Origin of the sequence: Cryobacterium sp. RTC2.1 (genome assembly GCF_035018685.1) — a bacterium.
Lineage (GTDB): Bacteria > Actinomycetota > Actinomycetes > Actinomycetales > Microbacteriaceae > Cryobacterium > Cryobacterium glucosi.
Genome location: NZ_JASJXJ010000002.1, coordinates 1 through 57,671 on the forward strand (window position 1 = coordinate 1; position 57,671 = coordinate 57,671).

The 57,671-nt window shown below is 67.3% G+C and carries 42 protein-coding genes and 1 tRNA gene (1 of these 43 running past the window's edge); 25 read left to right on the forward strand and 18 right to left on the reverse strand.

The features are described 5' to 3' along the window. Window positions 1-77: 77 nt before the first annotated feature. From hisG to pyk, 13 genes are all read left to right on the forward strand, one after another. Window positions 78-917 carry an ATP phosphoribosyltransferase gene (gene hisG / locus QN357_RS00380; RefSeq protein WP_134448738.1) on the forward strand — a complete coding sequence of 280 codons (840 nt, stop codon included), beginning with the start codon at window positions 78-80 and terminating at the stop codon, window positions 915-917. A 68-nt stretch (window positions 918-985) separates the two neighbouring features. Then, window positions 986-1,747 carry an imidazole glycerol phosphate synthase subunit HisF gene (gene hisF / locus QN357_RS00385; protein ID WP_134448737.1) on the forward strand — a complete coding sequence of 254 codons (762 nt, stop codon included), beginning with the start codon at window positions 986-988 and terminating at the stop codon, window positions 1,745-1,747. Next, on the forward strand, window positions 1,747-2,181 hold the full coding sequence (gene hisI, locus QN357_RS00390; RefSeq protein ID WP_134561151.1) for a phosphoribosyl-AMP cyclohydrolase: 435 nt from the start codon (window positions 1,747-1,749) through the stop codon (window positions 2,179-2,181). The genes hisF and hisI overlap by 1 nt, the downstream gene beginning before the upstream one ends. Next, a complete protein-coding gene (locus tag QN357_RS00395) occupies window positions 2,178-3,722 on the forward strand; it encodes an anthranilate synthase component I (RefSeq protein ID WP_134448735.1) in 1,545 nt (514 codons plus the stop codon). The genes hisI and QN357_RS00395 overlap by 4 nt, the downstream gene beginning before the upstream one ends. After that, entirely contained in the window at window positions 3,723-4,370 is a 648-nt protein-coding gene (locus tag QN357_RS00400; RefSeq protein ID WP_134448734.1) for a Trp biosynthesis-associated membrane protein, read from the forward strand. It abuts the gene before it with no gap. Window positions 4,371-4,468: 98 nt separating this feature from the next. Further along, entirely contained in the window at window positions 4,469-4,696 is a 228-nt protein-coding gene (locus QN357_RS00405) for a DUF6704 family protein (RefSeq protein ID WP_134448733.1), read from the forward strand. A gap of 4 nt (window positions 4,697-4,700) precedes the next feature. Next, a complete protein-coding gene (gene trpC / locus QN357_RS00410) occupies window positions 4,701-5,471 on the forward strand; it encodes an indole-3-glycerol phosphate synthase TrpC (protein ID WP_322135782.1) in 771 nt (256 codons plus the stop codon). Then, a complete protein-coding gene (gene trpB, locus QN357_RS00415) occupies window positions 5,472-6,689 on the forward strand; it encodes a tryptophan synthase subunit beta (RefSeq protein WP_134560083.1) in 1,218 nt (405 codons plus the stop codon). After that, window positions 6,686-7,528 (forward strand): tryptophan synthase subunit alpha, encoded by an 843-nt coding sequence (trpA, locus tag QN357_RS00420; protein ID WP_416347600.1) that lies wholly within the window; start codon window positions 6,686-6,688, stop codon window positions 7,526-7,528. The genes trpB and trpA overlap by 4 nt, the downstream gene beginning before the upstream one ends. 116 nt (window positions 7,529-7,644) lie before the next feature. Further along, complete coding sequence (gene lgt, locus QN357_RS00425) at window positions 7,645-8,568, forward strand: prolipoprotein diacylglyceryl transferase (protein WP_416172976.1); 924 nt, start codon at window positions 7,645-7,647, stop codon at window positions 8,566-8,568. A 125-nt stretch (window positions 8,569-8,693) separates the two neighbouring features. Further along, window positions 8,694-13,271 (forward strand): glutamate synthase large subunit, encoded by a 4,578-nt coding sequence (gltB, locus tag QN357_RS00430; RefSeq protein ID WP_134448730.1) that lies wholly within the window; start codon window positions 8,694-8,696, stop codon window positions 13,269-13,271. Next, window positions 13,264-14,721 (forward strand): glutamate synthase subunit beta, encoded by a 1,458-nt coding sequence (locus QN357_RS00435; protein WP_134448729.1) that lies wholly within the window; start codon window positions 13,264-13,266, stop codon window positions 14,719-14,721. Before gltB ends, QN357_RS00435 begins: the two co-directional genes overlap by 8 nt. 106 nt (window positions 14,722-14,827) lie before the next feature. Beyond that, window positions 14,828-16,273, forward strand: coding sequence for a pyruvate kinase (gene pyk / locus QN357_RS00440; RefSeq protein ID WP_134448728.1), 1,446 nt, complete (start codon window positions 14,828-14,830; stop codon window positions 16,271-16,273). A 66-nt stretch (window positions 16,274-16,339) separates the two neighbouring features. On the opposite strand, the gene QN357_RS00445 is transcribed toward pyk, so the two are convergent. Continuing rightward, a complete protein-coding gene (locus QN357_RS00445) occupies window positions 16,340-17,122 on the reverse strand; it encodes an alpha/beta fold hydrolase (protein ID WP_322140822.1) in 783 nt (260 codons plus the stop codon). Between the two features lie 178 nt (window positions 17,123-17,300). Between QN357_RS00445 and metH the strand changes: the two genes are divergently transcribed. Then, window positions 17,301-20,837 (forward strand): methionine synthase, encoded by a 3,537-nt coding sequence (metH, locus tag QN357_RS00450; RefSeq protein WP_322135785.1) that lies wholly within the window; start codon window positions 17,301-17,303, stop codon window positions 20,835-20,837. On the opposite strand, the gene QN357_RS00455 is transcribed toward metH, so the two are convergent. From QN357_RS00455 to QN357_RS00470, 4 genes are all read right to left on the reverse strand, one after another. Next, on the reverse strand, window positions 20,725-21,645 hold the full coding sequence (locus QN357_RS00455) for an ECF transporter S component (protein WP_323504279.1): 921 nt from the start codon (window positions 21,643-21,645) through the stop codon (window positions 20,725-20,727). The two genes, metH and QN357_RS00455, sit on opposite strands and share 113 nt — an antisense overlap. After that, window positions 21,642-23,729 carry an ATP-binding cassette domain-containing protein gene (locus QN357_RS00460; RefSeq protein WP_322140820.1) on the reverse strand — a complete coding sequence of 696 codons (2,088 nt, stop codon included), beginning with the start codon at window positions 23,727-23,729 and terminating at the stop codon, window positions 21,642-21,644. Before QN357_RS00460 ends, QN357_RS00455 begins: the two co-directional genes overlap by 4 nt. Window positions 23,730-23,742: 13 nt before the next feature. After that, window positions 23,743-24,297: a hypothetical protein gene (locus QN357_RS00465; RefSeq protein WP_322135789.1), complete on the reverse strand. Its 555-nt coding sequence runs from the start codon at window positions 24,295-24,297 to the stop codon at window positions 23,743-23,745. Between the two features lie 99 nt (window positions 24,298-24,396). Beyond that, window positions 24,397-25,425 carry a glutathione S-transferase family protein gene (locus QN357_RS00470; RefSeq protein ID WP_322135790.1) on the reverse strand — a complete coding sequence of 343 codons (1,029 nt, stop codon included), beginning with the start codon at window positions 25,423-25,425 and terminating at the stop codon, window positions 24,397-24,399. Window positions 25,426-25,536: 111 nt separating this feature from the next. Here QN357_RS00470 and QN357_RS00475 point away from each other — a divergent pair, with 111 nt between their 5' ends. Both QN357_RS00475 and QN357_RS00480 read left to right on the forward strand, forming a co-directional pair. Beyond that, window positions 25,537-27,774 carry a glycoside hydrolase domain-containing protein gene (locus QN357_RS00475; RefSeq protein WP_134560099.1) on the forward strand — a complete coding sequence of 746 codons (2,238 nt, stop codon included), beginning with the start codon at window positions 25,537-25,539 and terminating at the stop codon, window positions 27,772-27,774. Continuing rightward, entirely contained in the window at window positions 27,771-29,060 is a 1,290-nt protein-coding gene (locus QN357_RS00480) for a glycosyltransferase (RefSeq protein ID WP_134561145.1), read from the forward strand. Before QN357_RS00475 ends, QN357_RS00480 begins: the two co-directional genes overlap by 4 nt. A gap of 232 nt (window positions 29,061-29,292) precedes the next feature. On the opposite strand, the gene QN357_RS00485 is transcribed toward QN357_RS00480, so the two are convergent. The 8 genes from QN357_RS00485 to QN357_RS00520 all read right to left on the reverse strand — a co-directional run bounded on the left by QN357_RS00485 (window position 29,293) and on the right by QN357_RS00520 (window position 37,722). Next, complete coding sequence (locus tag QN357_RS00485; RefSeq protein ID WP_322135792.1) at window positions 29,293-31,050, reverse strand: HNH endonuclease signature motif containing protein; 1,758 nt, start codon at window positions 31,048-31,050, stop codon at window positions 29,293-29,295. A 93-nt stretch (window positions 31,051-31,143) separates the two neighbouring features. Further along, window positions 31,144-32,766 carry a CDP-alcohol phosphatidyltransferase gene (locus tag QN357_RS00490; protein WP_322135793.1) on the reverse strand — a complete coding sequence of 541 codons (1,623 nt, stop codon included), beginning with the start codon at window positions 32,764-32,766 and terminating at the stop codon, window positions 31,144-31,146. Further along, window positions 32,763-33,509, reverse strand: coding sequence for a RibD family protein (locus QN357_RS00495; protein ID WP_322135794.1), 747 nt, complete (start codon window positions 33,507-33,509; stop codon window positions 32,763-32,765). The genes QN357_RS00490 and QN357_RS00495 overlap by 4 nt, the downstream gene beginning before the upstream one ends. Continuing rightward, window positions 33,506-34,495 (reverse strand): lysylphosphatidylglycerol synthase transmembrane domain-containing protein, encoded by a 990-nt coding sequence (locus tag QN357_RS00500; protein ID WP_322135795.1) that lies wholly within the window; start codon window positions 34,493-34,495, stop codon window positions 33,506-33,508. Before QN357_RS00500 ends, QN357_RS00495 begins: the two co-directional genes overlap by 4 nt. Beyond that, entirely contained in the window at window positions 34,492-35,313 is an 822-nt protein-coding gene (locus QN357_RS00505; RefSeq protein WP_134448712.1) for an SAM-dependent methyltransferase, read from the reverse strand. The genes QN357_RS00500 and QN357_RS00505 overlap by 4 nt, the downstream gene beginning before the upstream one ends. Next, complete coding sequence (locus QN357_RS00510) at window positions 35,310-36,344, reverse strand: glycosyltransferase family 4 protein (RefSeq protein WP_166791015.1); 1,035 nt, start codon at window positions 36,342-36,344, stop codon at window positions 35,310-35,312. The genes QN357_RS00505 and QN357_RS00510 overlap by 4 nt, the downstream gene beginning before the upstream one ends. Before the next feature lie 2 nt (window positions 36,345-36,346). Then, window positions 36,347-36,745: a 6-pyruvoyl trahydropterin synthase family protein gene (locus QN357_RS00515; protein ID WP_134448710.1), complete on the reverse strand. Its 399-nt coding sequence runs from the start codon at window positions 36,743-36,745 to the stop codon at window positions 36,347-36,349. Further along, window positions 36,742-37,722, reverse strand: coding sequence for a dehydrogenase (locus tag QN357_RS00520; protein ID WP_322140818.1), 981 nt, complete (start codon window positions 37,720-37,722; stop codon window positions 36,742-36,744). The genes QN357_RS00515 and QN357_RS00520 overlap by 4 nt, the downstream gene beginning before the upstream one ends. Window positions 37,723-37,797: 75 nt before the next feature. On the opposite strand from QN357_RS00520, the gene QN357_RS00525 reads away from it, so the two are divergent. Beyond that, entirely contained in the window at window positions 37,798-38,520 is a 723-nt protein-coding gene (locus QN357_RS00525) for a CDP-alcohol phosphatidyltransferase family protein (RefSeq protein WP_134448708.1), read from the forward strand. A gap of 180 nt (window positions 38,521-38,700) precedes the next feature. Then, on the forward strand, window positions 38,701-39,921 hold the full coding sequence (locus tag QN357_RS00530; protein ID WP_322135797.1) for a DUF2235 domain-containing protein: 1,221 nt from the start codon (window positions 38,701-38,703) through the stop codon (window positions 39,919-39,921). Here the strand turns inward: QN357_RS00530 and QN357_RS00535 are convergent. The 4 genes from QN357_RS00535 to QN357_RS00550 form a co-directional block, all read right to left on the reverse strand. Continuing rightward, complete coding sequence (locus tag QN357_RS00535; protein WP_323504280.1) at window positions 39,911-41,197, reverse strand: hypothetical protein; 1,287 nt, start codon at window positions 41,195-41,197, stop codon at window positions 39,911-39,913. The two genes, QN357_RS00530 and QN357_RS00535, sit on opposite strands and share 11 nt — an antisense overlap. Beyond that, complete coding sequence (locus QN357_RS00540; protein ID WP_323504281.1) at window positions 41,190-43,256, reverse strand: hypothetical protein; 2,067 nt, start codon at window positions 43,254-43,256, stop codon at window positions 41,190-41,192. Before QN357_RS00540 ends, QN357_RS00535 begins: the two co-directional genes overlap by 8 nt. Window positions 43,257-43,381: 125 nt before the next feature. After that, the gene (locus QN357_RS00545) at window positions 43,382-44,749 is read right to left on the reverse strand and encodes a glucose-6-phosphate dehydrogenase (protein WP_323504282.1); all 1,368 of its coding nucleotides are present in this window, start codon (window positions 44,747-44,749) and stop codon (window positions 43,382-43,384) included. A 185-nt stretch (window positions 44,750-44,934) separates the two neighbouring features. Further along, a tRNA-Leu gene (locus QN357_RS00550) sits at window positions 44,935-45,020 on the reverse strand. A gap of 38 nt (window positions 45,021-45,058) precedes the next feature. On the opposite strand from QN357_RS00550, the gene QN357_RS00555 reads away from it, so the two are divergent. Continuing rightward, window positions 45,059-45,664, forward strand: a complete 606-nt coding sequence (locus QN357_RS00555) for an ANTAR domain-containing response regulator (protein ID WP_134366651.1) — start codon at window positions 45,059-45,061, stop codon at window positions 45,662-45,664. Window positions 45,665-45,746: 82 nt separating this feature from the next. Here QN357_RS00555 and QN357_RS00560 read toward each other — a convergent pair whose 3' ends face one another. Beyond that, window positions 45,747-46,172, reverse strand: a complete 426-nt coding sequence (locus QN357_RS00560) for a hotdog fold thioesterase (protein WP_134448704.1) — start codon at window positions 46,170-46,172, stop codon at window positions 45,747-45,749. A gap of 53 nt (window positions 46,173-46,225) precedes the next feature. On the opposite strand from QN357_RS00560, the gene polA reads away from it, so the two are divergent. The 6 genes from polA to uvrA form a co-directional block, all read left to right on the forward strand. Continuing rightward, entirely contained in the window at window positions 46,226-48,898 is a 2,673-nt protein-coding gene (gene polA, locus QN357_RS00565; protein WP_134448703.1) for a DNA polymerase I, read from the forward strand. A gap of 53 nt (window positions 48,899-48,951) precedes the next feature. Then, window positions 48,952-50,628: a DUF885 domain-containing protein gene (locus QN357_RS00570; RefSeq protein ID WP_322135802.1), complete on the forward strand. Its 1,677-nt coding sequence runs from the start codon at window positions 48,952-48,954 to the stop codon at window positions 50,626-50,628. Between the two features lie 169 nt (window positions 50,629-50,797). Further along, on the forward strand, window positions 50,798-52,255 hold the full coding sequence (gene rpsA / locus QN357_RS00575) for a 30S ribosomal protein S1 (protein WP_134448701.1): 1,458 nt from the start codon (window positions 50,798-50,800) through the stop codon (window positions 52,253-52,255). Window positions 52,256-52,346: 91 nt separating this feature from the next. Continuing rightward, window positions 52,347-52,985: a dephospho-CoA kinase gene (coaE, locus tag QN357_RS00580; protein ID WP_322135803.1), complete on the forward strand. Its 639-nt coding sequence runs from the start codon at window positions 52,347-52,349 to the stop codon at window positions 52,983-52,985. A 9-nt stretch (window positions 52,986-52,994) separates the two neighbouring features. Beyond that, on the forward strand, window positions 52,995-55,055 hold the full coding sequence (uvrB, locus tag QN357_RS00585) for an excinuclease ABC subunit UvrB (RefSeq protein WP_134448699.1): 2,061 nt from the start codon (window positions 52,995-52,997) through the stop codon (window positions 55,053-55,055). A 101-nt stretch (window positions 55,056-55,156) separates the two neighbouring features. After that, window positions 55,157-57,671, forward strand: partial view of an excinuclease ABC subunit UvrA gene (gene uvrA, locus QN357_RS00590; protein ID WP_322140815.1) — the 5' portion only. 353 nt of this gene lie beyond the right edge of the window; 2,515 of the gene's 2,868 nt are visible here — the first part of the coding sequence; its start codon is at window positions 55,157-55,159; its stop codon lies beyond the right edge, outside the window.

Sequence of the window (57,671 nt, forward strand, 5' to 3'; positions counted from 1 at the left end):
CCCCCCCCCCCCCCCCCCCCCCCCCCCCCCCGCGCCGCCATCCCTACCCCGAGAACTGACCTGCTGAGAGTGTTGAGATGCTGAGAATTGCCGTGCCCAACAAGGGCTCCCTGTCCGAAACCGCGGCGCAGATGCTGCACGAGGCCGGGTACACCGGGCGTCGCGACCCGCGCGACCTCGTCGTGTCCGACCCGCGCAACGGCGTCGAGTTCTTCTACCTGCGTCCGCGGGACATCGCCACCTACGTCGGCAGCGGGGCGCTCGACGTCGGAATCACCGGCCGGGACCTTCTGCTTGATTCCGGCTCCCCGGCACGGGAGATCGCGAGCCTCGACTTCGGCGACTCGACCTTCCGCTTCGCGGGCCCCGCCGGACGCTTCGGCGAGCTGAGCGACCTCGAAGGGCTCCGCGTCGCGACGAGCTACCCCGGTCTCGTCGAAGCCTTCCTGGCCCGTCACTCCGTCACGGTCACCCTCGTGACCCTCGACGGCGCCGTCGAGTCCGCCGTCCAGCTGGGTGTCGCGGATGCTGTCGCCGACGTCGTCTCGACCGGAACGACCCTGCGCAAGGCCGGCCTCGAGATCTTCGGCCCGGTCATCCTCGAATCGACGGCGGTCCTGATCACCTCCGAGAACGAGAACGCCGGCATCCACACGCTCCTCCGCCGTCTGCAGGGCGTGCTCGTCGCCCGCCAGTACGTGCTGATGGACTACGACATCCCGCTCGTCAAACTCGACGCGGCCTGCCTGCTCGCCCCCGGAATCGAGTCACCCACGGTGTCGAGCCTGCACGACCCCGACTGGGTCGCCGTGCGCGTGATGGTCCCGCGTCACGACAGCAACCACATCATGGACGCCCTCTACGAGCTCGGCGCCCGGGCCATCCTGATCAGCGCCATCCACAACGCCCGCCTGTAGAACCCGATTGTGGGCAGAATAGCAACGGGCGGAACAACACTGGGCAGCAGAGCCCCGGAGGTGCAATCGTGAGTCTTGCCGTGCGGGTCATCCCGTGCCTCGACGTGGCCAACGGCCGGGTCGTCAAAGGCGTCAACTTCCAGAACCTCAGGGACGCGGGCGACCCGGTCGAACTGGCGCGACGGTACTACGAGCAGGGTGCAGACGAACTCACGTTCCTCGACGTCACCGCGACCGTCGACAACCGGGCGACGACGTACGACGTCGTGCGCGCCACAGCGGAGCAGGTCTTCATCCCGCTCACCGTCGGCGGCGGGATCCGGGGAGTCGAAGACGTCTCGCGGCTGCAGGCGAGCGGCGCTGACAAGGTCGGCGTCAATAGCGCCGCAATCCTCCGCCCTGCCCTGATCGGCGAGATCGCCGACCGCTTCGGTTCACAGGTGCTCGTGCTGTCCCTCGACGTGAAGCGCAGCGACCGCACGGAATCCGGGTTCGTCGTGACGACCCACGGCGGCCGCACGGAGACCGACCTCGACGCCCTCGCCTGGGCCAGGCTCGCGATCGAACTCGGAGCGGGGGAGCTGCTCGTCAACTCCATCGACGCGGACGGGACCAAGAATGGCTTCGACCTCGAGCTGATCGGCCTCATGCGCGAAATCAGCAGCGTACCCGTGATCGCCTCCGGCGGCGCTGGACGGGTCGAAGATTTTCCGCCCGCGATCCGGGCAGGCGCAGACGCCGTCCTCGCGGCATCCGTCTTTCACAACGGCGAACTCAGTATCGGAGACGTCAAACACGAACTCGCCAGGGAAGGACTCGTGGTGCGCTGATGACACCCCTGCAGACCATCGAGGATGCCCTCGGGTGCGCCGTCTTCAATGCGGACGGCCTCCTGCCCGCCGTGATCCAGCAGTGGGACACCCGCGAGGTGCTCATGCTGGGCTGGATGAACGAGGAAGCCCTCCGGCGGACCTTCTCAGAGGGCCGCGTGACATTCTGGTCACGTTCGCGCCAGGAATACTGGCGCAAGGGCGACACGTCCGGGCACGCTCAGTACGTGCGCGGCGCAGCGTTCGACTGCGACGCAGACACCCTGCTCGTCCAGGTCGACCAGGTCGGCGGGGCCTGCCACACCGGAACCCACACGTGCTTCGACGGGCGGGACATCGACGTCGCCCACGGCGCCAGGCCCGATGCGACAGACCCCGATGCGACAGACCCCGATGCGACAGACCCCGACGCGACAGACGGAGAACACGCATGACGACGGATTCCCAGACGAGTACGGCCGGCACGACGACGGCCGCGCAGTTCGACGCGCTGGTAGCAGGGCACCGCGTCATCCCCGTGATCCGCGAACTCTTCGCGGACGGGGAGACCCCCGTCGGCATCTACCGCAAACTCGCGGCCGGTCAACCGGGCAGCTTCCTGCTCGAGTCGGCGGAACAGGGCGGCATCTGGTCGCGGTTCTCCTTTGTCGGGGTGTCGTCGTTCGGCGTCCTGACCCAGCAGGGTTCGGAAACCCGGTGGATCCCCTACGGCGTCGACGCCGCACGCGTCCTCGGCCCGGCAGCGGCCCAGCCGCCGCTCGAGGCCCTCGCCACCCTGTACGCCCGCTGGCAGACGCCGCGGCTTCCCGGGCACCCGCCGTTGACCGGCGGTCTCGTCGGGTTCATCGGCTGGGAGGCCGTTCGTCAGCTGGAACGCCTGCCCAACCAGCCCACCGCAGACTATGACGTACCAGGCCAGGCCTTCAGTTTCGTGGCAGACCTCGTCGCGATCGACCACAAGTTCGGCACGGTCCAGCTGATCGCCAACGTCCTGAACGACGGGATCGACGCCGCGGACACGCTCTGGGCGACCGCCCAGGCCAGGCTCGATTCGATGCAGGCCAGGCTCGCCGTGCCTGCGGAGGCCTGGCTCGCCGAGGTCGACATGTCGGCCCCCGCGACGATGCGCGCCCGCACCACCCGCGACGACTTCCTGGCCTCCGTCGACACCGCCAAGCGGCACATCGTCGACGGGGACATCTTCCAGGTCGTCATCTCCCAGCGTTTCGACCAGGAGTGCACGGCCGACCCGATCGATGTCTACCGGGTGCTCCGCAGCCTCAACCCGAGCCCGTACATGTACCTGCTCGGCCTCGAGTCCGCGACAGGGGAACCGTACTGGATCGTCGGATCGTCCCCTGAGGCCCTCGTCAAGGTCCAGAACGGGCGCGTGTTCACCCACCCGATCGCCGGATCCAAGCCGCGCGGTACCACCCCGGAGCAGGACGCCGACTTCGAGACCGAGCTCGCCGGTGACCCCAAGGAAGGTGCGGAACACCTGATGCTCGTCGACCTCGCCAGGAACGACCTGCTCAAGGTCTGCGCACCCGGCTCCGTCGAGGTCACCGAGTTCAAACGCATCGAGCGATTCAGCCACATCATGCACCTCGTCTCGTCCGTCGAGGGCAACCTGCTGCAGGGGAAGACGGCCATCGACGTGTTCCGGGCGACCTTCCCGGCCGGAACCCTGTCCGGGGCGCCGAAGCCGCGGGCGCTCGAAATCATCGACGATCTCGAGCCCACCCAGCGCGGTGTCTACGGGGGAGTGGTCGGCTACTTCGGGTTCGCCGGGGACGCGGACCTGGCCATCGCCATCCGCACCGCCACGATCAGCAACGGTGTGGCCAGGGTGCAGGCCGGGGGAGGCCTCGTCGCAGACTCCGATCCCGCGAGCGAGTTCCAGGAATCGGTCAACAAGGCCGCGGCACCGCTGCGCGCCGTCGCGATCGCCAACGCCATGAAGCGGGTGCACTAGGTGAAGCGAACCGGTCGCACCCTCAAGCTCCGGCTGGTGCTCCTCGTCATCGCCGCGAGCGGACTCGCGCTCCTCGCCTGGAGCCAGGTCTGGATCGACGTGCGCGTCGTGCAGGGGTCATCGACCGTCGACCTGCCGATCAGCGGTTCGACCGCAGCGGGCGCGCTGAGCGCCCTCGCCCTCGCCGGGCTCGCCCTCGCCGGCGCACTCACGATCGCGGGCCCCGTGATCCGGGTCGTACTCGGCGCCCTCGAGGTGCTTCTCGGCTTCTCGGTCTCCCTCGGTGCCGGCCTCGCCATCGGCAACCCCGCCGCAGCGAGCGCGGCCGCGATCACCAAAGCGACGGGCATCGCGGGTAACGCCTCGATCCAGGACGGCGTCACTGCGGCCGCCCTCACACCCTGGGCCTTCGCCGGCTTCGCGGCCGGTGTCATCATGGCCGCGGCCGGTGTCGGCATCCTCGTCACGAATCGCCGCTGGCCCGGCGCGACGAGTCGATACCAGGCCGTGCGCTTCGAGCCCGCGGACGGTGCACCCGGCGGCCAGCCGGCTGCTTCCGCCGGTGAAGACGCGCGAGAGGATGCCGTCATCACCTGGGACGGGCTCACCCGCGGCGATGATCCCACCGAAACGGCCGGTGACCGGTGATCGGCGCCGCCGCTAGACTTGAGCCGCACCAGGACCCACAATCCACGCGTCCGCAGATGACGCCCATGCGTACGCAGTTGACGCCCAGAAGGAGAACCATGAGCTTCGAGTCGGTAGACCCAGGCGAAGGCCACTCGATCGCGGCCTGGACGGCTGTCGTCGTCATGCTCGTCGCGATCACGATCGGCACCGTCGCCTTCTTCCTCGATGTGCCGTGGCTGGTGTGGGCCTCTGTCGTCCTCCTCGTCCTCGGCCCGATCGCCGGGTTCGTACTGAGCCGGCTGGGCTACGGCGTCGCCGACGCAGCGCCGCACGAAAGTCATTAGCCGAGTGCTGTCCGAACTCCTCGCCGGGGCACTGTCAGACGCCGCTGAACGGCGCCTCACCCGTCCGTTCGCCGCCGTCGAATCGGCGGCCGTCGATCGCGCCCCCGCTATCGACGCACTACACGCCCTCGCACCGGCCGACAGGGTCAAGATCATCGCGGAAGTGAAGCGGGCAAGTCCTTCCCGGGGCACCCTCGCCGAGATCTCGGACCCTGCCGCCCTCGCCGTCTCCTATGAGTTCGGCGGGGCGAGCGCCATCAGCGTGCTCACAGAGGGACGCCGTTTCCTCGGGTCCCTCGCCGACCTCGAACAGGTGCGATCCGCCGTGTCCATCCCTGTCCTCCGCAAGGACTTCATCGGCGAGCCGTACCAGGTCCTCGAGGCCAGGGCCGCGGGCGCAGACCTCGTGCTCCTCATCGTCGCGGCACTCGACCAGGCCACCCTCGGGTCCCTCCAGGCCCTCGTCCGCGAACTCGGCATGACGGCCCTCGTCGAGACCCATAGTGCCGAAGAAGTCGACCGTGCGCTGGATATCGGTGCAAGCCTCGTCGGGGTCAACGCCCGCGACCTGTCGACGTTCCAGCTCGACCAGGAGCTCTTCGGCCGCCTCGCAGACCGGATCCCCTCCGGTGTCATCCGCGTCGCCGAATCAGCGGTCAAGACGGCCGCGGACGTCGCCCACTATCGTGCCGCCGGCGCCGACGTCGTCCTCGTCGGCGAAGCGCTCGTCACGAACGATCCCATCCTCACCCTTACCGAATTTCTGGCGGTCTAAATGTCCACGTCCCTTCGAACCGAAACAGGCCCGTACTTCGGCGACTTCGGAGGCCGGTTCGTCCCGGAGTCGCTCGTCGCAGCCCTCGACGAGCTCACGAACGAATATGCGCTGGCCAAGGTCGACCCGGCCTTCGCCGCTGAGCTGATGGAACTGCACAGGAGCTACACCGGCCGACCGTCGATCATCACGGAGGTGCCGCGGTTCGCCGCGCACGCCGGCGGCGCCCGGGTGATCCTCAAGCGCGAAGACCTCAACCACACCGGGTCACACAAGATCAACAACGCCCTCGGCCAGGCGCTTCTCACCAAGCGAATCGGCAAGACCCGGGTCATCGCCGAGACCGGCGCCGGCCAGCACGGCGTCGCGACCGCGACCGTCGCCGCGCTGTTCGGGCTCGAGTGCGTCGTCTACATGGGCGAGGTCGACACCGAACGGCAGGCCCTCAACGTCGCACGGATGCGCCTCCTCGGTGCAGAGGTCGTCTCCGTCCGCACCGGGTCGCGCACCCTGAAGGACGCGATCAACGACGCCATGCGCGACTGGGTCACGAACGTCGAGACGACCAACTACATTTTCGGCACCGTCGCAGGTCCGCACCCCTTCCCCGCGATGGTGCGCGACTTCCAGAAGATCATCGGAGAAGAGGCCCGCGCCCAGGTGCTCGAACTCACCGGGCGCCTCCCCGACGCCGTCACGGCGTGCGTCGGCGGCGGTTCCAACGCCATCGGAATCTTCGACGCCTTCCTGGACGATCCTGCTGTCGCCCTCTACGGGTACGAGGCAGGCGGAGAGGGCATCGAGACCCCGCGCCATGCCGCGACCCTGACCAAGGGACGCCCGGGGATCCTGCACGGGGCGCGCAGCCTCATGCTGCAGGACGAGGACGGCCAGACCGTCGAGTCGCACTCCATCTCGGCCGGACTCGACTACCCGGGGGTCGGACCAGAGCACTCCTGGCTCTCGACCATCGGACGGGCGACGTACCTGCCCGTCACCGACGCCGCGGCGATGGACGCGTTCCGCCTCCTCAGCCGCACGGAGGGCATCATCCCGGCGATCGAGTCGGCCCATGCCCTCGCCGGAACCCTCGAGCTCGGCAAACGGCTCGGACCGGAGGCGACCATCCTGGTCAGCCTCAGCGGTCGCGGGGACAAGGACATGGAAACGGCGGGCCGATACTTCGACCTGCTCGACGAGGGTGCACAGCAGCTATGACCGCAACGACGAAGACCAGCACACCGATGACGCCCAACCGCACCAGCAGGGTCGAAGCCACGATCGCCCGGCGCAAGGCAGAGGGCGGCGGTGCCCTGATCGGCTACCTTCCCGTCGGTTTCCCCACCCTCGCTGAGAGCATCGAGGCCGCCGTCGCCCTCGCGGAGAACGGCGTCGACATCATCGAGCTCGGGTTGCCGTACTCCGACCCCGTGATGGACGGCCCCGTGATCCAGGCGGCCACCCAGCAGGCCCTCGCCAACGGTTTCCGGCTCCGCCACGGAATCGAAGCTGTCGCGGCGATCACCGCACGCGTCGACGCTCCGGTCCTCATGATGACCTACTGGAACCCGATCCTGCAGTACGGGGTCGACCGCTTCGCCGACGACCTGCTCGCCGCGGGCGGCGCAGGCCTGATCACCCCAGACCTCATCCCCGACGACGCAGCAGACTGGTTCGCGGCGAGCGACCGCACCGGCCTCGACCGGGTCTTCCTCGCCGCGCCCTCGTCGTCAGACGAACGGCTCGCCCACGCGGTCGAGGTCAGCCGTGGTTTCGTGTACGCCGTCTCCACCATGGGCATCACCGGGGCGCGTTCCGACGTCGACTCCGCAGCCCGCGTCCTGGTCGACCGGCTGCGCCTCGCCGGTGCGACGAGCGCGTGCGTGGGCCTCGGGATCTCGACTCCGGAGCAGGTGCGCGAGATCCTCGGCTACGCGGACGGCGCCATCGTCGGTTCCGCGCTGGTCAAGGCGCTGTCCGACGGGGGAGTCCCGGCCCTCGGGGCCCTCGCCGCCCGGCTTGCAGCCGGGGCGCCCGGGATCCGCGCCGCCGTTTAGGGTAAGTTGACCGAGGCGAGCTCCCACGCTTCCCCGCTACGAAAGGTAATACCCAGGTGTCTTTTCTGCTGAGCATTCCGAGCCCAGGCCCCGAGTGGAGCTACTTCGACCTCGGCATGTTCCGGGTCCACGCCTACGCGTTGTGCATCCTGGCCGGCATCATCGCGGCAACGGTCATGACGAGCAGGCGCCTCAGTAATCGCGGCGCCGAGCCGGGCGTCGTGCTCGACATCATCCTCTGGGCCGTCCCGCTCGGCATCGTCGGCGCCCGGGCGTACCACGTGCTCACCCACCCCTCCGACTACTTCTTCGCCGGTGCGAACCCCTGGGAAGTCTTCGCGATCTGGAACGGCGGAAACGCCATCTTCGGAGCGCTCATCGGCGGGGCCGTCGGCGCATACATCGGCTGCCGGATCTCCGGCGTGAAATTCTGGTCCTTCGCGGATGCCCTCGCCCCCGGAATGCTCATCGCGCAGGCGATGGGACGCCTCGGCAACTGGTTCAACACCGAACTGTTCGGCCTGCCGACGACCCTGCCCTGGGGCCTCGAGGTGCCGTCGACCAACCCGGCCTTCCCCGTCGGGCTCCCGGCCGGCACCCTGTTCCACCCGACCTTCCTCTACGAGATGATCTGGAACACGATCGGCGTGATCGTCATCCTCCTCATCGAACGCCGGATCACGCTCCGCTGGGGCCGCGCCTTCGGTGTGTACCTGGTCTGGTACGGCCTCGGCCGCACGTTCTTCGAATCGATCCGCATCGACCCGAGCGAGATCTTCTTCGGAATCCGCACCAACGTCTGGGCAGCGATCATCGCCGTGGTCCTCGGCATCATCCTCATCGTGGTGCAGGGCCGCAGGCACCCCGGACTCGAAGTCAGCGTCTATCGCCCAGGTCGGGAATGGAAGCGCCCCGTCCCTGAGGTAGAATCTGAAGAGTTTGATACGGATTTCGAGGACCACGGTGATGAGGCCGTCGAACCCGCCGCATCGGGCGACGTTGCAGCCACAAGCACCAGCAACCCGCGCCTCCAGGCCTGAGACCGTACACCCGGCTCCCGCCTCCCTCCCGGTACGACGGGTCGGCGCGCAACTGTACGCAGATGATCTCCACCCCCGCGGGCCAGCGTCGTCCCCACTTGCCAGCTATCTCTGAGGACGGTCCCATGCCGCAGTCACCCCTCTTTTCCCGCTTCAGCACCGTTCCCCAGCCCCAGGGGCTGTACAACCCTGCCGACGAGCGGGACGCCTGCGGGCTCGCCATGGTCGCGACACTCCGCGGAACCGCCGGGCACGACATCATCACGATCGCACTCGACGCCCTCCGGAACCTCGAACACCGCGGCGCGGTCGGGTCAGACGCCGGAACCGGCGACGGCGCAGGCATCATCACCCAGATCCCGCACGACTTCCTGAGCCAGGTCGTCGAATTCGAGCTCCCCGCCGCCGGGCGGTACGCCGTCGGCAACGTGTTCCTCCCGACAGACCCGACCGAACGCAGCGCCGTCAAGCGCCAGATCGGCCGGATCGCCCAGGAGGAGTGCCTCGAGATCCTCGGCTGGCGCGAAGTCCCCGTGCGCCCCGACGAGGTCGGAAACCTGGCCAGGGCGGCCATGCCCGCGATCCAGCAGCTCTTCGTCCAGAGTTCGCGCACGGAGGACGACGGTGAACGCGTCGCGGACATCGCGCTCGACCGCCAGACCGTCCGGCTGCGGAAGCGCGCGGAGCGGGAACTCGAGACGTACTTCGCGTCGCTCTCCTGCCGCACCCTGGTCTACAAGGGCATGGTCACGACCCTCCAGCTCGAACCCTTCTACCCGGACCTCTCCGACCCGCGCTTCGTCTCGAAGCTCGCCCTCGTGCACTCCCGGTACTCGACCAACACCTTCCCGTCGTGGCCGCTCGCGCAGCCGTTCCGGATGATCGCGCACAACGGTGAGATCAACACCGTGCAGGGCAACCGCAACTGGATGCGCGCGCGCCAGTCCCAGCTCGAATCCTCCCTGCTCGGAGACCTCGCCCCGCTGCTGCCGATCGTCACCCCCGGCGGCAGCGACTCCGCGTCCTTCGACGAGGTCGTCGAGCTCCTGAGCCTCTCCGGCCGCTCCCTGCCGCACGCCGTCATGATGATGGTCCCTGAGGCCTGGGAGAACCAGACCGCGCTCGACGAGGAACGACGCGCGTTCTACGAGTACCACTCGATGCTGATGGAGCCGTGGGACGGTCCCGCGGCGATCGTCTTCACCGACGGTTCCCTCGTCGGCGCCACGCTCGACCGCAACGGGCTCCGCCCCGGCCGGTACCTGATCACCGACGACGGCCTCGTCGTGCTCGCGAGCGAGATCGGCGTGCTCGACATCGACCCCGCCCGCGTGGTCCGCAAGGGCCGGCTCCGCCCCGGCAAGATGTTCCTCGTCGACACCGTCGCGGGCCGGCTGATCGAGGACGACGAGATCAAGGCAGAACTCGCCGCGATGGAACCGTGGGGGGACTGGCTCGACGCCGGCCGGATCAACCTCAAGGACCTCCCTGAGCGCGAGCACATCGTGCACCCGCCGGCATCCGTCGTGCGCCGCCAGCGCACCTTCGGCTACACCGAAGAAGAAGTGCGCATCCTGCTCGCCCCGATGGCCCGCACCGGCGGGGAACCCCTCGGCGCCATGGGCAGCGACACGCCGATCGCCGTTCTGAGCGACCGGCCCCGGCTCATCTTCGACTACTTCACCCAGCAGTTCGCCCAGGTGACAAACCCGCCCCTCGACTCGATCCGCGAAGAGGTCGTGACCTCCCTCAAGCTCGGACTCGGGCCGGAGCGGAACCTCCTGTCCGTCGGACCGGAGCATGCGCGCCAGGTGGTCCTGGACTTCCCGGTCATCGACAACGACGAACTCGCCAAGATCCAGCACATCGACCCCGCCCCCGGCAGCCGGACGACCTCGACCATCCGGGGCCTGTACCGTTTCGACGATGGCCCGGACGCCCTGGCCAACCGCATCGACGCGATGTGCCTCGAAGTCGACGACGCCATCGAGGCCGGAGCCCGTTTCATCGTGCTCTCCGACCGCGATTCCAACAAGGATCTCGCGCCGATCCCGTCGCTCCTGATGATCGCCGCCGTGCACCACCACCTGATCCGCACGGAGAACCGGATGAAGGTCGGCATCGTCGTCGAGGCCGGTGACGTGCGCGAGGTGCACCACGTCGCGCTCCTGATCGGCTACGGCGCCTCAGCGGTCAACCCGTACCTCGCGATGGAAACCTGCGAGGACCTGGTCCGGAGCGGGTACATCACGAACGTCTCACCCGAGAAGGCTGTGCGCAACGTCATCAAAGCCCTGGGCAAGGGCGTGCTCAAGATCATGTCCAAGATGGGCATCTCGACGGTGTCGTCCTATGCGGGAGCCCAGACCTTCGAGGCCGTCGGCCTGAGCCAGGACTTTGTCGCCCAGTACTTCACCGGGACGACGAGCAAGCTCGGCGGCATCGGCATCGATGTCATCGCCGCGGAAAACGAAGCACGCCACGCCTCGGCCTACCCGGAAGATGCAGCGGTCACGGCGCACGAAAGACTCAGCACCGGCGGCGAGTACCAGTGGCGCCGCGACGGCTCCCCGCACCTGTTCAACCCGGAGACGATCTTCCGGCTCCAGCACGCGACCAGGACCGGCCGTTACGACATCTTCCGCGAGTACACCAAACTCGTCGACGACCAGGCCGAGAGCCTCATGACGCTCCGCGGCATGTTCACCTTCGACACGCACAAGCGGCACCCCGTGCCTCTCGACGAGGTCGAATCGGTCGCGTCGATCGTCGCGCGCTTCGCGACCGGTGCGATGAGCTACGGCTCGATCTCCCCGGAGGCCCACGAAACCCTTGCGATCGCCATGAACCGGATCGGCGGCAAGTCGAACACCGGGGAGGGCGGCGAGGACCTCGACCGGCTGATCGACCCGCAGCGCCGCAGCGCCGTCAAGCAGGTCGCCTCCGGGCGGTTCGGCGTGACGAGCATGTACCTGTCGCACGCCGACGACATCCAGATCAAACTCGCCCAGGGAGCCAAGCCCGGTGAGGGCGGCCAGCTGCCGCCGACCAAGGTGTATCCCTGGATCGCGCGCACCCGGCACGCCACGGCGGGCGTCGGTCTGATCTCGCCGCCGCCGCACCACGACATCTACTCGATCGAAGACCTCAAGCAGCTCATCTTCGACCTCAAACGGGCGAACCCGGATGCTCGCATCCACACGAAGCTCGTCAGCCAGTCCGGCATCGGCGCTGTCGCTGCCGGCGTCGCCAAGGCGTTGTCGGACGTGATCCTGGTCTCCGGCCATGACGGCGGCACCGGGGCGAGCCCGCTCAACTCGCTCAAGCACGCGGGGACGCCCTGGGAACTCGGACTAGCGGAAACCCAGCAGACCCTGATGCTCAATGGCCTGCGTGACCGCGTCGTCCTGCAGGTCGACGGCCAGCTCAAGACCGGCAGGGATGTCATCATCGGCGCGCTGCTCGGAGCGGAGGAGTTCGGCTTCGCGACCGCGCCCCTGATCGTCGAGGGCTGCGTCATGATGCGGGTCTGTCACCTCGACACCTGCCCTGTCGGCGTCGCCACCCAGAACCCCGAGCTGCGGAAGCGCTTCACGGGCAAGGCAGACCATGTCGTGAACTTCTTCGAGTTCATCGCCCAGGAGGTGCGCGAGTATCTCGCGGAGCTCGGCTTCCGCAGCCTCCAGGAGGCCGTCGGCCACCACGAGATCCTCGACGTCGACGGCGCACTCGAACACTGGAAGGCAGCGGGCCTCGACCTCGCGCCGATCCTCGACGGACCTGACTTCCCGGATTCCGAGCCGAGACAGTTCGGTCGACCCCAGGAACACGAACTCGACAAACACTTCGACAACGAGCTCATCAGGCGCGCGGGAAGCGTGCTCGAGCACGGCGGCCGGGTCGAGATCGCCCTGCCGATCCGCAACACCGAACGGGCCGTCGGCACAATGCTCGGCCACGAGGTGACGATCCGGCACGGCGAGAACGGCCTTCCGGCCGGCTCGATCGACGTGACGCTGACCGGTTCGGCGGGACAGTCGTTCGGGGCCTTCCTGCCGGGCGGGATCACCCTCAGGCTGGAAGGCGACTCGAACGACTACGTCGGAAAGGGCCTCTCCGGCGGTCAGATCGTGGTCCGCCCCGACCGTTCGAGCATCTTCTCCGCCGAGGAGAACGTCATTGCCGGCAACGTGATCGGCTACGGCGCCACCCAGGGCAGCATGTTCATCCGCGGCATCGTCGGCGAACGGTTCCTGGTGCGCAACTCCGGAGCGACCGCGGTCGTCGAAGGCGTCGGGGACCACGCCCTCGAATACATGACGGGCGGGCTCGCCCTGATCCTCGGCCAGACCGGCCGCAATCTCGGTGCGGGCATGAGCGGCGGCACCGCATACGTCTACGGACTCCGCACGGAGGACGTCAACAGCCAGGCGCTCGAGTCCGGGGAGCTCACTCTTCTCCCGCTCGGAAGCGCCGACAGGGAGATCGTCAGCGATCTCCTCGAACAACACCGGGACCAGACGGATTCCGTGCTCGCCGCGGCTCTCCTGTCGGATCTCGAAACAACCATGTCCACATTCGTCAAGGTTCTGCCGCGGGACTACGCCGCCGTCCTGGCGACCAGGCAGAACGCCGTCGCCGAGGGTCTCGACCCCGACGGCGACGTCGTCTGGAACCGCATCCTGGAGGTTACCAATGGCTGATCCGAAGGGATTCCTCACGACGAAGGCGCGCGAACTGCCGCCGCGTCGCCCGGTGTCCGTGCGCCTGATGGACTGGAAAGAGGTCTACGAACAAGGAGACGCCGCCGTTCTCAAACGGCAGGCAGGCCGCTGCATGGACTGCGGCGTTCCCTTCTGCCACCAGGGCTGCCCGCTCGGCAACCTGATTCCGGAGTGGAACGATCTCACCTGGCGGGAGGAAGGCAGGCAGGCCATCGAGCGCCTGCACTCCACGAACAACTTCCCTGAGTTCACCGGACGGCTGTGCCCGGCCCCGTGCGAGTCTGCGTGCGTCCTCGCGATCAGCCAGCCTGCCGTGACGATCAAGCAGGTCGAGGTCTCGATCATCGACCAGGCCTTCTCCAACGGCTGGGTGCAGCCGCAGCCGCCGGGGCGCCTGACCGGCAAGACGGTCGCCGTCGTCGGATCGGGGCCCGCCGGTCTCGCCGCGGCCCAGCAGCTCACCCGTGCAGGTCACACGGTCGCCGTGTTCGAACGCGACGACAGGATCGGCGGCCTGCTCCGCTACGGCATCCCCGACTTCAAGATGGAGAAGAAGCACCTCGACCTCCGCCTTGCGCAGATGACGGCGGAGGGAACCCGGTTCCGCGCCGGCGTGAACATCGGCGTCGACATCACCTGGGACGACCTCAGAGCCAGGTACGACGCCGTGGTCGTCGCGACCGGTGCGCTCGTACCCCGCGACCTGCCCGTCCCCGGCCGCGACCTCCCCGGCGTGCACTTCGCGATGGAATACCTCGTGCAGCAGAACCGCACGGGCGCTGGGGACACGGTCGACAGCCAGATCACCGCAGAGGGCAAGCATGTTGTCGTCCTCGGTGGTGGCGACACCGGCGCCGACTGCATCGGCACGGCGCACCGCCAGCTCGCGGCATCCGTCACGAACCTCGCGATCGGCAGGCAGCCCGGCACAGAACGGCCCGAACACCAGCCGTGGCCGATGTCCGCGACCCTGTTCGAGGTCTCGAGCGCCCACGAAGAGGGCGGCACCCGCGAATACCTCGCCTCGACGATCGAGTTCCTCTCCAACGAGGCCGGCGAGGTGCGCGCCATCCGCGTCGCTGAAACCGAGTACCTCGATGGCCGGCGCGTGCCCAAGGCGGGTACGGAACGTGAAATCCCCGCGGACCTCGTACTCCTCGCACTCGGATTCACCGGCCCGGAATCGGCGGAGCTCACCAGCCAGCTGCACGTGCCGCTCGATGGGCGGAGTAATGTCGTTCGAGACGGTAACTACCAAACCAGCCGTGAGGGCGTGTTCGTCGCCGGCGATGCCGGTCGCGGACAGTCCCTCATCGTCTGGGCGATCGCTGAAGGTCGTGCTGCTGCAGCCGCCGTCGATCGATTCCTCGAAGGTGAGACACAACTACCTGCTCCGGTCAAACCGACCGACCATGCCTTCGCCATCTAACGGTCCCTGTGAAGTGAGCGATTAGCCGGAGGACGCCACCAAGCGGCCTCCAGAACCACAGAACAAGAATGCGCCTACCCGGCGCGGAAAACGGAGCACTTTCAGAATGAGACGCGCCAAAATTGTCGCTACCCTCGGGCCGGCAGCCGCCAGTTACGATCAAATTCGAGCCCTGATCGACGCGGGTGTCGATGTCTGCCGGATGAACCTGAGCCATGGTGACTACACCGTGCACGAGGCCGTCTACGCGAACATCCGCAAGGCAGCGAATGATTCCGGTCGTGCGGTCGCCGTCCTGGTCGACCTGCAGGGCCCGAAGATCCGGCTCGGCAAGTTCGAGGGCGGCCCTTATGAACTGGCCGTCGGCGACATCTTTAAGATCACCACGGACGATGTCCTCGGCACGAGGGAACTCTCCGGCACGACGTACAAGGGCCTGCCCAACGACGTCAAGCCCGGCGACTTCCTGCTGATCGACGACGGCAAGGTCAAGGTCGAGGTCGTCGCGACAAACGGCATCGTCGTCACGACGCGCGTCATCGTCGCCGGCCCGGTCTCGAACAACAAGGGCATCAACCTGCCCGGTGTTGCCGTCAACGTTCCCGCACTGTCCGAGAAGGACGAAGCAGACCTGCGCTGGGGCCTCCGCCTCGGCACCGACCTGATCGCCCTCTCCTTCGTGCGCGACGCGGCAGACATCACCCGCGTGCACGAGATCATGGCAGAGGAGGGCCGCAAGGTCCCCGTCATCGCCAAGATCGAGAAGCCGCAGGCCGTCGAGCACCTCGAAGAGATCATCGACGCCTTCGACTCGATCATGGTCGCCCGTGGCGACCTCGGCGTCGAGCTCCCGCTCGAAGCCGTGCCGATCGTGCAGAAGCACGCCGTCGAGCTCGCCCGCCGGATGGCCAAGCCGGTCATCGTCGCGACGCAGATGCTCGAATCGATGATCCACAGCCCGGTCCCGACGCGTGCGGAAACGTCCGACGTCGCGAACGCCGTTCTCGACGGCGCGGACGCGGTCATGCTCAGCGGCGAGACAAGTGTCGGCGAATACCCCGTCGTCACGGTTCAGACCATGGCGCGGATCGTCGCATCCACCGAAGACCACGGCCTGGAGCGCATCGCGCCGCTCACGAACAAGCCGCGCACCCAGGGCGGGGCGATCACCCTCGCCGCGATCGAGGTCGCGGAATTCGTCGACGCGAAGTTCCTCTGCATCTTCACCGAATCCGGAGACTCCGCCCGCCGGATGTCCCGCCTGCGGTCGAAGATCCCGATGCTCGCCTTCACGCCTGAGCCCGGCATCCGCCGCCGCCTCGCGCTCACCTGGGGCGTGCAGACGTACCTCGTGGACCGGGTCACGCACACGGACTCCATGTTCGGCCAGGTCGACGACATCCTGCTCGGCCAGGGCCTGGCCCAGCTCGGTGACAAGGTCGTCGTCATCAGCGGTTCCCCTCCCGGAATCGCCGGCTCGACGAACGACATCCGGGTGCACCGCATCGGCGACGCCCACAACGAGGTTGCTCCGGCATACGTCAAGCAGTAGTCCCGTTGGAAGGAAAGCCCCGTCGACCGTTTCGGTCGGCGGGGCTTTTCCAGTGTCCGGGCGGGATCAGTCCGTCGTGCCCAGGAACGCGATGGCCGCGTCGCGGAAGGCGCGGGAGGTCGGGGCGTTGAAGTGGTTGCGGCCGGGGATCTCGAAGAACGATCCGGCAGGCGTGGCCTCCGCGAGGGCCCGCGAAGCCTCGAGGATTCGATCCTCGCTCCCGGTCGCGAACAGGAGCGGCTGGGACGGCGCGTTGTCTGGTCCGGGCTGGGGACCGTCGCGCATGCCCTCGACGAGCGCGACGAGCGCCTCGAGATCGTTGCCCGGCAACGCCTTGGCCATGGTGAGGTACGCGCCAGTGAGCCGGTCGCCCACCTCGGTGCCGTGTTCGATGTGCGCGCGGGCATCGGCGACCTGGAATCGCGTGAGCGGGTCACCGTCCGGAATGCCGCCGAGTACCGCGCGGGTCACGCGCCCCTCGAGCTCCCTCGCCGCCTGCCAGCCGACCCGTGCGCCCAGGGAGTAGCCCGCGTAGGCGACCTCGTCGAGCAGGTAGGCGTCGAGGACCTGTTGCACGTCGGCGACGAGCGTGTCCATCGTGTACGCGGAGGGGGAGTGCGGCTTGTCGCTCAGGCCGTGGCCACGCTGGTCGATCGCGATCACGTGGAAGCCCGCGCGCAGGAGGTCCCTCGTCCAGCCGGTGGCGTGCCAGTTCGCGACGGCGCTCGACGCGAAGCCGTGCACGGCGAGCACGGTCGGGTCCGACGGATCACCGAATTCGTAGGTCGCGAGGTTGACCCCGTCCGCGGAGTAGACGAAGCGGTGGGCGGGCGCTGTTCGAGTGTTCATCGTCCACTATTTGACCACGCCGGCGGCCGGGGCGAGCGCTGCGGGGAGCGGCCAGGTCTCTGGCCCGGGCCGCTACTGTAGACGGGTGAGCGAACTGACAGTGAGATCCGATGCCGTGCAGCACCCCGAATTCGCGGATGCCGTGCGCCCGGCCCGGTCGCAGGCCCTGCTCGACACGATGAAGGAACGGGTCGTCATCGCCGACGGCGCCATGGGGACGATGCTGCAGGAGCACAACCCCACCCTCGACGACTACCAGCAGCTCGAGGGCTGCAACGAGATCCTGAACGTGAGTCGTCCCGACATGATCGAGGCGATCCACGGCGCGTACCTCGACACCGGCATCGACGCCGTCGAGAGCAACACCTTCGGAGCCAACTGGTCGAACCTCTCCGACTACGACATCGAGGACCGCATCGAGGAACTCGCGAGGCTCGGAGCGGCGATCGCCAGGAAGAGCGTCGAGGACTACGAGTCCAGGGACGGCCGGGTGCGCTGGGTGCTCGGTTCGATGGGTCCGGGCACCAAGCTCCCGAGCCTCGGCCACACCACATACGCCCACCTCAAGGCGACCTTCGCCGAGCAGGCCGTCGGTCTCATTCGCGGCGGTGCCGACGCCTTCCTGATCGAGACCTCCCAGGACCTGCTCCAGACCAAGTCCGCGGTGAACGGCTGCAAGCAGGCCATCGCGGAGACCGGCATCCGCCTGCCGATCTTCGTCGAGGTGACCGTGGAGACCACAGGCACCATGTTGATGGGGAGTGAGATCGGGGCGGCGCTCACGGCGCTCGAACCCCTCGGCATCGACGCGATCGGCCTGAACTGCGCCACCGGTCCGACAGAGATGAGCGAACACCTGCGCCATCTCGCGCGCTACTCGCACGTTCCGGTGATGTGCATGCCGAACGCCGGCCTGCCGATGCTGACGGCGACGGGGGCGAGCTACCCGCTCACGCCGGACCAGCTCGCGACGGCGCACGAACAGTTCGTCAAGGAGTTCGGGCTGGGCCTCGTCGGCGGATGCTGCGGGACGACTCCCGCGCACATGCGCGCGGTCGTCGACCGCTTGCGCGGCGCCACCGTCAGTGCACGCACCATCGAAGAGGACTCTGGCGTCGCGAGCCTCTACCAGCACGTCAGCTTCGACCAGGACAGTGCCTTCCTCGCGATCGGGGAGCGCACGAACGCCAACGGCTCCCGGGCATTCCGCGACGCCATGCTCGAGGAACGCTGGGACGACTGCGTCGACATCGCCCGCGCCCAGGTCCGCGACGGCGCCCACCTGCTCGACGTCTGCATCGACTACGTCGGGCGGGACGGCGTCGCCGACATCCGCCAGGTCGTCTCCCGGCTCGCGAGCGCTTCGACCCTGCCGCTCGTCGTCGACTCCACAGAGCCCGCGGTGCTGCAGGCGGGCATGGAACTCATCGGCGGACGCCCGGTCGTGAACTCGGTCAACTTCGAGGACGGCGAGGGCCCCGCCAGTCGCTTCGGCCGGATCATGCCGCTCGTCAAGGAACACGGGGCCGCCGTGATCGCCCTCACCATCGACGAGGAGGGCCAGGCCCGCACCGCAGAGCACAAGGTGCGCATCGCGACGAGGCTCGTCGAGACCCTCGTGAACGCCTGGGGGATGCGGGTCGAAGACATCATCGTCGACGCCCTGACCTTCCCGATCGCCACGGGCCAGGAGGAGACCCGCAGGGACGGGATCGAGACGATCGAGGCGATCCGGCAGATCAAGGCGAAGTATCCCGGCATCCACACCACGCTCGGCGTCTCGAATGTGTCCTTCGGGCTGAACCCGGCGGCCAGGTCGGTGCTCAACTCCGTGTTCCTGCACGAGGCGACAGCGGCCGGGCTCGACTCCGCCATCGTCAACTCGGCCAAGATCGTTCCGCTCGCCTCGGTGCCGGACGACCGCCGTAAGGTAGCGCTCGACCTGGTCTGGGATCGCCGCGAGTACGACGTCGACGGCAACCTGACCTACGACCCACTGGCCGCGCTCCTCGACCTGTTCGCCGGTGTCGACTCCGCCGCACTGAAGGACGAGCGCGCGGCCGAGCTCGCGGCCCTGCCGGTCGGCGAGCGCCTCGAGCGACGCATCATCGACGGAGAGGCCAAGGGGCTCGAGGCCGACCTCGACCTCGCCCGCGCCGGAGGGATGAGCGCCCTCGACATCGTCAACGTGCACCTGCTCGCCGGCATGCAGATCGTCGGCGCCCGGTTCGGCAGCGGAGAGATGCAGCTGCCGTTCGTGCTGCAGTCCGCCGAGGTGATGAAGGCCGCTGTCGCGCTCCTCGAGCCGCACATGGAGAAGTCGGAGGCAGCGGGCAAGGGCACGATGGTCCTCGCGACCGTGCGCGGCGACGTGCACGACATCGGCAAGAACCTCGTCGACATCATCCTGACCAACAACGGTTACGACGTCGTGAACATCGGGATCAAGAAGACGATCAACGAGATCATCGCGGCCGCGGAGGAGCACAACGCCGACGTGATCGGAATGAGCGGCCTGCTGGTCAAGTCCACGGTCGTGATGAAGGAGAACCTGCTCGAACTGAACAACCGGGGGCTCGCGAAGAAGTGGCCCGTGATCCTCGGCGGCGCGGCCCTCACCCGCGCCTACGTCGAGGAAGACCTCGCCGGACTGTTCGAGGGGCAGGTCCGGTACGCCAGGGACGCCTTCGAGGGCCTGAAGCTGATGGAGCCGCTCGTGGCCATCGCCCGCGGCGCAGACCCGGCATCCGTCGGCCTGCCGCCGCTGAAACAACGCATTCACAAGCGCAGCCTGCTCACCGTCACCGAGCCGGACGCCATGCCGGTGCGCAGCGACGTGGCAGCAGACAACCCGGTGCCCGTTCCGCCGTTCTGGGGGACCAGGATCGTCAAGGGCGTCGCCCTCGCCGAATACTCGGCCTTCCTCGACGAGAGGGCGACCTTCATGGGCCAGTGGGGCCTCAAGCCCAGCCGCGCGGAAGACGGCGCCAGCTACCAGGAACTCGTCGACACCGAGGGCAGGCCGCGGCTGCGGTACTGGCTCGACCGGATCCTCGCGGAGGGCATGCTCGACGCCTCCGTCGCGTACGGCTACTTCCCCGCATACAGCGAGGGCAACGACCTCGTGGTGTTGCACCACGACGACGACCCGGACGGGCGCCTCGGCACGCCGGGCCTGCTCGCGCCCGACGGCGGTTCCGGCGGAGCGGTCGGCACCGAACGGTTGCGATTCTCCTTCCCGCGCCAGAGACGGGACAGGCACCTGTGCCTGGCCGACTTCGTCCGTCCGCGCGAGTCCGGGCAGGTCGACGTCGTCGCCCTCCAGCTCGTCACGGCCGGCGCCAACGTCGACAGCGTGACCGCGAAGCTCTTCGCTGCGAACAAGTACCGCGATTACCTGGAGCTGAACGGTCTCACCATGCAGCTAACCGAGTCCCTCGCCGAGTACTGGCACGCTCGCGTGCGCTCAGAGCTCGGTCTCGGCGCCGAGGACCCGGCCGACGTGGCCGGCATGTTCAAGCTCGAATACCGCGGCGCCCGTTTCTCACTCGGCTATCCGGCCTGCCCCGAGATGGAGGACCGCCGCAAGGTCGTCGAACTGCTCAGGCCCGAGCGGATGGGTGTCGTGCTGTCTGAGGAGCTGCAGCTTCATCCGGAGCAGTCGACGGATGCGTTCGTGTTCCATCACCCGGAAGCGAAGTACTTCTCGGTCTAGCGTCGCCCGGCGATGGCGCGCTCCTGGCGGCGGGCAGTTTCGCCCGGCGCAGGGCGGCGAGGGCCGCCGGGCCGACCAGGAAGATGCCGAGCACCGTCGTGACGGCGCGAACGGTGTCCCAGGTCAGCGTCGACGTGACGAGCGAGTAGAGGCCGAAGGAGGCCAGGTTCGTGCCCAGGGACGCTCCGGGGGAGTAGGAGATGCCGGTCCCCGTTCCAACGGCGAACGGCCAGAACCACAGGTTCATCACGAGCCCGAACAGGTAGGACGCGACGACGCCGTACCCGGCCAGGAGCGCGATCTCGAGGCGTGCCCTGGCACGCGGGCCGAGTCGCCCACCGGCGCGCAGGCGTGGCAGCAGGGCTGCACCCGCGCCGACCCAGCCGCAGGCGAACATCTGGAACGGGGTCCACGGCCCGAACCCGCCCCAGAGCACCGAAGACACGGCGATGGTCAGCAGCCCGAGCAGCAGCCCGAACCGGGCACCGTAGACCCGTCCGGCCAGGATGAGCAGGATGAACACGGCCTCGACACCGCCGACGCCCGTGCCCGCGATCCGGACCGCAGCTCCCACTGCCGCGAGCACCCCGAGCAGGGCCACCGTCTTCGCGGTGTACATCTCGCGGTCCACCACAAGGGCGAGCGCGACGATCACGGCGGGCACGAGGGCGAACGCGACGAACGGAACAGCGCCCTGCGCGTCCCGGGGAACGGCGGTCGCGAACAGCGGCCAGCCGAAACCCGAGGCGGCGAGCAGGCTGCCACCCCACAACACCGCGGATGTCCACCGCCCGCTGCGGCGCTTCACGGCGTCACCGGCTTGTCCGGGCCCGGAGTTCCGACAGCTGAGGCCGCGCCCGACGCCCCGGCGCCGATGTACAGCTCGGCACTCAGGCACCCGGCCTCGAGGTGCAGGGTCCGGGTGGCGAAAAACCGGGAGAAGTCGTGGTCGTGCGTCGCGAACAGCACCGCGGATTCCCGGCTGGACGCGCGTTCCAGCGCCGTGCCCACGAGCGAACGGGCTGCGGCGTCGAGGCCTCGGGTCGGCTCATCGACGAGCAGCAGGGCAGGGGTGTCCGCGAGCTGGATCGCGATCGCGAGGCAGAGCCGCTGGCCCGCAGAAAGGTCCCGCGGGTGACGCTCGAGGAGGGGAGCTGCTGCGGCGGAGTCGTGCCCCAGAAGCCGCGCGAACGTCCCGGCTGTGGAGCCCGGTGCGAAGCCCGCGCGTCGTCCCGCGCGTCGCCGCGTCGACCGGTCACTGCGGCGGCATTCGTCCGCGACCGTCGTAGCGAAGAACAGGTCGTCGAAATTCTCCGGAACGAGCGCGACCGCCCGGCGCCGGTTCCTCCTGTGCATGGCCGAAACATCCTGCCCGGCGACGATCACGGTGCCACGGGTCGACGGCAGCGCGAGCGCGTTCAGGAGGCTGCTCTTGCCCGCGCCGTTCCGGCCCTCGAGGGCGACGATCTCGCCGGCTGCCAGCTCGAGTGACACCGCGTCGACGACGGTCCGGTCGCCGTGTCGAACCGTCAGCCCGCGGATGCCGGCGAGCGGCTTTCCGGCGAACGGCACCGCGGCGCGCAGCCCGGCCTCCGACTCCGATCCGGGACTCGGACGGTGCCCGGCCCGTGCGTTCCTGCTCGGGACGCTGCGATCGCCGACCCGGTTCGGCGGCTGATCACCCGGAGGCAGCATGCGCGCGCGGTGCCTGTCGAGCACGAGCCAGGCATCCGCGATCGTTTCGAACTCGCGGCTGTTGTGCTCGGCGACCACGACGCAGACTCCGGCCTCGTGGGCCAGCCGGTCGAGCACGCGGAGGACCCTGTCCCTCGCCTCGGTGTCGAGTTCGGCGAGTGGTTCGTCGACGAGCAGGAGCACCGGCCGGCAGATCAGGGCGCCACCGAGGGAGACGAGGGTGGCCTCCCCGGCGGAGAGCGCCGAGACGGGGCGACCCAGCAACGACGTGATGCCGAGTTGCGCGGCCACCTCCCGCACACGCTGCTCCACGATCACCGCGGCGACGCCGCGCACGGTGAGGGCGAAACCGATCTCCTCCGCCACGGTCTCCGCGACGAAGGACAGCCGCACGTCCTGTGGCACCAGGCCGACGAAACCGGCGGTGTCGCGCGGGGGAGTCTCGGCCCTGTCGACGCCGCCGATCTCGATCCGGCCGTGCTGGCGGCCGCCGTGGAAGTGCTGGAACAGCCCGCTCATCGCCTGGAGCAGGCCGGACTTGCCCGAACCGGTCGGCCCGACGATGACCGTGAGGGTGCCGGGGGCGAGAGCGAGGTCGAGGTGCTCGAGGCGCCAGTCCCCGTCGAAATCGAGCGCGGCATCCGCCAGGACGACGGGCCGGTCACAGGCACCGCCGACGGCCCCGACGGACGCGAACCCCCGCGCCTCCATCGATGCAGCGAGGGCGAGGGCGCGCTCGATGGTCTGCTCGAACACCGGGACGAGCAGGGCCGCCACGGTCCGCTCACCCCGGAGGGCAGCGGCCAGGCGGACGCGCCTGACCGAGTCCAGGAGTGCGGGAAACGTGGCCCACGCGATCACGAGCGCGCGGGAGACCGTGCGCAGCGGCCCGCGCCTGGCGCCGCGGGCGAACAGGCGGCTCACGTCGACGAGCGCGTTGAGCACCCCGAACACGAGGATCACGGCCGCGACCGGGAGCGCGCTCAGCGCCGCGTTCCCGATGCCGCCGGTCGTGACAGGTCCGAACAGCACGACGTGACTGAACGGTCCGGCGAGGGGGACTCGCGGCAGGTCGAGCAGCACCAGCCCCGTGCCCCCGCCGCCGCCGAAGAGCACCCGGTATCCGATCCGAAGCACCACGAATCCGAGCGCGAAGAGCACGGCCGCGCGGAGAGGGGCCAGGCGAAAGCGGAACACCGGGGTCGGAGCCCTAGCTCCCGGGCGTCGGAGTCTCGGTACCGGTGGTGAACACGAGGCCGAGGGACTGACCCGGCGTCACCTGGAGGCTCCCGAGGCCCTCCTGGGCGTACTCCCAGGCCGCGCCGGGGGACTGCTGGATCCACAGCGCCCAGTATGCGTATGCGGGCGCCATCGACTGGCACGATTCGACGAACGAGGCCTGGCCCGTGACCGTGACGGTCTCGTCGGCGGCAGGGCGCCCGTTCACGCGGCAGACGACCTGGTCGCCGTACTGGACGGTTCCCTCGGTCGCGACGGCCGCGGTCTTCATGACGGCGCTTGCAGCGATCGTGGTCGCCGTCCCGGTGTCCACACAGTCGGTGATCTTCGGTGCGGCGAGGGTTCCGAAATCGACGACAACCCTCACCCCGGAACAGGCCTCTGGCGAGGCGGACTCCGTGGCGGCGGCCGTTGCTGCGGCTCTGGGCGCGGCGGTCCCGCTGGGCGACGTGGACGGGCCGGTGGCGCAACCGCTGAGCGCCAGCGCTCCGAGCAGGGTGAGCGTAACGAGTACTGGCATCTTCATGCCCCCCAGAATACTGAGCGGCAGGCGGGAATCGGAATTCGTCAGACGCGCAGGGTCATCGTGCCGGAGCATGCCCGCGGTGCTGTCCCCGGGACAGAGTCAGAGCGCCGGCACCCGCTCTGCCGGCAGGGGAGACCCCGGCGGGGTGCCGTCGCCGAACGGACGCCCGCCCAGGGCGTCGCGACCAGACGGTTCGAGCCAGCCACGGGCATCCGGCCCCTTCGGGACGATGCCGCTCGGATTGATGTCGCTGTGGGTGACGTAGTAGTGCCGCTTGATCTGTTCGAAGTCGATCGTGTCGCCGAAACCCGGCGTCTGGAAGAGGTCCCTCGCGTATGCCCACAGGACGGGCATCTCGCTGAGCTTGTTGCGGTTGCACTTGAAGTGGCCGTGATACACGGCGTCGAACCGTGCGAGCGTCGTGAAGAGCCGGATGTCGGCCTCGGTGATCGTGTCGCCGACAAGGAAGCGCTGGGTCGCGAGGCGCTCCTCGAGCCAGTCCAGGCGGGCGAAGAGGGCGTCGTATGCCCGCTCGTAGGACTTCTGGCTGCCGGCGAAGCCGCACTTGTAGACGCCGTTGTTGACGTCGTGGAAGACCAGGTCGGCGACCTCGTCGATCTCGGCGCGATGCTCGACCGGATACAGATCGGGAGCACCCTCACGGTGATACTCCACCCATTCGGTTTCGAAGTCGATCGTGATCTGCGGGTAGTTGTTGGTGACGACCCGTCCGCTCGGAATGTCCACGATCGCGGGAACGGTGATGCCGCGCGGGTAGTCCGGGAATCTCGCGAAATAGGCCTGCTGAAGCCGTTCAATGCCGAGCACCGGGTCAACGGCGCCGGGGTCGAGGTCGAAGGTCCAGCTGTTCCTGTCGTGCGTCGGTCCCGGCAGGCCCAGTGAGATGACCGCCTCCAGCCCGAGCAGGCGCCGGACGATCGCGGTCCGGTTCGCCCACGGGCACGCCCGCGCGGCCACGAGACGGTACCGGCCGGGCTCGACGGGCCAGCCGTCACGGGCGTCCCGGGTGATGCGGTCCTCGATGTAGTGGGTGTCGCGATCGAAGGGCTGTCCGGGTTCGATGTAGCTCGGCGTCAGGTCTGCGCCCTCGGGCTCTGGGGTGGTCATCCTTCAACGGTAGCGGCGGCGCGAGAATTTACCTCGCGGTAACGGAGTCGCGTCATCTTCGACGCAGTGCAGCGGCTACTCTCCGAGGAAGGCATTCAGAGGAGATACTGCATGATCGGTCGCGTTGACCCGTTTATCGGCACCGAGGTTACGGACCTTCCTCCCCAGACCGGCCTCGCCGCCACCTGGTGGTGGCCGAAGCCTCAAATCGGGAACACGCACCCGGGCGCTACCTACCCGCTCGGGATGGTATCGGCCTGCGCGTATTCGGGGGCCTATCCGACAGGGTACGGCCGGTACGACCTCTCTCTCGAGGGCATCCCGCCCCTCCTGCACGAGCGTCACCTCGCTTCGGGATTCGCGCACTTCCAGCAGTCCGGTACCGGCGCCATCCGAAAGTACTACAACTACTTCCGCGTCACGCCGATGATCGAACCACTCGACGTGCTCGGTCGGACCTGGGAGCTGACCGACGAACAAGCCGAGCCGGGCTGGTATTCAGGAACCCTCGACTCCGGCATCACCGCAGAGCTCACCGTCGGGCCGAAGAGTGCGGTGCACCGGTATACCTTTCCGGCACATTCCAAGGCGCGGGTGGTCATCGACTTCTCGCACGGTGGCCTGTCGATTCCGTACGGCGCCACGATCCCGGTGCGGGCCCATCTCGAGTGCCTCGAGCCCGGAGTCGCCAGCGGGGAGATCGTGGTGGAGGGCGCCCCTCTTTCGGTGTACATCGAGTGCGACAACCCCCAGTGGCGTCAGATGCTCTGGTACGACAGACGCCTGATGCCGGGTGGGACCCGGCTCGACTTCGACCACATCCGCCCGACGACCTTGCGCCCGTTCGGCCTGATGTGGGCCGGTCCGAGCGAGGAGGGCCAGACGATCGAGCTGCGGATCGGATTCTCCCTGCGGGGCGTCGACCAGGCCAAGCGCAACCTCGAGGCGGATTGCGGAACCGGACCGGCGCAGTTCACGCCCCGCCGGGAGCGGACCCAGAAGGTCTGGCGCAAAAAGCTCAAGGGCATCACGGTCAGGACACCGTCTGCCGCTCGCCAGACGGTGTTCTCGACGGCGCTCTACCACGCCCTGATCAAGCCCTGCCTGGCCCCCTCGGAGAGCCCGTTCTGGCCGACGGACGGACCGTTCGTCTTCGACATCAGCACCATGTGGGACATCTACCGCACCCAGCTTCCCCTGATCACTGCGCTGATGCCGGAACGAGCGGTCGAGCTCGCGAACGCGATGATCACCATCTCGGAGGAGGAGGGCAACTTCCCCATCGGGTACCGGATGGCCCGCGGAAGCGACCGTTTCTCACGGCAGGCGAGTGCTCTCGCCCATACCTTCCTCGCCGACCTGTGCCAGCTCGGCCTCCCCGGAATCGACTGGGACTGGGCCCTCGTGCACATGTCCGACGACCTGCGCCGCACCTACGGCGAGGAGTTCCTGGTTCACGGGGAGGCGCATCCGATCAGCCACACCCTCGACCTGGCATTCGGATACTGGTGCACCGCGAAGGTCGCCGGGCACGTCGGCGACAGGGCCCTCGTCGAGCAGTTCGTCGCCCTCGCTGAACGCTGGGTGAATGCGTACGACCCGGTCACCGGTCTCCTGAAGGACTCCACGTACTATGAGGGCACCCGGCACAACTACTCGTTCCGGCTGGTTCAGGACATGGATGCCCGCATCGCTCTGAGTGGAGGGGCCGAGCGGTTCATCGCCCAGCTCGACGAGTTCTTCGGCTACGGCGCCGAGCCGGTGAAGCAGCTCGTCCGGGGCTCCGGCCCGGAGGAAGTCATCGCCGGCTACCGACTCGGCCGATTCGAGGGACTCAACAACGAGCCCGACATGGAAGCGCCGTGGTCGTACCATTACGTGGGCCGGCCGGACCGCACGGCCGAGATCGTGCACAACATCGTGCATCAGCAGTTCGGCACCGGCCGGGGAGGGCTGCCAGGAAACGACGACTCCGGCGGGCTCAGTTCCTGGTTCGTCTGGGCGTCACTCGGGCTGTTCCCGGTGGCCGGCCAGAACATCTTCCTCGTCAACGCACCCTCCTTCGAGAAGTCGACGTTTTCTGTCGGTAAGCACTCGTTCACCATCCGTACTCGTGGATTCATTGAACCGACACCGGGCGGACCCGTACAGTATGTGCAGGCTATGGAATTCAACGGGGAACCGCTCGGGCGCACCTGGCTCAGTGGAAATGAATTCCACGCCGGTGGCGAACTCGTCGTGGAGTTGGGGCCTGAGCCGGGCAGCTGGGGAACGACGGACTTCCCACCCTCGACGCCATCATCCTTGTCACCATCACGAGCGTCACGATCCACGGGAGAGACACCATGAATTCTGTTGAGAACCGGCTTGTCATCGTGGTCCGGGCCGATCCGGTCATCTGCGGCCACTCCGTCGAAGCGCGTAATCTCGCTGAGACCGCGCTCGAGCGCGGCTTCGACGAGGTGCGCATCGTGACGTGGCCGATCGACAAGCTCCAGGCCTCCGGACTGCCGCTCAAACCGCTCGATTCCGTGCTGCCATACAGTCCCGGGATCTTCGTCGACCGCCCCGCACCGGTCGGGGACTACAAGGTGCTCGACGGGCGCCACCTCGCCGGGGTCACCGGCCGGCTGATCGAGCTCTTCACCGATGGCGTGCCCACGGTCTGCCTCTCGCTCTACCTCACGCCGCACACGCTCGCGGTCTCCGACGCCGTGCGCGCTGCCTGGGGGACCGGGCTGCCCGTCAACGTGACCACGATCGCGGAAGCCGTGGGTTCGGACGTCACGAATGTCGTGCGCACCGCGGTCAACGAGGGACGATTCGGCGCCGCTGCGCACATCCTGTCGAGCTATCTCAGCCAGGATTACTGCGTCGCTGTGTCCGAGTACACCCGGCAGCTCATCATCACCGAGGCCGAACTCGTCGACCAGCACCACGGCACCCGCTACGCGGCCCAGTGCCGCGAACGGATCACGATCTCCTACCCGGCGATCGACGCAGACTCCTACCTGCACCTCGACGAGAGCGTGACGGACGACGTTCTCACCGCCCGCGGCCTCGAACGGGACGGGTACATCCTGTTCCTCTCCCGGCTCACCGCGGCGAAGGGCGTTGACGATCTCATCGCCGGTTACGCGATCAGCGCAGCCAGCCAGGACAAGATCCTCGTGATCGCAGGCCGCGGCCCGCAGTCCGAGGCACTCCGGGCCATCGCCGCGGCCTCGCCGCTCGCCGATCGCATCCGGTTCCTCGACGACGTCGGCGATGCGGAGAAGCCGTACCTGATGGCCGGATGCGCCGCCTTCGTGCTTCCGAGCAAGCCGCGGCCGGAGTTCGTGGAGACGTTCGGCATCGCACTGGCCGAGAAGATGCTCGCCGGCGGCGGTCCCGTGATCACCACCGTCACCGGTGGCATCGGCGAAGCCGTGGGCGACCACGCCCTGATCATCCCCGTCGAAGACCCGCAGGCGATCGCCGAGGCGATCGACCGCGCAATTCTCGAGACCACGGCGGAGGAGCGCAGGGACTGGGCTGACCGTGCGCGCGAGTACGCGATGCAGTTCGACCGGCGCAACGTCTTCGACCGGATGTTCGCCCCGCTGCGGGACACCGCCGAGGTCCCGCACCAGTAGGAGCGGATCCGGCGGTCGGACCCGCCGCGGGCAAGACGGTTGGTCTGAAACCGTGAAGTGTGAAGCGGTGAGGTCTGAAGCGGTGAGGTCTGAAGCGGTGAGGTCTGAAGCGCCGATGTCTGAACTGCCGGGTCCGAAACGTCCAGTTTCGAACACCATTAGTACGGAACAAGGAGACTCGGCGGTCGGTGCCGCTGCCGTCCCCGCTACACCGCCGATCTTCCTCGCCGACTCAGTCGTCGTCCCGGAGGATCGGGCTTTTGCTGGTAAGGACGATGGGTCTCTGTTCGGGGTCGAGTCCCGGGGGTGGTGTGAGCCAGTAGTGGCCGGTGTCGTCGCGTGTGATGCGCCAGTGTTCGTTGTGGAGTCTGAGGTGGTCGGCCCGGCAGAGCAGGATCCCGTCGGCGAGGTTGGTTGCGCCGGTGTCGTCTTTCCAGTGCTGGATGTGGTGGGTTTCGGTCCAGGAGGGTGGTCGGTCGCAGCCGGGCCACATGCAGCCGCCGTCGCGAAGGGCGAGGGCGTCGCGTTGGGCGGGGCTGAAGGTGCGTTGTTCGCGGCCGAGGTCGACGCCGCTGCCGTGGTCGTCGAAGGTGACGTCGAGGAGTCCGGTGTCGCACCGGTTCCGTTCTAGAGTCTCGGTGGAGACCGTAACCGCGGTTCCCTCGATCACGCCCGGCTGGAGCGCGGGTGCCTCGTCTCTGCGGCCTGCCTCGGCATCGGACGTGGGTCCGGTCACCGCGTCGGGAGTCGGCCAGCTCGGTTCAGTCCTGCCGGCTGCGGTCTCGATCGACGCGGTCCGGACCGGCGCGTTCCCGTGCGGTGCGACGCCGATGAGTGCGGTGCCGGTGGATGCGGTCCCCGTCGGTGTGGTGCTGGTCGGTGTGGTGCTCCTGGGGCGGATGGTGATCATGCGGACGGCGGGGCTTCGGCTTCCGGCGATGCGCTTGGGGTCGGCTTTGACGCCGAGTTTGGTCAGGGCCAGGAACGCGTCCGCGGTGAGCTGTTCGGTGGTGCACGGGTCGTCCTGCACGCGCTTCGCCCACGCGGCCTGCTCCTTGTCCACGAAGCGGACCCCGCCCCGGCGGGGGCTGGTGATGGCGTCGTAGGTACTCATCAGGTATTCGCCGTCTTCGGGTGCGAACAGGCCGACCATGCGCACCTGTCCCGTGTGGAGTCGCCAGAACCGTAGGGACCGGTCGTCGTAGGCGGCTTTCTCGCGGGCGGCGATGCCGGCTTCATCGAGCACGTCCCGTACCCTTCGGGCGCGCTTGAACAGCTGGTCAGCGTTCAGGGTTCGTGCTTCGGTGAGGAGCCGGGCCAGGGCGGTCGCGAGTTTCTCCGCGGTGATCGCCCGGTCCAGATCGCCCAGGCCCTTCCGGAGCGCGTCCGCCTTCTCGACACTGAGCCAGCCCTCGGCGAGGGCGCGGCCGATCGGGGCGTGCCACGGTGGTACCGCTGCCGACGGAACCGGCTGGTCGACCGGCGGCAGATCTGGAGCGGCCCCGTCGAGGGGCGGGGTGCCGTCGAGCAGCTTCTGGGCCTCGGCGGCGTCGCGGGCGGCCTTCTCAGCGGCGTCGATCTCGGCCACCAGCCGGCCCACCCCGAGGAGCTTGACCGCATCGCCCTTGCTCGACCCGGAGATCGACTGCAGCAGGTCCTCCGGGGAGCGGAACCCCTTCCGGGCCGCAAGACCCTTCCCGCCGAGGTCGGGCCGGGACCTGCGGGCCAGGGTCGCTGCGAACCATGCTGCCTGGGTGTCGAGGGCCCGCCGGGCTTTCGCGATCAGTGCGTGTCCCTCGAGCACCGCCTCGTCACTAAGCGTGTCGACGGCGGCGGACGAACCGCCCAACCCGGTGACGACATTTGCCATCGAGCGCAACCCGCCGAGCACTCCGCCGCCGAGCACTCCGCCGCCGAGCACCGGGTCGTCATGCTCCCGGTCGCCGTGCGGCTTTTCGGGTGAGGCGGGCGACTCCGGGAGGTTGGTCATGCCCCCACGTTACGACCGACCACCGACATTCTGTGAGCATGGCTCAGGTGTGTGGAAACTTACTCTGACCAGCACACTATTGAGGACAGGTCGTCACTCAAATGCCGCGAAAAACCGGTCACGGAACTCGTCCATCCGCCATTCGGGTGCCGCGCGATCCGGCAGCATTCCCGGTTGCCACTGCCAGGAAGCGATCCGACTCATGACCTCGGGATCCCGGGAGATGATGCTGATCGGCACGGTGTGGTTCGCGCCTTCGCCACTGACCACGGTCGCCGGTTGGTGGTCGCCGAGAACGACGAGGACGAGGTTCGGGTTGTCGTAGGTGGTGAGGAACGAGATGAGCGTGCTGAGCGAGTATTCAACGGATTGTCCGTAGAGCTGCTGTACCAGATGCGGGTTCTGCCACACCTCGCTCGGAGACAGTCCCTGGTCCGGCTGGGGGTCGTAGAGTGAGCCGTCCCCGACAGCGGTCCACGGCACCTCGTGGGGCAGGGGAGTCCACGGGGTGTGCGAGGACACCAGGTCGATCTCCGCCATCAGCGGACGGTGTGGTCCGGCCAGTTCGTGCTTCTGGAAGTATTCCCAGGTGTACTGGTCGGGTATCAGGGCATAGCTGAACGGAGGACCCTGATATCCGACGTTCTGGGAGGTGAGTTCTGTCCCGAAATGATAGAACGATCGGCCGATCGGCCACGACCCGGTGTCGGAGGGCACGTCACTGATGGTGTGCCAGCCCGCCCCGGCGAATGCCTTGCTGAGGGTGAGCCGGTTTCCGGCGGTCACCTGATCGTATTTCTGTTGTGAGTCGATCCAGAGCCCGGTTTGCAGGGTGGAGTGGGCGAGCCAGCTGATTCCGCCGAACGTCGGCGAGGTGAGAAAGGCGCTGCGTTCCTGGTAGCCCGTGGCCGCGAGCTCCGCGTTTCCCCTGCGCAGGACGTCGTCGACGCCGACGGAAAAGAACGTGTTCTGGACGGCGACCTGGCCATAGCTTTCGATGAACGCGACGACGACGTCCTTTCCCTTCAGCCCGGTGAGGAGAGAGGATGCCGGCAGTCGGGCGTATTCGTCGGTTGCGCTTGCGCGTGCGAATCTGGCCTGGTCGGCATCCGCGATCCTGACCTGCTCGGCTTTCACGACGACCGTGTGGATCGTGTCCGCAGCGGCGACGGATTCGCCGGGTACGACCTGGGCGCCGCTGAATCCGAGCGCGATCCAACTCGCTGCGATCACGAAGCCACCGATCGCTGCGGGGCGGCGGTGCCGACCCACTGCGTCCGTGATCCGAAGGAATGCACCAGCGAGAATGAGAGTGACAGCCGAAAACGATAGCGGCATCAGGATGAGCAGTGTGACCGATGCGACCGGGCCGGCAGAATCCCGGAGGACACCGTAGGCGTCCCGCACCTCCGGCCAGCCGGTCACCACGTTGAACGGCTGACCGACCGTGCTTCTGAACCCCCGATCGAGAGCCGCGAGAGCGATGGTTGCGACGAAGACCGTGGCGGCGAGGATCGAGACGGTCCGGCGCGGGAACGGACGCCGAAGTCCCGCCAGGATCAGGACGACGACGACCGATTCCAGGGGTACGCGCACCAGGGCCAGCAGCGACCCCGTGCTGATCCATCCAGGCGCGAGGACAGAGACGAATGCCAGGACGAGGGCGGCGGCCAAACCCACCCGTCGTCGAACCATCGGCGGACGGTTGGCGCTCACCGCATTCCCACCATGAGAGGCGCCGTGATCACAGCCGGGTGGGCTTCCGCGTCGTGCTCGGTGAACCGATCTGAGAGCGCGTAGCGCATCAGAACCATGTCACCGATCGGCCTGGCTTCTGCGAGGTGAGCCCGCCGGTCACTCGTCCAGGGAAACAGGGCGTCGCCGACGAAGCGGGCGCCCCCGGCTGAGCCGACAAAGAAGGGTGCCACGCATAGCTGGAGCTCGTCGACAAGATCGGCCGCCAGAAACTGCGTGTGGACTATCGCTCCTCCCTCGACCATGAGCGTGCCGATCCCACGCTGACCCAGGTCGGCGACGAGGTCGGCCATTCTCACTCCACCGTCCAGACCGACGACAACGGCGGCGGGTCCGAGTCGTCGCCGGAGGCCGCCGGCCAGCGGTGCGGGGCAGTACACGAGCCGTGTGGTGTCGCCGGATGTGAAGAATGCCGCGTTCGGATCGAGGTCGCCCGTTGCCGTCACCGTGACCTTCCACGGTGAGCGCGGCAGGCCGGCTGCCTCTCGACGGTTCTGGCAGGCAGCGCTCCTCACCAGCAATCGCGGGTTGTCGGCTCGCACGGTTCGTGCACCGACCAGGATTGCGTCGTTCCTTGCCCGCACGGCGTCAACACGATCGAGGTCGGCTGCATTCGACAGGGTGAGCCGCGGTGGACGCGCTGTGTCGAGATACCCGTCGAGGGAGATGGCGCAGCTCAGGGTGACGTATGGCGTGAGTGTCACGATGTCTCCTCTTGGTCGAGAGCGTGTGGAACGAGAATGGACTCCGGTCGGCGCAGACGAACGGCGACAGCGGCGGCGACGAGCGCGCCCGGCGTGATCGAGAGCATCGTGAGCACGCCGAACAGGGTGGATGCCGCCACCCCCGCCGGCGCGCCCGATCCCGCAACTGCGAATGCCCAGCCGGCGATGCCCTCGCGAGGTCCCCAGCCGCCGATGTTCAGCGGGATCGAGGCGCCGAGCAGGATGACGAGAGCGAGAGTGAGCATCCGCAGCCCCGGCATCCTCGCGCCAACGGCCGTAGTTGCGAGCGTGAGAGTGGCGACATGGCAGCCGACGACGATGACCGACGCGATCGCGACCTGCAGGGAGGTGCGCAGTGATCCGAGGCCGGCCCGGAGTTCGCGCGCCTCGCTGAGCAGCACCGCATGGGCGCGTGTGCTCAGCGCTATCGTCGCGGCAAGCCCGGCGACGACGACGCCGAATCCGATCCCGAGCGCCGGCAGCAGGTAGCCCTCGAACTCGGTTCCGAAGCACGCCAGCACTATCAGCGCCAGGCCGAGCTGCACGACCTGCCCCGACAGGCGCTCGACCGCGACAGCGCGCGCGGCGGGCCTGACGCTTGTGCCGCGCGGGCCGCTGTCGACTGCCCGGCGGATGTCCCCGACGATTCCGCCCGGAAGGATCGTGTTCAAGAACTGGGACTGGTAGTACATTCCGACGGCGGTCGACAAGCGGAGCGGAACTCCCAGGCGGGTCGCGATGAGCTGCCACCGCCACGAGGCAGCCACCGTTGCAACGGCCGAAAGAAGCAGCGCCGCGCCGATCGTCGGTCCGTCCAGGCTGACGATGCCCTGCAGGAACGGGCCCGTGCCCACCTGCCCGATGACGCTGATGAGGACCCCGGCGCCGAGGACCGGACGGATGGCACGGCGGAATCCCGCCGACCGCAAGACCTGGCGAATCAGGGCTCGGCTGCGGTGGGTCATCCGCGCGGCCAGGCCAGCAGGTCGACGTGGCGGATGCGCGCTGCCAGCTCCCCGCATCGGATCTGGGACATCCGAAGTCGCCGGAAGCGCGCGGCCTCAGCGCCCAGCCGGGGATCCTGCTCGACGGCGGCGTCCACCCATCCGCAGAACCAGTCGAGGAGCAGGCGGTGCCTGCTGTGGTCGAGCAGCCATTCCGTGGCGGTCTGGCGCACCTCCCAGCCGGCCTGTGTGAACAGTCCGCGCGCAATCGGCGCGCCATACGGACCGAGCTGCCTGCGATTGTCTGCCAGTCGAAGTTGATGTGCGTTGAAGGCTTCCTCGAATGCCGCGTCGAGGTGGTCCCGTGGGCTCAGGCGAACCCGGCCTGTCACGCTGAGGGTGAGAAGAGCGGGGCAGCTGGCGTCAACGCAGGCGTCCACGATGGTGTGGGTCTCGTGGGAGGTCAGCACATCGAGCAGGGCGGATGCCGTCACGAGGGACGCACCCTCAAGGTCGGATGCCCGCAGGTCGGCGAGGTTCCCCGGTCGGGCGAGAACGGAAATCGCTGCCGAGTTCCCGTCCCGCGGACGCATCCTGCCGATGGCCGATTCGATCAGGTCCGGATTCCAGTCGTGCAGGATCCAGGTCTGCGGACCGGGGAGGAGGGGAGCGAGCCAGCGCATCATCGAACCGGTCCCGCTGCCGAGATCGTGAACGATCACCGGTCCATCCGGGATTTTGGCGGCGGCGGTGAGCGCAAGATCGCGTGAGCGCGCAGCTGCGTCCTCCGGTTCACGCAGCGCCAGCCAGTCCGGACTGACCAGGGGAATGCCGGTCATGGGGAAACCGCCGTTTCACGGAATGCCACCTCGATGAGCGTTGACGCAATGGCGGCTACCGTCGCACTCCACGGCCTGGCCCGTCTGCTGGCCGCCACGGCGGCTGCCTTGAGCTGCGACCGCTGTGCCGGACTGGCTAACCAGTGGCGCAGCGCGACCTCGAGCGCCCGCGGATCCTCCGGCGCGACGAGGATCCCCGCCGACTCGTTCGAGAGCGCTTCCGGAATGCCACCGATACGGGAGGCCAGGACGGGGATGCCGCGGGCCTGGGCCTCTGCGACGACCATTCCGAAGCTCTCGTACCGGGATGGCACGACGACAAGGTCGGTCCTGGCGTATGCGCTGTCCAACCGTGTTCCGACCAGCGCACCCCTGAACGGTGCCCTGGCGGTGAGGCGTGCCCGGTGACGGGCGCGCGTCAGCTCGTCGACAAAACCTGGTGCACCGTCGAGTGATCCGACGAAGGTGCACGTCCAGCCGTCAACGTCGGTGAGGTGCGCCAAGGCGCCGATCAGCAGGTCCTGGCCCTTGTGCGGGGCAACCACGCCAATGCAGAGCAGCCGGTCGCCTGCTGGTGAAGCGTTCGTCGTGGCGGCGGGATCCGTTCCCGGGTAAGCGACGATGACGTCGTGGGCCGCGTGGGAGTGACGCGTGATGATCTCAGACCGGGTCCATCCGCTCGTGGCGATGATGCGTTTCGCAGCCCGGAATGCGTCTCGTTCACGGCTGTCGGCCGTGACCATGTGCGCGAGGACGATCAACCGGAGCCGGGTGGCCTGGAGGCCCAATGCCACCGATTCGCGTGCGGCGATCAGGCCGTCGACCAGGGCGAGGGCACCGTCCGGCAGCCTCGACAGGGTCAGGCCCGTGAGCATGCCGTCATCCGGCGGGATCGGAACCATGTGCACCTCCCAGCCGCTGCGTCGGAGCCCGTCGCGAACGTGCTGGTCGTAGACGTTGCCACCGCTGACCCTGGCGGGGTCGTCGATCGCTGCGGGCACGAAGAAGGAGACCCGACGTTCGGCGGACATGCTCATGCCGTCCTCGTGTAGCTTGCCCACGCGATGTGTGACTCATGAAGCGTGACCGTGATGGAGTCCAGCTGCTGAACGGGGCCGAGTGACCCTGCCTTCACCCCTTCGGCCAGCAGATCGGCGATCGCTGTGCAGAGCACTTCGGTGGTTGTGTTCCGGCCCCGGAACCGCGGGTCTTCGTCGAGGTTGCGATACGTGAGCGCCCCCGTGATCTCCGCGAGCGCGCTCGCCAGTCTGCCGATGTCCACGACCACACCGTTGGCGTCGAGGCCGCCCGACGCGACGGTCGCGTCGACGATGAATGTGGCTCCGTGGAGTCGCTGGGCAGCACCGAAGGCGTCGCCCGTGAGACTGTGGGCGATCATCAGATGATCGCGGACCGTGACCGTGTACGTCATTTTGGTTCTCCCCACGTGATGGTGTGACACAGGACTTCCGGAGCCCCCCTGGCGAGGCTCGCCATCACCTCGGGAAGGTCGCGCCACGAGGATTCACCGGTCAGCACGGCGTCGAAGGCCGGGTCGTGCAGGAGCCGCATGGCCAGCTCCAGGCGTTCACGCCTCGACCGGTTACCCCGGCGACTCGCCGCCACCGCTCCGACCTGGCTCGACCGGATCGTCAATCGTCGCGAGTGGAAATCGGCGCCCAGCATGAGCGTGACCGGGCGATCGCCGTACCAGCTCGCCTCGAGGACCTCACCGTCGGTGACCACTGTTTCGAGGGCGAGCTGCAACCCGGCGGCCGAACCGCTCGTGTTGATTACGATGTCCCGGTCACCCGGCGGCCGCGCGACGTCGGCGAAACCAACGCCCAGTCGATCCGCAACCACCTGGCGCGCCGGGTTGACGTCGATCAGAGTGACCTCGACCCCGGGGATGCCGCGGAGCAGTCGTGCGACACAACACCCGATCATGCCGGCGCCGATGACGGACACCCGGTCGCCGATAAGTGGACGAGCATCCCAGAGCACATTGATAGCTGTTTCGACCGCGCCCGTGAGCACGGCGCGACGTGCCGGTATCCCGGCGGGAACCGGCACGACCGCATCGGCGGGGACGACGAACGCTGACTGGTGGGGGAACAGCGTGAACACGATCCGGCCCTCGAGGGATTCGGGTCCCTGGTCTACGACGCCGACATTCAGATAACCGTATTTGACCGGGCCCGGAAGCTCACCGTCCTGGTGGGGGGCACGCATCCGGTCGAACTCGCTCTGCGGGACGTGTCCGCTGAAGACCGAAATCTCCGTGCCTCGGCTGACCCCGGTGTAGAGGGTCCTTACGAGCACCTCTCCATCGCCGGGTTTCGGCACGGTTTCCCGGCGGAGCACCCCGACGTGGGGCGACTCCACCCAGAATGCGGATGACTCGACCACAGTCCCTCCCGTTCGTGAACGATTTATGCCGGAGTGCCGTCTTAACAGATGAGTTAACAAAGAAACGAGACAGGGATGCGCAGAGTTCAATTCGCGCCGATTTCCTCAGCAATCGCGGGGACGGCAGCCGCGACGGTCCTCGGCCTTGCCGCTGGGTCCTGGGACCGGTCGTGGGCGCCCGCTGTCGGCTGGCTGGTGGCCCTCAGCTACCTGGTCGTGTCGAATGCCCTGCTCGTGCGCGGGCTACGGAGCAGAAACTCGACACGATTTGGACCAGCAAACCGTGTCACGGCCGTGCGGTCGACGCTCGTCGGGATGATCAGCGGGATCGTCGTTGCATCGTTCGTCGCGCCGGTTCCCACCACCCTGATGATGGCCCTCGTCGTGCCTGCCCTCGTCCTGGACGCCGTCGACGGCTGGGTCGCGCGGCACACGAACTCCACGAGCGAGCTGGGCGCGCGGTTCGACATGGAAGTCGATGCGTTCCTGTTGCTCGTGCTGAGCGTTTATGTGTCGAAGAACCTGGGGACCTGGGTCCTCGCGATCGGCACCATGCGGTACCTCTTCGTCATCGCCGGGTGGATCTTTCCCTGGCTCCGCCGGCAGCTGCCATCCCGGTATTGGCGGAAGGTCGTCACGGCCGTGCAGGGCATCGCCCTGGCGACGGCCGCGACACGGCTTCTCCCCGGTCTTGATGCCCTGCTCGTCGCGCTGGCGCTCGTCCTGCTCCTCGAATCCTTTGGCCGCGACGTGCTCTGGCTCGCTGCACGACGGTCAGAGCCGGTCAGGTTCCGTTGATCCCGATCAGGAATGGCGAGCGGCGGAGGCGAACATTCACACGGAGGGGAATGCCGGGCACTTCGAAGCACGGTCCCGCTGCACCCATCCCGCGTGATCGCTCTGGTAACTGCGCTCAAACCACGGCTATCTTGTTACCCGTCCGGTTGATACCGCTACGCGAGCCAGGGGAGGAACTTCATGGCTAGGAATCTGGTCATCTGTCTTGATGGCACGGGCGCCCAGCCGCGAGCACGGGGTGACTCGAACGTCATCAAGGTGTTCGGGATGCTCGACCTCACCGACCCGACGAAACAGATCGCCTACTACGACCCGGGGGTGGGCACATTCTCGTCGTCGGCCTCGTGGGGTCCGCTCGCGCGTTGGCTCTCGCGCGTCGGCGGGCTTGCGTTCGGCAATGGGCTTCGCCAGAACCTGGGCGAGGCATACACATGGTTGATGCGGGAGTGGAATCCGGGTGACCGCATCTTCGTGTTCGGATTCAGCCGCGGCGCATACACCGCCCGCGCTCTATCAGGCATGCTGCGCACGATCGGCCTTCTTCATGCCGGCTCGGAGAACCTCGTGCCCTATGCAGTTTCCGAGTTCACCAAGCGCAGCAAGGATGACCGTCCCCAGGGACAGGACGGCGTCACCACCCCGAGCGGGAAGACCCCCACCAGCGCCGCACCTCGCACCCCGCAGACTGTCGCGTCGAGGGCATTCTGGGCAGGAATCGACGAGTTCTCCGAGAACTTCGCCCGCAAAGTCAACGGGCGGAGTACCGTGCGCGTCGCGTACCTCGGCGCATTCGACACGGTGAAGGCGGCTGGATTCCTCAAATGGGATATCAAATGGCCCTATACGCGCAAGCTGGACAATGATGTGCGCGTGCGTCATGCCGTGTCGATCGATGAGAAGCGCCGACCCTTCCGCGAATACCTCGTCACGCCGTCCCCTCAGTCCCAGCTTGAGGAGGTCTGGTTCGCGGGTGTGCACACGGATGTCGGGGGCACTTTCGAGGACGACCCGCGCCTCTCGAACGTCACCCTCAAGTGGATCGTCGAGGGCGCCCTTGAGGAGGGAATGCTCGTTGAACCTGGTCCGTACGCGAAAGCGTGCACCGTCACTGAGCTGAGCGCCGACGGAACCGTGCACGCGAATAGCTGGATGTGGAAGATCTTTATCGACCGAACACGCCCGATCCCGGCGAACGCGTTCATCCACTCCAGCGTCAGGCCCCGTATGGAGGCCCCGGGCCTCTATGAAACGCGGATCCCATCGGGCGTGCAGTGGGCTGACCCGAATTGGATCGACCTCGCGCCCGTCCCGGTCCGAGCCGCCAATCCGATCGAGTCCGCTCCGGCGCCTACGGAGCATCCCGCGCCAGTGGCCGTAGCGACCCGACCTACTACACCGTGAAGGTCACCTGACTCCACAGCAGTCCCGGGTCCACCACTACAGCCGGTGGCGCGGCGACTGGCGCATCCGCTCGAACCACATGCGTGTTGAGTTGAGCCAGGGCCGTGAGAAGTTCTGCCTTGGGAATGGTGTTCTCCCACTGTTTGACCAGTCCCCAGGGCAGCATCGCATAGGCCCCCTGCCCGAGCACGGACTCAACGAACGGCTTCGGAGTCGCGTTGTGCGATCCATGGTGCCCGATCTTGTAGAACGCGACACTGCTGACCAGAGCCTTCGACACGGGGTCGTCGAGCACGTGCTCCCAGGCGCCTTCCTGCGAGTCGCCCACGAACAGCAACCGCGTCCCGGACACGTCGAGCACGAAGTACACGCTCGTGTTGTTGACGGAGCGTTCGAGAACGGCCGCTGCGTCGAGCAGCGCGTCGTCGTCGGTGCCGAGCTGGGTCAGGCGCAGGGAGGCGCGCGCGTCCCTCAGCTCCGAAGGGATCGACTGGACGTCCTCGTCCGCCACTACATAGATCGGATCGAAGATGGTCGGTGTTTCGTCGTCGTCGTCGGGGTGCTGGTCGGGATCGAGTTGCAGCCACTGTGCTGACACCGGCGGGTCCATCAACGCGAGCTGCTTCGGATCGCGCGACGGGCCGAGCAGGTGGATGCTCACCCCCTCGATGGGCACGGCGATCACGTTCTTCGCGGGGTCCCGGCTGGGAACGAACATGACCGGCGGCGTGTTCTTGAACTGGGTGCCGTTGCGGCTGAGCAGCCGGTCGGTTGCTTTCGCGTTGCCCATCGAGTTGGCTGCCAGGGCGCTGGCCAATGCTAGCGGAGCCGGCAGATCCCCTGAGTTCGTCTGGGCCTTCGCCTCGATGAAACCGTGGATCTGGGTCGCTGTGGACACGAGTGAATTGCGCAGCGCCTGGGCAGCCGGATCGCTCGTGTCCTCCACGAACGGGACCAGCACCTGGCCGACATCGACGCTGGTCCACTCGTCGACCGCGAAGCCGCTGATGTGGTCCTGGTGGTGGTGGGTGGCGACGACAACGTCGAGGTGCGGGGGAGAGCCGGCAGCGGCAACCGCTGTGAGGTCCGCGATGACCGTGTGGACCACATCGGAAATGTCCCGGGTGACACCGTTGATCGTCGCGCGGCCCTGACTGTGCACACCGCAATCGACGAGCATCCGCCACACCTGTAGACCTCGTGTGATCGTGACCAGGAAGCAGTCACCAAAGCCAACGTTGTACATCCGCACGGCAACGGTCGTCTGGTCAGGCATGGGGCACGACTTTCGGCATCGGGACCTCCTCTGCGGCGTGGAGAGACGCGAACGTCATGCGAAGCAGCGAGGGCTGGTCGGTCCAGGCCGCGAGCGCATCCGCCGACGTCACGTGGTCGCTCCACGTCTGCAGCGCTTTCGCCCGCTTCGCACCGATCGCAGCACTCGATTCCGCGAACGCTCGCACCGCGTCCGGTTTCCCGGTGAATGTCTCCGGCTTCGTCAACGCATCGGGGTTCGACAAGGGAAGTGGCTTGGCCACCACGTGCACGACTTGCCCGTCGACGCGGGCGATGACCGTCGTTCCCGCTCGGATCGCCATGCGTTTACCCGCGGGCAGGGACTGGTCTTCGAGCTCCTGATGGCGTTGCGCGAACTGCGCCACCACGATCGGCCGGGGCTGCAGGTCGGATGCTTGCACGAACACCGCGTGCACGCCCACCAATTCCAGAGGGAGGTCCGGATCCAGGCCGAGTTCGTACGCGTGATACCTGCCCCACTCGATGAGCGCCACGACCGTCGCGGAATTCGCTGTCGTCGCCGACGCCGGTTTCAGGGCTCCCGACTGTGCCGCCGGAACCGCCGGAACCGCCGGAACCGCCGGAACCGCGGGTCGCGCACGAGTGGATACCCGTGGCCGTGCATCCGACTTGTCCGGCCCCTCGATCTCCGGGTCCGCGTCCGCTCCGGTGATGGTCGTCGACGCCTCGCCGCCCAAGTCGAGGTTCTGCGTCGCCTCCAGGATGAGGGGCGCCAAGTCGACACTGTGTGCCCCGCGGGTCAGGCTGAGTGCCGGATCCGCCGGCCCCGGCCAGGTCAATGCTTCTTCTGTCAGCGAGGACACCGACGGCGGATAAATCCCGCGCCGCCGCAGAGCTTCCACGAGGTTCGTCCTCAAACGCATCGCATCATCCGGGTAGAGCGCCCGGTCGGCCGTCACGATACCGCGGACCACGTCCCCGAACGTCACGTCGACCACCGGCAGGTATTGGAAAGCCCGCACGACCATCCCGAGGATACGGTCTGCGTTCCGGATCGCCTCGACCGTCACCCGTTTCACCAGGTCGGTTGGCAAGGCCCCTGGTGGGAGGACTCCGGTTCCGCCGGTTGCCAGCCGGCGCAGATCGTTGATCTGTTTCAAATAGGTGTCGAGGTAGGCGTCGAAGACCGCCGCCACGAAGCACGCCCCCCGCGCGTGCGGCTCGGTCGCCGCCAGGAACGCGTCCGGCGTGCGCGGCGACCCGATGGCCGACCGCAGCGCCGCACCGCGGCCTGTCGACTCCCCGAATTCGAGCGCCAGGTCGAGCAATGCCGACCCTTCCCGAAGGTCTGTGCTCGAGTTGGCCACCGCCTCAGCCACCACGTCCGGGAAGAGAAAGTGGTGAAACAGCGCCACCAGGTCGGCGAATGCCTCGTGCCACGCGAACACATCCGGATTCGATGCCTCCGAGAAGTACTTGCGGATGCGATGGACGATCGCATGCGTCACTTCGTGCGCCACAACATCGACGCTCAAGCACGTGAACATCACCTGGCCGGGCAGATTCGATCCCGGATCGCGTTCGTCGGCCTTGTAGTAGCCGAAGAGCACCGCACGCCGCGTTGGATCAAAGAACGCATTGCGGCCTTCAAACGCGTGCGGCACGATCCGCAACTCCCGCCCGCCCCGCCAGCGGAAACGCTGCCCACCGAAACGTTCGAACCGTTCGATCACGCTCATCGCGACGGCGTAGACAACCTGCTGGTGGGTGCGCGGATCGCTTTCGGACGGACGAAGCCCGCCCTGGGCCAGGATCGCCGGATCATTCAGATCGACCGGCCGATACCAGACATCGCGAGCCGCGTCGTAGTCGACGACCTGCACCAGCCGGCCCGATGGTCCCGGCTCCAAATCGCGCTCGAACGGAACATCGACCGTCAAAAATCGGCCGCTCAGTCGAGTTGACATCGGATCGAACGCGTAGACCGGCAACGGCCGCCGAGCGGGCAGCCGCACCGGCGGATCGTTACGCGGTCCCAGGCGCGCTGGCAGCTGGTCTCCTGGTGTGGCGACCCCCATCGGTGCCTTCTTCCTCCGCGACAATGTCAAACGGTGAGTGTTCGCGCTCGAGGTGTTGGCTCGATCATCCCCCGTGCGGTTCGGATTGGGAACCCCGGACGAGGCCGACCACGGGAGGAGTTCTTCTAGCGCCAGGTGGTTGGCCCCGCGGAGCCGGCTCGATAGTTGTCGAGAGGTACGGAGCTTTTGCGCCAGGCGGAGAGGATCGGAGTGACAATGCGCCAGCACTCTTCCACCGCGTCTGCACGCACCGAAAGGGTGGGGTCGTCGGAGAGGATTCCGTGCAGTACTTCGCCGTACGGGCCTAGTTCTCCCTGGGCGAATTGCACCTGAAGATTGACCCGGTCGAGAGCGAAAGGATCATCTTCGCCGTTGATGTTGAGGTCGAGATCGATACTGTCCGGGGTGAGCGAGATAGTGAGCCGCGCGGGACCGGGGTTGCCGGTGAAGCCGTAGGGCCGGTGCGGTACGTCCTTGAAAGTTACGACGATCTGTTGGCGGCGGTCGGCCATGGCTTTTCCCGACCGAAGTCGGAATGGAACGCCGGCCCAACGCCAGTTCTCGATCCCGACGGTCACTTCCGCGAGTGTTTCGGTGTCGAGTTCGGGAGTCACGCCGGTCTCTTTCACGTAAGCGGGAAGTCTTCGCCCGTCAATTGTGCCGGCGGTGTATCGGGCACGGCGGCTGCTGGCTACCGGGTCGCCCTTCCACGCGCGGGTGGCGCGGAGTACCTGGGCCATTGATCCGCGCAGATCGTCGGCGTCCAGACTCGACGGGGGCTCCATCGCAGTGAGCGCCATCACGAGAAGCAGGTGGCTCTGGATCATGTCAACGAGGGCGCCCGCCTTGTCGTAATACCCGGCGCGACCCTCGAGGCCAAGGGTCTCGTCGAAGACGATATCCACTCGCTCGATGTGCTCTGCGCTCCAGACCTGCTCGAACAAGCGGTTGGTGAAACGGAGGCCGAGCAGGTTGAGCACCGTGGACTTTCCCAGAAAGTGGTCCACCGGGTGGATGTGGTTCTCTGGCAGAAGCCTCACGAGCTGCCTATTGAGCGCCTGGGCGCTGCGCAAGTCGGTGCCGAACGGTTTCTCCATCCCGAGAACGGTGTTCTTAGGCAGCCTGACCTTCCCCAGTGCAGCGATCGAGAGAATCGTCACGTTCGGCGGCAGAGCGAAGTAGAGCGCCGGTGTGCCCGTTGCGGCAGCAAGCACGCGAGCGAGGTCAGCTGGTTTCGTCACGTCGGCCTGGAGGTATATCGAGTTGTTCGCCACCCTGGCAGACCGGGCGCTCTCGGATCCCCCTGCGGCGAAGGACTCGACGACACGGGAACGCCACTGCGCACTCGTCATGGGATCGGATCCCACACCGATCAGGCGAAGATCGTAGCCCCGGGAGCTACTGAGCAACTGGCCCAGGCCCGGAAGAAGCAACCTCCTTGAGAGATCCCCGCCCGCTCCGAATATGACGAGAGTTCCGATGCGGTCAGCCATGCGCACACGATACCTCGGCAAGACTGGCGAAACGGGACTAGTCGCCATCTGGCTGATGCAGAAGACCTCTTGGACGACGACGACCTGGACGCCGTCGCAGACCGCCTCGATCACACAATCGGAGCTTCACGTGTGGGCCACCGGCGCCTGATTCGCCCGAGTTCCGCATCATGACTGACCTGTGTTGGTACCGGTGGTGGGACTCGAACCCACACGTCCTCTCGAACAAAGCATTTTGAGTGCTCCGCGTCTGCCATTCCGCCACACCGGCTCACAACACCTGGTTCAGAATACCGTAGGCTTTGACCCGTGACCGACCAAGATTCAACCCCAGTACCTCCTCGCCGTGTTGTCGTGGCCGAGGATGAGTCCCTCATTCGTCTCGACATCGTCGAAATCCTTCGTGACGCCGGATTCGAGGTCGTCGGCGAGGCCGGCGACGGCGAAACCGCTGTGGCCCTGGCGACCGAGCTGCGACCCGACCTGGTGATCATGGACGTCAAGATGCCGCACCTCGACGGCATCTCGGCCGCGGAGCGGATCACCAAGGCGCACATCGCCCCGGTTGTGCTCCTCACCGCGTTCAGCCAGAAGGAACTGGTCGAGCGGGCGACGGAAGCCGGCGCACTCGCATACGTCGTCAAGCCGTTCACCCCGAACGACCTGCTGCCCGCGATCGAGATCGCGTTGTCCCGTTACAGCCAGATCATCACCCTCGAAGCCGAGGTCGCCGACCTCGTCGAGCGCTTCGAGACCCGCAAGCTCGTCGACCGGGCCAAGGGCCTGCTCAACGAGAAGATGGGCCTCACCGAACCGGAGTCGTTCCGCTGGATCCAGAAGGCGTCGATGGACCGCCGCCTCACCATGCACGATGTCGCCCAGGCGATCATCGAGCAGCTCTCCGCAAAGAAGTAGCACCACTGCACACACGAAAGGCGGGTCCGGTCAATGGCGACCGGGCCCGCCTTTGTCGTGTGTGCACGGCGGGCGTGACAGATCAGGCGATGCCGGGGCGGTCAGTGATCAGGTTCGTGATCCGGATCGTCGAGCAGCGCCTGCCTTGATCGTCGTCGATCTCGATCGAGTGGGTCGTCAGGGTGCGCCCGAGGTGGATCGGCGTGCAGACGCCGGTGACCCAGCCGCTCGTCGCCGAGCGGGTGTGCGTCGCGTTGATCTCGATGCCGACGGCGAGCTTGCCCGGTCCCGCGTGCAGGTTCGCGGACATCGATCCGAGGCTCTCGCCGAGCACCACGAAGGCGCCCCCGTGCAGGAGCATGGCCGGCTGGGTATTGCCGAACACCGGCATCCGTGCCACCGCCCGCTCGAGGCTGAACTCGAGGAATTCGATGCCCATCTTGTCGGCGAGGGCCCCGCCGCCGCGCTGCTGCACCCAGCTGAGGGCGTCTTCGGTCTTCTGGGTCATGGTCACCTTGGATAGGGCCCTGCGCCGTCGGACGACGCTTGTAGGCTGTCTGTGTGTCGGATTCCGAAAAGCCTACCCTGATGATCATCGACGGCCATTCACTGGCCTACCGGGCGTTCCATGCGCTCCCGGTCGACAGTTTCCAGACCCGGGACGGCCAGCACACCAACGGCATTCACGGGTTCATCTCGATGCTGCTGAGCCTGCTGCGCACCGAGAACCCCTCGCACATCGCCGTCGCTTTCGATATCTCGCGCGCCTCTTTCCGCACCCGCGAATACCCCGAATACAAGGGAACCCGGGCGAGTACCCCTCCGGAATTCAAAGGTCAGGTGCCGCTCCTGCAGGAGGCCCTCGCGGCCATGAACATCACGACCATCACGAAGGAAGACTTCGAGGCGGACGACATCCTCGCGACCCTGTCCGTCCGCGGAACCGCGGAGGGGTACCACGTCTTCGTCGTCTCCGGCGACCGGGATTCGATCCAGCTCGTCAACGACAACGTGACCCTGCTCTACCCGGCGAGCCAGGGCGTCTCGGCGCTCACCCGGTACGACCCGGCACGTGTGCGCGAGAAGTACGGCATCGATCCGGCCCAGTATCCCGATGTCGCGGCCCTCGTCGGCGAGACGAGCGACAACCTGATCGGCATCAGCAAGGTCGGCGAGAAGACCGCCGTCAAGTGGCTCGGCCTCTACGGCAGCCTTGCCGGCATCCTCGAACACGCGGACGAGATCAAGGGTGTCGTCGGAAACAACCTGCGCGAGCAGAAGGAGAACGCGATCCGCAATCGCCGCCTCAACCGGCTCGTGACCGACCTCGACCTCCCCGTCGAACTGCCAGACCTCGTCCGCGCCCCGATCAACGAAGCCGCCGTGCGCGAGGTCTTCGGTCGCCTCGAGTTCAAGAACCTGCTCGAACGCGTGATCAAGCTCGAGGGCGGCGCGGACGAGTCTGGCGCGACCGTCGTGCCGGTCGAGCGTGACGATGCGCCCTCCGCGCCGGTCGCCAAGGACCTTCTCGACGAGGAGCTGGATGCCTGGCTCACCCGGGTCGTAGCGGCCAACCCGGGCGGACTCGGCCTCCAGGTCGAGGTGCAGGACGGCAAGGCGATCGGTTTCGGTGTGTCCGGGCTCGAGGAGTCCGTGAACCTTCCGTGGCAGCCGGGACGCACGGACTACCTGCCCTTCGAGGACTGGCTCGCGAGCGACGCGCCCAAGATCATGCACGACGCCAAGCACCAGCTCAAGGCCCTGCGCCGCAGTGGCCTCGGCTTCGGTGGGCTCGTCACCGACACCCTCGTAGCTGCCTGGCTGCTGCGCCCGGGCGGGCCGGACAAGACCCTCGCCGACCTCGTCACCCGCTACCTCGACGAGACGCTCCCTGTCGCAGACCCCAACCAGCTGGTGCCGGACGAGTCGGAGTCTGGCGGCGTGCCCACCGAGGCCTGGTACGCCTACCGGCTCTCGGCCGCGCTCGGGGCCTTGCTCGATCCGGGTTCCCAGTCTGTGCTCACCGACATCGAAATGCCGACCCTGCTGACCCTCGTCGACATGGAACTCACCGGCGTCGCCGTGTCACACGAGGAGCTGTCCGTCCTGTCGGCCCAGCTCGGCGAGCGGGCGGCGGAGTACGCGGCGGGCGCGTTCGCCGAGATCGGCCGCGAGGTCAACCTCGGCTCGCCCAAGCAACTCCAGGAGGTCCTGTTCGAGCAACTGGGCATGCCGAAGACCCGCGCGAACAAGACCGGATACACGACGGATGCCGGCGCCCTCGCCGATCTCCAGGCGAGCAACCCGCATCCCTTCCTCGGTCTCCTCCTGCAGCACAGGGACGCGACCAAGCTCCGCCAGATCGTCGAGACCCTTGACAAGGCGATCGACGCGACCGGGCGCATCCACACCAATTACGTGCAGATCGGCACTGCCACAGGCCGGATCTCCTCGGCCGATCCGAACCTTCAGAACATCCCCGTGCGCACAGAGGAAGGCCGGCGGATCCGGGCAGCCTTCCACTCCGGCCCGGACGCCGAGTGCCTGCTGACGGCCGACTACTCCCAGATCGAGATGCGCATCATGGCGCACCTCTCCGAAGACGCCGGGCTGATCGAGGCCTTCAACGCCGGAGAAGACCTGCACCGCTTCGTCGGCGCATCCGTCTTCGGGGTCACGCCGGAGGAGGTCACGAACGAGATGCGCAGCAAGGTCAAGGCCATGTCCTACGGACTCGCGTACGGGCTGAGTGCCTTCGGCCTCTCCAAGCAGCTCCGGATCGACCAGAAGGAAGCACGCCAGCTCATCACGGACTACTTCGCCCGGTTCGGCGCCGTGCGCGACTACCTGCGGCACGTCGTCGAACAGGCCAAGGTCGACGGGTACACGGCGACGATCTTCGGGCGCCGCCGCCCGTTCCCCGAACTGCACAGTTCCAACCGCGTGCTCAGGGAGAACGCGGAGCGGGCTGCGCTCAACGCCCCGATCCAGGGCTCGGCCGCCGACATCATGAAGATCGCAATGAACAACATCGCGGAGGACATGCTCGAGGAAGGCCTCGAGTCCCGGATGATGCTCCAGGTGCACGACGAATTGATCTTCGAGGTCGCGCCCGGCGAGTGGGACGCTCTCCGCACCGTCGTCACGCACCGGATGGAGACCGCCGCTGCGCTGCTCGTGCCCCTGGACGTGCAGGTCGGCAGGGGTGCGAACTGGGACGCCGCGGCGCACTGAGGTCCCGGCTCGCTCCCTGTGTCGCTGCCGGTACGGTGATCTAGGCTCGGTCCATGAGCCAAGACACCGTGCGTACGCCCACAGCGATTGATGCGATCGCGGAAGACTGGGTCGACACCCTCGTCGACCTCGATCCCACGATCGGCACCTACATCGGCCGCAGCGTGGGCGCCGACCGGTATGGCGACTACTCCCCGGCGGGCCTGGAACGGCATCGCCTCGCGTCTCTCGCAACGATCAGGCGCCTCGATGCCGCTGTCGTCGTCGACGCGGTCGACGAGGTCACCCGCACGGATCTGCGCAGCGAACTCGCCCTCAGCGTCGAGAGCGCCGATGCGGGCCTGCCGCTTCGGGACCTGAACAATCTCGCCTCGCCCGCGCAGGACATCCGCGCGGCCTTCGACCTGATGCCGACGGAAACCGTCGAGGACTGGCGCACCATCTCCACGCGGCTCGGCGCCGTGCCCGAGGCCGTCGCGGGTTACATCGAGACCCTGCGCCTCGGCATCCGCGAAGGCATCATGCCCGCGAAGCGCCAGGTGCGCGAGGTCGCAGTTCAGGCACGCCGGCACGCGGCGAAGACGGGCTTCTTCGCCACGCTCGCCGCGGAGGCGAGTCCCGTGACGGGCAGCCTGCCCGCGAGTCTCGCGACCGACCTCGGGTCCGGCGCCCGCGCCGCCGCCGCCGCATACTCCGCGCTGGCCGCATTCCTCGGCGACGAGCTCGAACGGTCCGCGCCAGAGGCGGATGCGGTCGGCCGGGAGATCTATGCGCTCCAGTCCCGCCGGTTCCTCGGGGCCGCTGTCGATCTCGACGAAACCTACGAGTGGGGGATCGAGGAACTCGCCAGGATGGTCGCGGAGCAGGAGGGCATCGCCAGGCAGATTCTCCCGGGAGCGAGCGTGCAGGAGGCCATCGCCCACCTCGACGCCGACCAGAGCCGCACCCTGCACGGCACGGCGGCCTTGCAACGCTGGATGCAGGAGACGAGCGACCGCGCCGTCGCCGAACTGTCGGTGAGTCACTTCGACATCCCCCAGGAGATCCGCGCGCTCGAGTGCCTGATCGCCCCGACGCAGGACGGCGGCGTGTACTACACCGGGCCGAGCGACGACTTCTCCAGGCCGGGCCGGATGTGGTGGTCGGTTCCGGCAGGCGTCACCGAGTTCTCCACCTGGCGCGAACTGTCGACCGTCTATCACGAGGGTGTTCCTGGCCACCACCTGCAGATCGGACAGGCGGTGCATAACCGCGGCATCCTGAACACCTGGCGTCGCCAGCTCGCGGGCACGTCAGGGCACGCAGAGGGCTGGGCGCTCTACGCCGAACGCCTGATGAGCGAGCTCGGCTACCTCGACGACCCGGCCGACCGTCTCGGCATGCTCGACGGCCAGCGGATGCGCGCCGCCCGCGTCGTGATCGACATCGGCGTGCACCTCGGCAAGACCCTGCCGGATGGAAGCGGCGTCTGGACGGCCGAGCACGCCTTCGACTTCTTCCGCCGCAATGCCAACGTCGACGAGAGCACGGTGCAGTTCGAAGTCAACCGGTACCTCGGCTGGCCGGGACAGGCGCCCTCGTACAAGATCGGCCAGCGCATCTGGGAGGAACTCCGCGACGCCAGCACGGCCAGGGAGGGTGCGGCGTTCTCGATCAAGGACTTCCACAGGCGAGCCCTCGACCTCGGCGGCGTCGGCCTCGACACCCTCCGCGCGGCGCTGCTGTCCTGACGTCTCTCCGCGTACACGACGTGACAAGCGGATGTTGCCGGTGGCCCCTGCAAACAGCTAAGCTTGACTGTCACGTTTGTGACGAACTATCCGCTGCCATGCGCGGAGTCCACAATCCCCACCCGTTCGCGTATGGCCCGACTTATGTCCATCCTGGAGCAACTACTACATGACAATCGCAACGACCGATAGGGCACCTAAGCAGGTCGCCATCAACGACATTGGATCTGCTGAAGACTTTCTTGCCGCGGTCGAAAAGACTCTGAAATTCTTCAACGACGGAGACCTCATCGAGGGCACCGTTGTGAAGATCGACCGCGACGAGGTCCTCCTCGACGTGGGTTACAAGACCGAGGGCGTCATTCCCTCCCGCGAACTTTCCATCAAGCACGACGTTGACCCTTCCGAGGTTGTCAAGGTCGGCGACCTGGTCGAGGCCCTTGTTCTCCAGAAGGAAGACAAAGAAGGCCGCCTCATCCTCTCGAAGAAGCGCGCCCAGTACGAACGTGCGTGGGGCGACGTCGAGAAGATCAAGGAATCCGATGGCGTTGTCACCGGTTCGGTCATCGAGGTCGTCAAGGGCGGGCTCATCGTCGACATCGGCCTCCGTGGCTTCCTGCCGGCCTCGCTCATCGAGCTTCGCCGCGTTCGCGACCTGACCCCGTACCTGGGCCAGGAGATCGAAGCGAAGATCCTCGAGCTCGACAAGAACCGCAACAACGTTGTGCTGTCCCGTCGTGCCCTGCTCGAGCAGACGCAGTCCGAGAGCCGCACCACGTTCCTCAACAACCTCCAGAAGGGACAGGTCCGCAAGGGCGTCGTCTCCTCGATCGTCAACTTCGGTGCGTTCGTCGACCTCGGTGGCGTTGACGGCCTGGTTCACGTCTCCGAACTCAGCTGGAAGCACATCGAGCACGCCAGCGAGGTCGTCGAGGTTGGCCAGGAAGTCACCGTCGAGATCCTCGAGGTCGACCTCGAGCGCGAGCGCGTGTCGCTGTCGCTCAAGGCCACCCAGGAAGACCCGTGGCAGGTCTTCGCCCGCACCCACGCCATCGGCCAGGTTGCACCGGGCAAGGTCACCAAGCTCGTCCCCTTCGGCGCGTTCGTTCGCGTTGCAGAGGGCATCGAGGGCCTGGTCCACATCAGCGAACTCTCCGGCAAGCACGTCGAGCTCGCCGAGCAGGTCGTTTCGGTCGGCGACGAGGTCTTCGTCAAGGTCATCGACATCGACCTCGAGCGTCGCCGCATCTCGCTGAGCCTCAAGCAGGCCAACGAGGGTGTCGACCCCGAGGGCACCGAGTTCGACCCGGCGCTCTACGGAATGCTCACCGAGTACGACGACCAGGGCAACTACAAGTACCCCGAGGGCTTCGACCCGGAGACCAACGAGTGGCGCGAAGGCTTCGAAAACCAGCGCGAGAAGTGGGAGCAGGACTACGCTGCAGCCCAGGCTCGCTGGGAAGCCCACAAGAAGCAGGTCGCGTCCGCGAACGACGAGATCATCGCCGTCGGCGACGTTCCCTCCGCAGCTGGCAACTCGTTCTCGAGCGAGACGGCCGGAGCCGGAACGCTTGCTGACGACGAGGCACTCGCCGCACTGCGCGAGAAGCTCAGCAGCAACAACTAGCACGCAGCTCCACCGCAACACCAGAACCGGCCGGACCCTTCGGGGCCCGGCCGGTTTTCTGCGCCCTGGCCACATCGGTAGCATTGCCGGGGTGTACCTCATTGGACTGACCGGCGGGATCGCATCCGGCAAGAGCACCGTTGCGAGCGCCCTCACGGAACACGGGGCCGTCGTCATCGATGCGGATCGCCTCGCCCGCGAGGTCGTCGAACCGTGCAGCCCCGTCCTGGCGGCGATCGCGGCGGAGTTCGGCACCGCTCTCGTCGGACCGGACGGTGCGCTGGACCGGCCCAGACTCGGCGCGATCGTCTTCGGCGACCCGGCGGCCCTGGCGAGGCTCAACGCGATCGTGCACCCCGCAGTGCGGTCGCTCACGAACGCACGCATTCGTGCAGCCGGGCTCGCGAATCCCTCGGCGGTGGTCGTCTACGACGTACCCCTTCTGGTCGAGGCGGCCGTCGAGCATCCGTTCGACCTCGTCGTCGTCACCCAGGCGACTCCGGAGACCCGGATGCAACGGATGGTCGACCTGCGCCGGATGAGCCAGGAGGACGCGGCCATGCGCATCCGCGCCCAGGCCGATGATGCCGAACGGCTTGCGATCGCCGACGTCGTGATCGACACCGATGGCACCCTGGAACACACCCTGCGACAGGTCGACGCGCTCTGGGAACGCGTGCGGAGCGCCGGAAACTCAGCCGGCACCGAGAGTGTCGGTGGTCGAATCTAGACTGGAGGGATGGAACCCACGCGATCCGTACATCCCTTTGAGGTCGTGAGCGAATACACGCCGAGCGGCGACCAGCCGACCGCGATCAAAGAACTCGCCGAACGCATCAACGCCGGTGAAACCGACATCGTGCTCCTCGGAGCCACCGGAACCGGCAAGTCCGCGACGACCGCCTGGCTGATCGAACAGGTGCAGCGCCCGACGCTCGTGCTCGCGCACAACAAGACCCTCGCAGCCCAGCTCGTGAACGAGTTCCGCGAGCTGATGCCGAACAACGCCATCGAGTACTTCGTGTCGTACTACGACTACTACCAGCCGGAGGCGTACGTCCCGCAGACGGACACCTTCATCGAGAAGGACTCCTCGATCAACGCCGAGGTCGAGCGGCTCAGGCACTCCACCACGAACTCGCTCCTGAGCCGCCGCGACGTCGTCGTCGTCTCCACCGTGTCCTGCATCTACGGCCTCGGCACACCCGAGGGATACATGGAGGCCATGATCGCCCTCCAGGTGGGCCAGAAGGTCGACCGTGACTGGCTGATCCGCAAGTTCGTTGCGATGCAGTACCAGCGCAACGACGTCGACTTTTCCAGAGGCCACTTCCGGGTGCGCGGCGACACCATCGAGATCATCCCGATGTACGAGGAACTCGCGATCCGGATCGAGATGTTCGGCGATGAGATCGAGGCGCTCTACAGCCTGCACCCGCTCACCGGTGACATCGTCCGCAAGCTCGAATCCGTGTCCGTTTTCCCCGGCTCGCACTACGTCGCGAGCACCGAGACCATGCAGCGGGCCATCGTCACCATCCAGGAAGAACTCGCCGAACGGCTCGGCCAGCTCGAACGGGAAGGCAAACTGCTCGAGGCGCAGCGACTTCGGATGCGCACGACCTTCGACCTCGAGATGATGGAACAGATCGGCTTCTGCTCCGGCATCGAGAACTACTCCCGGCACATCGACCAGCGGTCACCGGGGGAGGCGCCGCACTGTCTCCTCGACTACTTCCCCGACGACTTCCTGATGGTCATCGACGAATCCCATGTCACCGTCCCGCAGATCGGGGCGATGTACGAGGGGGACTCGTCCCGCAAACGCACGCTCGTCGAGCATGGCTTCCGGCTCCCGAGCGCCCTCGACAACCGGCCGCTCAAGTTCAACGAATTCAAGGACAGGGTCGGCCAGACCGTGTACCTGTCCGCCACGCCCGGGAAATACGAGATGGGCATCGCAGACGGCATCGTCGAACAGATCATCCGCCCGACCGGGCTCATCGACCCGCAGATCATCGTCAAGCCGTCCAAGGGACAGATCGACGACCTCCTCGAGGAGATCCACAAGCGCGTCGCACTCAACGAGCGGGTACTCGTCACGACCCTCACCAAGAAGATGGCCGAGGAACTCACGGACTTCCTCACCGAGGCCGGCGTCCGGGTGCGCTACCTGCACTCCGACGTCGACACCCTGCGCCGGGTCGAGCTCCTCACCGAGCTCCGCGCGGGCGTGTACGACGTCCTCGTCGGCATCAATCTCCTCCGGGAGGGCCTCGACCTGCCCGAGGTGTCGCTCGTCGCAATCCTCGACGCCGACAAGGAAGGGTTCCTGCGCTCCGCAACCTCCCTCATCCAGACGATCGGCCGGGCCGCCCGGAACGTCTCCGGCGAGGTGCACATGTACGCCGACCGGCTGACCGCCTCGATGGAACGCGCGATCGACGAGACCGACCGCCGCCGCGAAAAGCAGGTCGCCTACAACACCCTGCACGGCATCGACCCCACTCCGCTCCGCAAACGGATCGCCGACATCACCGACATCCTCGCACGGGAAGAGGCCGACACCGCCGAGCTCCTCGCCGGTCGCGACGCCCGGCGCAAGGTCGCGGCGACCCCGCTCCGCACCGGCATCGCCGCGAACGGAGCCAACGACCTCGAGTCGATCATCGCCGACCTCAGTGGCCAGATGCTCGAGGCCGCGGGCGAGCTCAAGTTCGAACTCGCTGCCCGGCTCCGGGACGAGGTCTCCGAACTCAAACGCGAACTCCGCCAGATGGAGAAGGCCGGGCACATCTGATCAACAACCGCCCAACGTCGCGGTCGGAATTCGAACGTTTGTTCGCTCAGGGCGTGCGTCCGGGGCGCAGGAGTGTCGGTGGCACTCAATAGACTCGAACGGTGTCAATTTCCAAGGTAACGTCCGGGTCCAAGCTCAGTGTCCGCGGTGCGCGTGTGCACAACCTGCACAACGTCGATTTGGAGATCCCCAGGGATTCCCTGGTCGTCTTCACGGGACTGTCCGGTTCGGGCAAGTCCTCACTCGCGTTCGACACCATCTTCGCGGAGGGGCAACGCCGCTACGTCGAGTCGCTCTCCGCGTACGCACGCCAGTTCCTCGGCCAGGTCGACCGGCCGGACGTCGACTTCATTGAGGGGCTCAGCCCCGCCGTCTCGATCGACCAGAAGTCGACCAACCGCAACCCGCGGTCGACGGTCGGCACGATCACCGAGGTCTACGACTACATGCGCCTGCTCTGGGCGCGCATCGGAGTGCCGCACTGCGCCGTCTGCGGCGAGGTCATCCAGGCCCAGACCGTTCAGCAGATCGCCGACCAGCTCATGGAACTTCCGCAGGGCACCCGGTACCAGATCCTGAGCCCGGTCGTCTCCCAGAAGAAGGGCGAGTTCGTCGACCTGTTCAAGGAGCTCGCCGCCGGCGGCTACTCCCGCGCCATGGTCGACGGCACCCAGATCCAGCTCAGCGAACCGCCGACGCTCAAGAAGCAGCTCAAGCACGACATCTCCGTGGTCGTCGACCGCCTCGTCGCGGCGCCGGAACTCCTCAGCCGCCTGACCGACTCCCTCGAGACCGCGCTCAAACTCACCGACGGCATCGTCCAGATCAACTACGTCGACGGGGAGGGTGACGCGGCGTGGCAGAGCTACTCCGAGAAGCTCTCCTGCCCGAACAACCACCCCGTGCAGCTCACCGAGATCGAACCGCGCACCTTCTCCTTCAACGCGCCCTTCGGCGCCTGCCCCGAGTGCTCCGGCCTCGGCACGCGAATGTCCGTCGACCAGGATCTCCTTCTCGGCGACCCTGACCTCAGCATCGCGGAGGGCGTCGTGCTGCCCTGGACCACCCAGGGCAAGGGACTCTTCCAGTACTACGAGAAGCTGCTCGACGGCCTCGCGCACGACCTCGACTTCTCACTCGACACCCCCTGGGGCGAACTCACGCCCGACGTGCAGAATGCCGTGCTCCGCGGCGACAACTTCGAGGTCCGCGTGAAGTGGAAGAACCGCTACGGCCGTGAGATGAGCTACACCTCCGGCTTCGAAGGCGTCGTGCCGTACATCGAACGCCAGTACCTGCAGGCGGAGTCCGACACCCAGCGGGCCCGCTGGGGCGAGTACCTCCGCGAGATCGACTGCCCGGTCTGCTCGGGCACCCGGCTCAAGCCCGAGGTCCTCGCCGTGCTGATCCACGGCTCCAGCATCGCGGATGTCTGCAACCTGAGCCTCGCGGACGCCCGGTCGTTCATGGACCTGCTCGAACTGACCGACCGTGAGGCCATGATCGCGGCCCAGGTCCTCCGCGAGATCAAGGCGCGGCTGGACTTCCTGATCCGGGTCGGCCTCAACTACCTGAACCTGGCCCGCGCAGCCGCGAGCCTCTCCGGCGGAGAGGCCCAGCGCATCCGTCTGGCCACGCAGATCGGCTCCGGGTTGACCGGGGTGCTCTACGTGCTCGACGAGCCGAGCATCGGCCTGCACCAGCGGGACAACCGGCGACTCATCGAGACCCTCGTCGCCCTCCGCGACCTCGGAAACACCCTCATCGTCGTCGAACACGACGAGGACACCATCAAGATGGCCGACTGGATCGTCGACATCGGTCCCGGCGCCGGCGTGAACGGCGGCCACGTCGTGCACTCCGGCTCCTACGCGAGCCTCCTGGAGAACCGGGAGTCGCTCACGGGAGACTACCTCGCCGGCCGCAAGTCGATAGAGACGCCTGAGACGCGCAGGCCGATCGACCCTGACCGCCAGATCAACGTGATCGGGGCGGAGGCGAACAACCTCAAGAAGGTCTCCGTGACGTTCCCGCTCGGCACCTTCACCGCCGTCACCGGCGTGAGCGGCTCCGGAAAGTCCTCCCTCGTCAACGACATCCTCTACCGGGTGCTCGCCAACCGGCTGAACGGCGCCCGCAAGCTCCCCGGCAAGCACACCAGGGTCACCGGGCTCGAGCAGCTGGACAAGGTCATCCACGTCGACCAGGCCCCGATCGGCCGCACCCCTCGGTCCAACCCGGCGACGTACACGGGCGTGTTCGACAAGATCCGCACCCTCTTCTCGGAGACGATCGAGGCGAAGGCGCGGGGCTACCTGCCCGGCCGGTTCAGCTTCAACGTCAAGGGCGGCCGCTGCGAAGCCTGCTCCGGCGACGGCACGATCAAGATCGAGATGAACTTCCTGCCCGACGTCTATGTCGCGTGCGAGGTCTGCGGGGGAGCGCGGTACAACCGCGACACCCTCACCGTTCACTACAAGGGCAAGAACATCGCCGAGGTCCTCGACATGCCGATCAGCGAGGCTGCGGAATTCTTCGAGCCGATCTCGGCGATCCACCGCTTCCTGAAGACCCTCGTCGAGGTCGGACTCGGCTATGTGCGCCTCGGCCAGAGCG

Coding starts and splice junctions, on each gene's coding strand:
- QN357_RS00530 (WP_322135797.1), top strand. CDS start 38,701: ATGGCTAGGAATCTGGTCATCTGTCTTGATGGCACGGGCGCCCAGCCG.
- lgt (WP_416172976.1), top strand. CDS start 7,645: ATGTTCCGGGTCCACGCCTACGCGTTGTGCATCCTGGCCGGCATCATC.
- QN357_RS00395 (WP_134448735.1), top strand. CDS start 2,178: ATGACGACGGATTCCCAGACGAGTACGGCCGGCACGACGACGGCCGCG.
- QN357_RS00475 (WP_134560099.1), top strand. CDS start 25,537: ATGATCGGTCGCGTTGACCCGTTTATCGGCACCGAGGTTACGGACCTT.
- QN357_RS00465 (WP_322135789.1), bottom strand. CDS start 24,297: ATGAAGATGCCAGTACTCGTTACGCTCACCCTGCTCGGAGCGCTGGCG.
- QN357_RS00570 (WP_322135802.1), top strand. CDS start 48,952: ATGAGCCAAGACACCGTGCGTACGCCCACAGCGATTGATGCGATCGCG.
- QN357_RS00560 (WP_134448704.1), bottom strand. CDS start 46,172: ATGACCCAGAAGACCGAAGACGCCCTCAGCTGGGTGCAGCAGCGCGGC.
- QN357_RS00500 (WP_322135795.1), bottom strand. CDS start 34,495: ATGACCCACCGCAGCCGAGCCCTGATTCGCCAGGTCTTGCGGTCGGCG.
- QN357_RS00445 (WP_322140822.1), bottom strand. CDS start 17,122: ATGAACACTCGAACAGCGCCCGCCCACCGCTTCGTCTACTCCGCGGAC.
- QN357_RS00480 (WP_134561145.1), top strand. CDS start 27,771: ATGAATTCTGTTGAGAACCGGCTTGTCATCGTGGTCCGGGCCGATCCG.
- QN357_RS00510 (WP_166791015.1), bottom strand. CDS start 36,344: ATGTCCGCCGAACGTCGGGTCTCCTTCTTCGTGCCCGCAGCGATCGAC.
- hisG (WP_134448738.1), top strand. CDS start 78: ATGCTGAGAATTGCCGTGCCCAACAAGGGCTCCCTGTCCGAAACCGCG.
- QN357_RS00405 (WP_134448733.1), top strand. CDS start 4,469: ATGAGCTTCGAGTCGGTAGACCCAGGCGAAGGCCACTCGATCGCGGCC.
- pyk (WP_134448728.1), top strand. CDS start 14,828: ATGAGACGCGCCAAAATTGTCGCTACCCTCGGGCCGGCAGCCGCCAGT.
- metH (WP_322135785.1), top strand. CDS start 17,301: ATGAAGGAACGGGTCGTCATCGCCGACGGCGCCATGGGGACGATGCTG.
- QN357_RS00485 (WP_322135792.1), bottom strand. CDS start 31,050: ATGACCAACCTCCCGGAGTCGCCCGCCTCACCCGAAAAGCCGCACGGC.
- QN357_RS00470 (WP_322135790.1), bottom strand. CDS start 25,425: ATGACCACCCCAGAGCCCGAGGGCGCAGACCTGACGCCGAGCTACATC.
- QN357_RS00525 (WP_134448708.1), top strand. CDS start 37,798: ATGCGCAGAGTTCAATTCGCGCCGATTTCCTCAGCAATCGCGGGGACG.
- hisI (WP_134561151.1), top strand. CDS start 1,747: ATGACACCCCTGCAGACCATCGAGGATGCCCTCGGGTGCGCCGTCTTC.
- QN357_RS00540 (WP_323504281.1), bottom strand. CDS start 43,256: ATGGGGGTCGCCACACCAGGAGACCAGCTGCCAGCGCGCCTGGGACCG.
- QN357_RS00435 (WP_134448729.1), top strand. CDS start 13,264: ATGGCTGATCCGAAGGGATTCCTCACGACGAAGGCGCGCGAACTGCCG.
- QN357_RS00535 (WP_323504280.1), bottom strand. CDS start 41,197: ATGCCTGACCAGACGACCGTTGCCGTGCGGATGTACAACGTTGGCTTT.
- QN357_RS00545 (WP_323504282.1), bottom strand. CDS start 44,749: ATGGCTGACCGCATCGGAACTCTCGTCATATTCGGAGCGGGCGGGGAT.
- uvrB (WP_134448699.1), top strand. CDS start 52,995: ATGGAACCCACGCGATCCGTACATCCCTTTGAGGTCGTGAGCGAATAC.
- QN357_RS00505 (WP_134448712.1), bottom strand. CDS start 35,313: ATGACCGGCATTCCCCTGGTCAGTCCGGACTGGCTGGCGCTGCGTGAA.
- gltB (WP_134448730.1), top strand. CDS start 8,694: ATGCCGCAGTCACCCCTCTTTTCCCGCTTCAGCACCGTTCCCCAGCCC.
- trpB (WP_134560083.1), top strand. CDS start 5,472: ATGTCCACGTCCCTTCGAACCGAAACAGGCCCGTACTTCGGCGACTTC.
- QN357_RS00515 (WP_134448710.1), bottom strand. CDS start 36,745: ATGACGTACACGGTCACGGTCCGCGATCATCTGATGATCGCCCACAGT.
- trpA (WP_416347600.1), top strand. CDS start 6,686: ATGACCGCAACGACGAAGACCAGCACACCGATGACGCCCAACCGCACC.
- rpsA (WP_134448701.1), top strand. CDS start 50,798: ATGACAATCGCAACGACCGATAGGGCACCTAAGCAGGTCGCCATCAAC.